This is a genomic window from Nonomuraea sp. NPDC052634 (assembly GCF_040678535.1).
Lineage (GTDB): Bacteria > Actinomycetota > Actinomycetes > Streptosporangiales > Streptosporangiaceae > Nonomuraea > Nonomuraea fastidiosa.
The window spans coordinates 1,790,527-1,848,197 of record NZ_JBFATY010000001.1; the positions used below are offsets into that span (position 1 = coordinate 1,790,527).

Below are 57,671 nucleotides of genomic sequence, written 5' to 3' on the forward strand. Positions count from 1 at the left end.
GGAAGCCGTCGCCGAAGCGCCAGCCCTGCTGCAGCGCGGTGGCCAGGGTGAACACCTTGAACGTCGATCCGGCCTGGAAGCCCTGCCCGCCGCCGTGCGCGACGTCGGCGGCGAGGTTGAAGGTGGTCCTGGGGCCGTTCTTGCGGTTGCCGGGGTTGGGGCCGAAGTGCTTGCTCGCGGCCATCGCCCTGATGCGCCCGGTTCCGGGCTCGACCATGGCCTCGGCGGCCACCTCGGTGTCCTTGGGCGAGACGTATCTGCGGATGGCCTGTTCCGCGGCGCGCTGGGCGACGGGGTCGAGGCTGGTCCTGATCGTCATGCCGCCCCTGGCCATGCGGCGGCGCCGCTCGGCGGCGGTGTTGCCGAAGACGGGGTTGGACAGCAGCTCCTGCTGGACGTACACGCAGTAGAAGGGGTAGTCGCTCTGCGCGCAGCCGCCCGGCTCGGGCCGCAGCCGCAGCCCGAGGGGTGAGCTCTTGGCCTGGGCCGCCTGCTGCTGGGTGATCCACTTGAGCCCGGCCATGCGGTCGAGGACGAGGTCGCGCCGCGCCTTGAGCCGTTCGCGGTGCTCGCGTCCGAGCGAGGGGTCGGTCGAGTACGGCATGCGCACCGCCCCCGCCAGCGTGGCCGCCTGGGTGAGCGTGAGCTTGGCCGCGGAGGTGGAGAAGAACCGCCTGGCCGCCGCCTCCACGCCGTGGGCGCCGGCCCCGAAGTAGGCGATGTTGAGGTACCGCTCGAGGATCTCGTCCTTGCGGTACTTGCGTTCCAGCGCGAGCGCCAGCCGCAGCTCGGTGATCTTGCGGGCGAGGTTGGGCGCGCGGGCCCGGTCGCGCTCCTCATCGGTGCGGGCGCTCTCCACCAGGATGTTCTTGACGAGCTGCTGGGTGAGGGACGAGCCGCCCTGCTTGATGCCGCCCGCCTGGGTGTTGGTGAGCAGCGCCCGCAGCGTGCCCCTGACGTCGAGGCCGCCGTGCTCGTAGAAGCGGGCGTCCTCGATGGCCACGATGGCCTTGCGCATCACGGGCGCGACGGAGGCCAGCCGTACGACGGTCCTGTTGGCCTCGTAGAACTGCGCGAACGGCCGGCCGTTCCTGTCGAGCAGCCTGGTCACCTGGGAGAGCTGCTCCTCGCGCGGGGCGGGCGGCAGGTCCACGAAGTGGTTCACGGCGTTCTTCGTGGCGATGCCGCCCCCGCCCACCACCGGGACGGCCAGCGCGGCCGTGAGCAGCCCGCCCAGCGCTCCCGCCAGCCCGAGTGCCCCGATGGATCTGAGTACGCTCACGTGAGTTGTGTGCGACGTCCCGATCGGCGGCAAACGCCCGGCTGGCAGCTCTTTACCGTTGCCTGCGGATGTTCAGACCCAGCGAGGCGAACTGTTCGAACGGCCGGTGGTAACCGCGTTCGATGTGGTGCACGCCGCGCAGCGTCGAGGGCCCGTCGGCGACGGCCGCGGCCAGCACGGCCGAGAACCCGGCCCTGATGTCCGGCAGCGTCACGTCGGCGCCCTTGAGCTTGGACACGCCGCGCACGACGGCCGAGTGGCGCGCGTTGGTGTCGTGGTAGCGGCAGGCGGGGCCGCCGAGGCACTGGTCGAACACCTCGATCTCGCAGCCCATCTTCTGCAGCGCGGGCACGTACACCAGGCGGTTTTCGAAGACCGTCTCGTGCAGCACGGACATGCCGTGGCTCTGGGTGAACAGCACCATGAGCGGCGTCTGCCAGTCGGTCATGAAGCCCGGGTGGGTGTCGGTCTGCACGGCCGCCGCGCGCAGGCCCTCGGGCGGCGCGGTGGCGCACAGGTACTCGTCGTTGATCTCGAACTGGGCGCCCATCCTGGCCAGCGTGGTGATGGCGGTGACCAGGCGGTCCTGGGGGCAGCCGTGGACGCGTACCTCGCCCTGGGTGATGAGCCCGGCGGCGAGGTACGAGAACGCCTCGATGCGGTCGCCGGTCAGCCACGTGGAGGCGCCGCGCAGGTGGTCGACGCCCTCGATGACGATCCTGCGGTCGGGCGAGAGCTCGATCCGCGCGCCCATCCGCTGCAGGAACAGCGCCAGCTCCACCACCTCGGGCTCGGTGGCGGCGTTCTTCAGCACGGTCTTGCCGTCGGCCAGCACCGCCGACATCAGCACGGTCTCGGTGGCGCCCACGCTCGGGTACGGCAGCTCGATGCGGGTGCCGTTGAGGCGTTTGGCCTTGGCGTAGATGCCGGTCTCCTTCACCTCGACCTCGGCGCCCATCGCCCGCAACGCGTCCACGTGGAAGTTGACCGGCCGCCGCCCGATGGGGTCGCCGCCGACCAGCGGCACGAACGCCTCGCCCGCCAGATGCAGCAGCGGGCCGAGCATGAGGATGGGGATGCGGTTCAGGCCGGTGAACGCGTCGGGCACCCGCGGCTCGATCTCGGCGCCGCGCTCGATCCTGATCTCCGTACCGGAGATCTCGACGTGGATGCCAAGGGCGCGCAGCATCTCGGCGGTGATCCCCACCTCACCGACCTCGGGGGCGTTGTGGATGCTGCTCTCGCCGTCGCCGAGCATGGCGGCGACCATGTGCTTGGACACGCCGTTCTTGGAACCGCGTACTTCGACGTCACCCCGGAGGGGACCGGAGGGTTCTATCAGCCAGACCTCTTCAGCAATCACGAAGTGAGCCTAACCGGGAGATACCATCGAGCTGATTCGGACGTACATGTGAGGGGGAGTGGCGTGGCGAGGGAAGTACGCGCATTTGCGGTAACTGTCCTCACTCTCGCCACACTCGGAGCCGCCGCCGGCCTGCTCTGGTCAGGGCTGTCGCCCCGGGCTCCCTACCAGGTCACCGGGCAGGGCCAGACGGTGCTCGCCGACCCCACCACGCAGGCGCTGATCGCGGCCGACGGCTGGTTCGCGGTGATCACCGGCGGTCTCGGGCTGGTGTGCGGCGGGGTCGCCTGGTTCATCGCCCGCCGGTGGATGCTGCCGGTGCTGCTGGGGCTCTGCGCGGGCGGGGTGCTCGCGTCCTTTCTGACGTTGTGGATCGGGTCCACGTTCACCATCGGGGCGGTCACGGTGGAGGCGGCCGCCGCGCCCGGGGTGACGATCGTGCCCGGCGCGCTGAAGCTGACCGCCTCCGGCGTGCTGGTGTGCTGGCCGCTGCTGGCCGTGGGGTTCTTCGCCCTCCTTGAGGGCATGCACGGCTATCGCGAGTCGCCGCTGCGGCATCCGTACGGCATCGAGCCCGGCGACCCGGACCGGCTCTAGCCGCTACAGCGGGGGCCTGCGCCGCCCGTGGCCGGTGGCGTGCTCGAACGCCCGCGCCACCCGCAGCACCCTGGCGTCCTCGAACGGCCGCCCGACGATCTGCACGCCCACCGGCAGACCGTCCTCGGTGAACCCGGCGGGCACGGACGCGGCCGGCGCGTGCAGCACGCTGATCAGGTAGGCCGAGCGCATCCACGACAGGTAGTCGGGCAGCTTCTGGCCGTTGATCTCGCTCACGTGCGGATGCTCGACGGGGAACGGCGGCACCTGGCTGACCGGCGCGATCAGCACGTCGTAGGTGTCGAAGAAGTCGGCCATGCGCTGGTAGAGGCGGCTGCGCGCCATCTCGGCCCTGGCCAGGTCGGCGCCGGTGACCTTGCGGCCCTGCTCGACGTTCCAGGCGGTGTTGGGGCCGAGGCCGCTCTTGTCGCCGTGGGCGAGCAGGTAGAACCAGGCCCGGTACGTTCTGAACGCGTCGTCGGCGTCCTCGAGGTCGAGCTCGACCTCCTCCACGCGGGCGCCGAGCCCCTCGAACACGGCGGGCGCGGTCGCGGTCACCGCCGCCGTGCGCGGATCGACCGGCAGGCCGCCCAGGTCGGGGCTCCACGCCACCCGCAGCCCCGCCACGCCCTGCTCGGGCTCCGGCGCGAACCTCTCCTTGATCGCGAACGGGGAGCGCCGGTCGAACCCGGCGATGGCCCCGAGCATGAGCGTGACGTCGTCGACCGTCCGCGCCATCGGCCCGGACACCGACAGCGTGTACCAGGCGGCCGTGACGGACGGCGTGGGGACGCGGCCCGGCGTCGGCCGCAGCCCGACGACGTTGCAGAACGAGGCCGGGTTGCGCAGCGAGCCGCCCATGTCGGTGCCGTCGGCCAGCGGCACCATGCCGGTGGCCAGCGCGGCGGCCGCTCCCCCGCTGCTGCCGCCCGCCGACTTCGTCAGGTCGTACGGGTTCCTGGTGGCGCCGAACACCTCGTTGACCGTGTGGGAGCCGGTGCCGAACTCCGGGGTGTTGGTCTTGCCCACGCTGATCGCGCCCGCCGCGCGCAGCCGCCTGACGACCAGGTCGTCCTGCTCCGGCACGTGGTCGGCGAACAGCGGCGATCCGTACGTGGTGCGGATGCCGGCCGTGTCGAGCAGGTCCTTGTGCGCGACCGGCACGCCGTGCAGCGGCCCCACCGGCTCGCCGGCCGCGAGGGCCGCGTCGGCCGCCTCCGCCGCCCGCAGCGCCTGGTCGGCGGCGAGCGTGACGATGGCGTTGACGGCGGGGTTGACCTTGTCGATGCGGTCGAGGTGGGCGCGGAGAACCTCCACGGCGCTCACCTCCCGGGTCTTGATGAGGCGGGCCAGCTCGGTCGCGGTCAGGTAGTGCAGTTCGCTCACGATGCGATCCTGCCCCACGCCGGCCGGGGAGGCGACGGCGAGGGTTGCCGAACACCGCCCGGCCCGCTCCGTGATCCGAACGCCGCCCGGCCCGCGGCCGTAGGCCCGCGCCCGGCCGACCTCGGTGGAGCAGGCCGGGGCGCGGGCCGTCAGGCGGCGATACAGCCGGGCCGTCAGGTGGTGACCGAGGCCGGGCCGAGGAGCTGCTTGAGGTCGCCCATGAGCGCCGGCGACGGCGTGACCCGCAGCCGGTCGTCGACCCGCAGGACGGTGGTGCGCGGCCCGTTGCGCACCTGCAGGTGCACCTCGGACGTGCCGGGATGGGTGGTGAGGATCTCCTTCAGCCTGCCGACCACGGGCGGCGTGCAGCGGGCCAGCGGCAGGTTGACCTTCACCGGCCCGCCCGCCTCCTGGGTCAGGTCGGGCACCGTCACCTCCATGGCGATGATCTTGGCGACGTCCTCCCGCTTGTCGATGCGGCCCTTGACGAACACGATGGCGTCCTCGGCCACGACCGTCGAGCACAGCTGGTACGTCGACGGGAAGATCATCACCTCGATCGAGCCCGCGAGGTCTTCGAGCTGGGTCAGCACCCAGGTGTCGCCCTTCTTGGTGACCTTGCGCTGGACCCCGCTCAGGATGCCGCCCACGGTCACCACCTGCCCGTCGGGCCTGCTCTCGTCCTGTACGGCCGCGATCGAGCAGTCGGCCCCCGCCGCCAGGATGTGCTCGACGCCGAACAGCGGGTGGTCGGAGACGTACAGGCCGAGCATCTCCCGCTCGAACTGCAGCAGCGTGGTCTTGTCCCACTCCCCTTCGGGGATCTGCACGTCGAAGGTCTGGTCGTCGCCGCCGTCGATCGCCCCGAACAGGGAGTCCTGGCCGATGGCCTCGTTCTTCTTGATGTCGATGATCGCATCGACGGCCTGCTCGTGCACCATGACCAGGCCCTTGCGCTGGTGGCCGAGCGAGTCGAACGCGCCCGCCTTGATCAGCGACTCGATCACCCGCTTGTTGCAGACGGCGGCGGGCACCTTGCGCAGGAAGTCCTTGAAGTCGGTGAAGCGGCCCTTCTGCTTGCGGGCGTTGATGATGCCCTCGACGACGTTGGCGCCGACGTTGCGGATGGCCGACAGGCCGAAGCGGATGTCGGAGCCGCGCGGAGTGAAGTCGAAGTCGGAGTCGTTGACGTCGGGCGGCAGGACCTTGATGCCCATGCGGCGGCACTCGTTGAGGTAGAGGGCCGACTTGTCCTTGTCGTCCTTGACCGACGTCAGCAGCGCCGCCATGTAAGCCGCCGGGTAGTTGGCCTTGAGGTAGGCGGTCCAGTAAGCGATGAGGCCGTAGGCGGCCGTGTGGGCCTTGTTGAAGGCGTAGTCGGAGAACGGCAGCAGGATGTCCCACAGCGCCTTGATGGCCTCGGCGGAGAAGCCGTTCTCCTTCATGCCGCGCTCGAAGCTGGCGTACTGCTTGTCCAGCTCGGCCTTCTTCTTCTTGCCCATCGCGCGGCGCAGCAGGTCGGCGGCGCCCAGGGAGAAGCCGGCCACCCGCTGGGCGATGGCCATGACCTGCTCCTGGTAGATGATCAGGCCGTAGGTGGTCTCCAGGATGTCCTCGAGCGGCTTTTCCAGCTCGGGGTGGATGGGCGTGATCTCCTGCTGGCCGTTCTTGCGCAGCGCGTAGTTGGTGTGGGAGTTGGCGCCCATCGGGCCCGGCCGGTAGAGGGCGAGGGCGGCGGAGATGTCCTCGAAGTTGTCGGGACGCATGAGGCGCAGCAGCGAACGCATGCCGCCGCCGTCGAGCTGGAACACGCCCAGCGTGTCGCCCTTGGCGAGCAGCTCGTAGCTCTTGCGGTCGTCGAGCGGCAGCGAGAGCAGATCGACCTTCTCACCCGTGGTCGCCTCGATCAGCTTGAGGCAGTCGTCCATGATGGTGAGGTTGCGCAGGCCTAGGAAGTCCATCTTGAGCAGGCCGAGCGTCTCACACGTCGGGTAGTCGAACTGCGTGATGATCGCGCCGTCGGAGTCGCGGCGCATGATCGGGATGTGGTCGGTCAGCACCTCGCGCGACATGATCACGCCGGCCGCGTGGACGCCGGTCTGCCGGATCAGGCCCTCCAGGCCCCTGCCGAGGTCCATGGTGGCCTTGACGTCGGGATCCTCCTCGTAGAGGCGGCGCAGCTCGCCCGCCTCGGCGTAGCGCGGATGGTCGGGGTCGAAGATGCCCGAGAGCGGGATGTCCTTGCCCATGACGGCGGGCGGGAACGCCTTGGAGACGCGGTCGCCGAGCGCGTAGGGGTAGCCGAGGACGCGGCCCGCGTCCTTGATGGCGGCCTTGGCCTTGATGGTGCCGAACGTGGCGATCATGGCGACCTTGTCGGCGCCGTACCGCTCGGTCACGTAGCGGATGACGTCGCCTCGCCTGCGCTCGTCGAAGTCCACGTCGACGTCGGGCATCGACACGCGCTCGGGGTTGAGGAACCGCTCGAAGATCAGGCCGTGCGGGAGCGGGTCGAGGTCGGTGATGCCCAGCGCGTACGCCACCAGCGACCCCGCCGCCGAGCCTCGCCCGGGACCGACCGGGATGCCGTTCTGCTTGGCCCAGTTGATGAAGTCGGCGACCACGAGGAAGTAGCTCGGGAAGCCCATCTGCTCGATGACGCCGATCTCGTACTCGGCCTGCTTGCGGTGCTCCTCGTCGTAGCCCTCCGGCCAGCGGCGGGCCATGCCCTCCCAGACGGCCTTGCGGAAGTACTCGGTCTCGCTCATGCCGTCGGGGATCGGGAACGTCGGCATGAGGTTCTTGTGCTCGAAGAAGCCGCTGGTGTCGACCTTCTCGGCCACCAGCAGCGTGTTGCGGCAGCCCTCGGCCCACAGGTCGGAGGAGTCGACGGCGCGCATCTCGTCGGCGCTCTTGATGTAGTAGCCGGTGCCGTCGAAGCGGAAGCGGTCGGGGTCGGACAGCCGCTTGCCGGTCTGGATGCACAGCAGCGCGTCGTGGGAGGCGGCGTCGGACTCGTAGGTGTAGTGGGAGTCGTTGGTGACCAGCGGCGGGATGTCCAGCTCGCGGCTGATGCGGATCAGGCCGTCGCGGACGCGGCGCTCGATGTCGAGGCCGTGGTCCATGATCTCCAGGAAGAAGTTGTCCTTGCCGAAGATGTCCTGATATTTCGCGGCGGCCTTCAGGGCTTCGTCGTACTGGCCGAGGCGCAGCCTGGTCTGCACCTCGCCGGAGGGGCAGCCGGTGGTGGCCATGAGCCCGTCGGCGTGCTCGGCGAGCAGCTCGGCGTCCATGCGGGCCCACTTGCGCACGAAGCCCTCGGTGTAGGCGCGCGAGGACAGCTTCATGAGGTTGTGCAGGCCCGTCTTGTTGCGGGCCCAGATCGTCATGTGGGTGTAGTAACCGCCCGCCGACACGTCGTCCTTGCGCTGGTGCGGCTCGCCCCACAGCACCGGCCGCTTGTTGTGGCGCGACTCCGGCGCGACGTACGCCTCGATGCCGATGATCGGCTTGACGCCCGCCCCCGTCGCCTGCTTGTAGAAGTCGTAGGCGCCGTGCATGTTGCCGTGATCGGTGATGGCGATCGCCGGCATGCCCAGCTCGCCGACCACCTGGAACATCTGCTTCAGCCGCGCGGCTCCGTCCAGCATCGAGTATTCGGTGTGGACGTGCAGGTGGACGAACGAGTCGCTGGACGACATGGAACCGCGCCTCCCAGTCTCGAAGCGGACGTGCGGATCAGACTTTAATCCCCGCCACTGACAGTCCGTATCTCCTCCCGGCCGCAGCGGACCGGCGAGGCGGCGGCGGGCTTCGCACACGGCACCGATATCCTCGATGTCACGTTTCGTAGCCAAGGAGTGACTCGGTGCGCACGGAGACGGACGAGGGATACCGCAAGGCGCTGGGCAACCGGCAGGTCCAGATGATCGCCATCGGCGGGGCGATCGGCGTGGGCCTGTTCCTGGGCGCGGGAGGCCGCCTGGCCGCCACGGGGCCCGCCCTCGTGCTCTCCTACGCCATCGCGGGACTGGCCGCGTTCTTCGTCATGCGGGCGCTCGGCGAGCTGGTGCTCTACCGGCCGGTGGCGGGCTCGTTCGTCGAGTACGCGGGTGAGTTCATCGGACCGTGGGCGGCCTTCGCCAGCGGCTGGATGTACTGGATCAACTGGGCGTTCACCGGCATCGCCGAGCTGACGGCGATCGCCGCGTACATCCACTATTGGGCGCCCGCCTTCCCGCAGTGGATGACGGCGCTGATCGCGCTCGGCATCGTCATGACCGTCAACCTGCTGTCCGTGCGGCTCTTCGGCGAGCTGGAGTTCTGGTTCGCGCTGCTGAAGGTGCTGGCCATCTCGACCTTCCTGATCGTGGGGCTGGTGCTGGTGGTGTTCGCGGTGGGCGACGCCGGGCCGCACAACCTGGTGGCGCACGGCGGGTTCTTCCCGACCGGGTTCCCGCTGGTGCTGATGAGCCTGCAGTCGGTCGTCTTCGCGTACGCCTCGATCGAGCTGGTCGGCATCGCCGCCGGTGAGACGGCCAGGCCGCACGAGGTCATGCCCCGCGCGATCAACGGCGTCGTGTGGCGCATCGCGATCTTCTACGTCGGCTCGGTGCTGCTGCTCGCCATGGTGCTGCCGTGGACCGCCTACCGCGCCGGCACCTCGCCCTTCGTGACCGTCTTCGCCGGGCTCGGCGTGCCCTGGGCGGCCGACGCGATGAACCTCGTGGTGATCACCGCCGCCGCGTCGTCGTGCAACTCCGGCCTGTACGCCACCGGCCGCATCCTGCGTTCGATGGCGCTGAAGCGGGAGGCCCCCTCCTTCGCCGCCACGCTCAGCTCACGCCACGTGCCGATGGGCGGCATCCTGTTCACCGCGTCGATGCTGCTCGGCGGGGTGGCGTTGTTCTACTTCCTGCCCGAGCGGGCCTTCAACATCGCCACCGCCTGCGCCTCGCTCGGCGTGATCACCACGTGGGGCGTGCTGGTGTTCTGCCAGACCCGCCTGCGCCGCAGCGGCCACCGCTCCACGTTCCCGATGCCCGGCTCCCCCTACACCAACTGGCTGACGCTGGGCTTCCTCGCGCTGGTGGTGCTGCTGATGCCGTTCGCCGACGAGGACCAGCTCGTCGCGTTCTTCCTCATCCCGGTGCTCGCGCTCGGCATCGCGCTGGGCTGGCACGTGGTCAAGCGGCGCCGCCACACGCCGGAGCCGCCGGGCCCGGCCGACCCGACCGGCCCCACGGACCCCACGGACCCGGCCGATCCGGCCGATCCGGTCGCCCGGCCCTGACCCGTCCGGACATACCCGCCCCGGAGATCGGCTCGGTAGTCTCGTCAGCGCAGCCATGAGGAGTCGCCGCTCGGGGAGGTCGCGCTGGACGGGGCTGGACGGGACACCAGGTGGTCGCTCATCAAGGTCGGGGTGGCGGTCGCGACCGGCGTGGTGCTGGCGCTGGCCTGCCTGCCTCTGGGGGTCTATCCGAAGCTGGCCTGCGCGCTGCTCGACGCGGGCTGCCCGCCCGGCTCGCCCGCCGGCGACCTGCCGCGGGTGACCCGGCTGACCGCCCTGCAGGCCGCGCAGAGCGGCACCTACGTGGCGCTCGGCGACTCCTACTCCTCCGGCGAGGGCGTCTACGAGCTCGACGAGCAGCCGATCAACGAGGGCGCCGACCGCTGCCACCGGGCCACCGGCTCGTACGTGCCGCTCGTCGCCAAGGCGTACCGGTTCGGCGGCGGCACCGCCTTCTACGCCTGCAGCGGCGCCACCACCCGCCAGCTGCTGACCGGGCAGCACGGCCAGCCGCCGCAGATCTCCCGGGTCGGCGCGGGCACCAGCCTGATCACGCTCAGCATCGGCGGCAACGACGCCGGCTTCAGCAAGGTGCTCACCGGGTGCATCGCCAAGCTCCCCTGGTCGTCGGCGTGCGTCGATCAGGAGACCGCGGTCAGCCGGCGCATCGAGGAGCTGCGTACGAGCGTGCTCCAGGTGCTCAGGGAGCTGCGGGTGCGCGCGCCTGAGGCGCGCGTGATCGTGCTCGGCTACCCGCGGCCGTTCCCCGAGGACCCGGTGGCCACCGTCGACAACCTGAGCGTGGCCGACCAGCGCTGGCTCAACGACGTCACGCGGCGGCTCAACGACACCGTAGGGTCGGTGGTCAGGGACTTCGACCGCGCCATCGCGGCCTTCGGCGCGCCTGGAAGCGCCGAGTACATCGACGCTTACGAGGCGTTCAGCGGGCACGAGGTGGGGCAGCCCGCGCCGTACCTGAACGGGCTGGCGGTGGACGTGAAGGAGCTGCGCGTCAACGCCCGCAGCTACCACCCGACGGGCGAGGGCTACCGGCGCTTCGCCGAGCTGATCATCAAGCAGATCGCCGACGGCCCCGGCCGCCCGCTCAACAACCTCCGCCTCAGCCGGCCCACCCCCGGCTGACCCAGGGCCCGTCGCGTACGGCCCGGATGACGCGCCTTGCGTGCGGGCCGGGCCGTCCTCAGGGTCGTCCGCCGAGGCGCGGTCCCGGCACCGCAAGGCGCGCGTGTCGCCCGGTCAGCGGGGTGCGCGCTGCTCCGACAGGCGCAGGCCGGCCTCGATGACCGCGTTCATGATCGGGGCCAGGCCGGACTCGCCGAGAGACGGGGCGCGCAGGGCCATCCGGGCGACCAGGGCGCGTTCGCGGTCCATGTCGCGTCCGGCGAAGCCCCCGACCGGCTTGATGCGCTGGACGATGCCCGCCAGCTCCACCCGGCGTTCGAGGAGCGTGGCCAGCGCGGCGTCCACCCGGTCGATCGCCGCGCGGCACTCGGGCAGCGTGGCGGGCGACTCGGGGCGCAGCAGGCCGCCGACGACGGTGACGGCCTCCTCGGCGAGTGCCCGGCCGTCCTGGCCGGCGATCAGCCCGTCGGCACCGGCGGCGACGGCAGCGGCGGACAGGCCGGGGTCGCTGGTGACGTCCACGAGCACGGGACGTCCCGAGGCGGCCCGAGCCGCGCGTACGAGGCTCAGATCGGGCCGCCCGCCCTCGCACAGGATCACCCGCCCGTCGCCCTCGGCTGCGCAGTAGTCGGCCAGCCCCAGCCACTCCTCCAGCGACGCTCCGGGACGCCGTTCCACGACGACCGGCAGCCCGAGCCCGGCCGCCGCGCGTACGAGGGGGATGTCACGGGTCCACGACGCCCCCACGATGACCGCATGCGCGTGCGCGGCGATCGCCGGAAGGTCCGCCGCGCCGGCCGGTTCGACGAGCGTCACACCACGCCCCGGCGCCCCGGGCCGCGCCCCTGCGACGTCGTCCGCGGGCCGTGCTGACCCCGCCCCGGACGGCACTGCGGACAGCGCCGTAGACGGCCTTCCAGGCGTCCTCCCGGACGGGACCTCAGAACGCCTCTCAGGTGGCGCCCACGGCGGCGCTGCGGGGGCTCTCGGGGGCTCGGCGGGGCGATCGCGGAGGCTGATCCGGGTGTCGATGACCACGGCGGGGCCGTCGCCGAGCGGCACGCCGCCGAGCGTGATCCGCGACCGGCATTCCTGCTGACGTTCCAAGGTCGATGACATACCGACTCCTCGTCAAAGGCCGGCCCCCCTGGAGCCGGCGGGGGAAACGAAAAAGGCAGAGACGGTGGTCTCTGCCTCGTGCCGACTCCAGGTGGTCGCTAGCGTACGACCGGCTCTCCTGGAGCCGGCTCGGTAAACGCGTAGCGACGCAAGGTCATGTTTGAACTCTACACCCGGCCTCCACCTGCTGGTCGGCACTTCTCGCATGCCGGAGTGGCCTTCGAGCGAGTCGCCGTTGATCCCTGCCTATGGGAGTATTTCTTGGCCTAGAGGAGGGTTTGAGGCCGTTGATGTCGGATCGTAAGCAGGAGGGACGCCGCATCGCCGGCCGCTACCAGCTGCAGGAACCCATCGGCAGGGGCGGGATGGGCATCGTCTGGCGTGCCTACGACGAGCTCTTGGACCGCACGGTGGCGGTCAAGGAGGTCAGGTACGCCGCCGCCCTCGGCGAGGAGGTGCAGCTGCTGAACCGGCGCACTATGCGCGAGGCGAGGGCGGCGGCTAGGTTCGAGCATCCCAACGTGATCGTCGTGCACGACGTGATCGAGGAGGACGACCGGCCCTGGATCGTCATGCAGCTCGTCCAGTCGCGCTCGCTCGGTGCCGTGATCAAACAGGACGGGCCGCTGCCGCCCAAGCGGGTGGCGGAGATCGGCCTGGCGGTGCTCGACGCGCTGCACCGCGCCCACGAGGCGGGCGTGCTGCACCGCGACGTCAAGCCCGAGAACGTCCTGCTCGCCGACGACGGCCGGGTCGTGCTCACCGACTTCGGCATCGCGACGCTGGAGACCGAGACGCAGCTGACGGTGACGGGCCTCGCGGGGACGCCGGCGTTCATCGCTCCCGAGCGGCTCAAGGGCCTGCCCGCGCGCCGCGAGTCGGACCTGTGGTCGCTGGGCGCCACCCTCTACACGGCGGTCGAGGGACGCTCGCCGCACGAGCGCGGCATGGCGCTGGCGACCATGCACGCCGTGCTCACGGACGAGCCCGACCCCGCGCCGAACCTGGGACCGCTCCACGACGTGATCATGGGGCTCCTGGCCAAGGAGCCGGTGCAGCGGCTGACGTACGAGGAGACGCAGCGCATGCTGCGCGACGCCATCGCGGTCCTGTCGCAGCCGAGCCCGGCGCCCACGGCGCAGTTCCCCGCCGCCCGGTTCCCCGCGCAGGAGCTGCGGGTGCCAGAGCCCGCGCAGAAGCCGGCCCGCAAGCCGGTGCAGCCGCCTGCCCCGGGGTCCGGGCCGCAGCCGGCCAGGCCGAAGCGGCCGGGTCCGGCCAAGGCGCGGCGGCCGTACGCGCCGGTGGAGGACGACCTTCCCACCGACCCCGGCCTCGCGCCCGCACGCTCGCAGGCCGCGCCCTCGTCCGCCGGAGGCGTGCCGGAGACCGGGGTACGGCTGTCGCAGGCGCCGACGGCGGCGCCGCAGCAGTCCGCACAGCCGCCCGTGCAGGCCCCGGCGCCGCCCATCGGAGAGTCCACGATGGACGCGACCGCCAAGGGCGAGCAGCGGCGCGTGCTGCCGATCCTGGCGGCGGCCGCGGCCGTGTTACTGGTCGCGGGCGTCGGCGGCTACCTGGGCCTGAGCTCGGCCCCTGACGACGCCGGCGGCAACCAGGCGGCGGTCAGCACGGTCCCGGCCGCGCCGAGCGCGTCCGCGCCGCAGACGTCTCCCGCGTCGCCGCCCGCGTCCCCCTCGGCCTCCCCGGCGGGCGAGACGTCGCCGGCCGCGCCGCAGTCGCCGAGCCCCGAGCCGAAGCCCAAGGAGACGAGGGCCGCGCTGCCGTCCGGCTGGAAGATGCACACGGACAAGAAGCTCGGTTTCTCGATCGGGCTGCCCAAGGGCTGGGACGAGTGGCAGCGCACCGGCAACGGCGTCGAGTTCAAGGGGCCGGGCGGAGCGCCCAACGCGCACGTCCGCATCGAACGGGCGTCCAAGCTGGGCAAGGACCCGCTCAAGGGCTGGAAGAAGCTGGAGCCGCGGCTGAAGCACCAGTACGGCGGCTATCGCAAGCTCGGCATCAAGAAGGTGTCCTACCGCGAGGCCGCGGCCGACTGGGACTTCATCTGGCCCACCCAGACCGGCAAGTCCCGCATCCGCTACCGGGGGTTCATCGCCGAGGACGGCAAGGCGTACGCGATCTACTGGCACACGCTGAACAGCCACTGGAAGGACGATTACCACTTCTTCGAAGGGTTCTGCGCGACGTTCAAGCCCAAGAAGTAGGCTGCGCGACGTGCACGTCAGCAATCGGTACCGCCTCCTCGAGCCGATCGGGGAGGGCGGCATGGGGGTGGTCTGGCGGGCCTACGACGAGCTGCTCGACCGTACGGTGGCGATCAAGGAGGTCCGCTACACCGGGGTCGGCGACGCCAAGCGGGCCGAGCTCAACCGCCGTACCATCCGCGAGGCCAGGGCGGCGGGGCGGCTCGACCATCCGTCGGTGATCGTCATCCACGACGTCGTCGAGGAGGACGGCCGTCCGTGGATCGTCATGCAGCTCGTACGCTCCCGTTCCCTGGCCCGGGTGATCTCCGAGGACGGGCCGCTGCGTCCCGAGCAGGCCGCGGTGATCGGCGGCCGGGTGCTCGACGCGCTGCGGGCCGCCCATGCCACCGGGGTGCTGCACCGCGACGTCAAGCCCGAGAACGTGCTGCTCGCCGATGACGGCCGGGTCGTGCTCACCGACTTCGGCATCGCGGCGCTGGAGACCGAGGGCGGGCTGACGGCGACGGGCGGGCTGGTGGGGACGCCCGCGTACATGCCGCCCGAGCGGCTCAACGGCGAGCCCGCGCGGCCGGAGTCCGACCTGTGGTCGCTCGGCGCGACGCTGTACGCCGCCGTGGAGGGGCGGCCGCCGTTCAAGCGCGACTCGTGGGCGGCGACCGTGGCGGCGGTGCTGCGCGACGACCCCGAGCCGCCCGCGCGGGCCGGGGCGCTCGGGCCGATCGTGATGGGGCTGCTGCGGCGCGAGCCCGAGGCGCGCCTGCCCGCCGCCGAGGCCGCGAGGCTCCTGTACGACGTCGCCGCCACCGCTCCGCCGCGCCCTGCCGCCACCGCGGACGCCCCCTGGCAGGCCCCCGCGGGCTCCCCCTCCCCGGAGGGCTCATGGCGCGCCACATCACCTCAGGAGGGCTCTTGGCGCGGCACCCCGCCTCCGGACGCTTCTCAGCGCGACACGCCGCCTCCGGATGGCACCTGGCCTGCCACGCCGCCTCCCGGCGCTTCACGGCCCGACACGCCGCCTGCCGACGGCTCCTGGCGTGCCACACCGCCTCCCGGCGCTTCACGGCCCGACACGCCGCCTGCCGTCCCCGCTGACGGCGGCACCCCGCCGCCCGATGCCTCGTGGCACCAGACGCCGCGCAGCGCGCACGACGGCATCCCGACCGGTGGCCGCCCCGATGCGACGCTCGACGGGCGAGGCGGCGGGCGGCGCAAGGCGATGTTGATCGCCCTGCCGGCGGCGGTGCTCGCCGTGGCGGCGCTGGGCGGCGGTGGCGTGCTGCTGTACGACCGCCTCGCGGGTACGGCCGCCGCTCCCCGGCCCTCCCCCACGCCCGCGCCCACGGAGCAGCCCACGGAGCAGCCCGCGGAGCAGCCCGCGGAGCAGCCGTCGAAGGAGCCCTCGAAGGAGCCCTCGCAGGAGAACGTCACGACCGCCCCCACGACCGGCGTGCCCACCAGGGAGGCCACGGAGGAGCCGGCCGTAAAGCCCACCGAGGAGCCCGTCGACGAGCCCGAGATCCCGGACGGCTGGCGGGCGTACCGGAACACCGCGGGGCGCTTCCAGATCGCCGTCCCTCCGCGCTGGCGGGCGACGAAGACGGCGGGCCGCGACAGCGTCGAGTTCACCCGCCCCGGCACCCCCGGCAGGCTGCTCGTGGAGTGGACGATCCCCGACGTCCCCTGGAAGGACCCCGAACGCCACTGGGTCCTCCTGGAGGCGGAGATCCGCAGGAAGGGCGACTTCGAGCAGTACCGGCGGATCGCCATCACCCCCACCGAGTTCCAGGGCCGCCCGGCCGCCGACTGGGAGTTCACCCGCGTTGATCAGGGCGTGACGATCCACGTCATCGACCGCGGCCTGCGCACCGCCGAGGGCCGCCCGTTCGCCGTCATGTGGGAGACCACGCAGGACCGCTGGGAGCGGGACCGCCACTACTTCGACGACTTCCTCAGGACGTTCAGACCGCTATGAGCAAGATCACCGAGGAGCGGGCGACGTTCTGGCGGCATCCGGCGGTGCCGGAGACCGACCTGCTGAAGGCCCGCTACGTCACCCACCGCTTCTCCCGGCACGTGCACGACGGCTACGCCATCGGGCTGATCGTCTCCGGGGTCGAGGAGTTCGACTACCGGGGCACGCTGCACCGGGCGGGGGCGGGCGAGATCGTGCTGGTCAACCCGGAAACGGTGCACACCGGGCAGGCCGGGGTGCCGGGCGGGTGGGCGTACCGGATGCTCTATCCGTCGATCGAGACGGTCTCGGCGATCGCCCGCGAGCTGGGCGGGCCCGGCGGGACGCCGTACTTCCCGCAGCAGGTGGTGCGCGACGACGAGGTGGCGGCGCTGCTGCGGCGCGCGCACCAGGCGGCCGAGCGGGGCGACGCGCTGGCGACCTCGACGCTGAGCCGTACGCTGTTCGCCCGGCTGCTGATGCGGCACGCCGCGCCCAAGCCGCCCGCCACCGGGACGGCGGAGAGCGGCCGGGCCGTGCGCGCGGCGCTGGAGCTGCTGCACGAGAGCCTGGTGGACCCGCCGACCCTCGACGACCTGGCGGAGGCGGTGGGGGCGCGGCCGTTCCCGCTGCTGCGGGCGTTCAAGGCGGCGACGGGAATGCCGCCGCACGCCTACCTGATCTCGCTGCGGGTACGCCGGGCGCGCGAGCTGCTGCTGAGCGGGATGCGCCCGGCGCAGGTGGCCGCCGAGGCAGGCTTCACCGACCAGGCCCACCTCAACCGGCACTTCAAGCGGGTCATGGGCGTACCGCCCGCCGTGTACCAAAGGGCCGCAGGATCGTACAAGACCCGACATTCAGGCGGCACATAGCCTCGGTAGGCATGGAACCGACAACTCACCGTTCCGCGGCCGTGCGGGACGGTCTCGGCGTGGGCCTGGCCGTGGGGCTGTCCGGGCTCGCCTTCGGCGCCGCCGCGATCACGGCGGGCCTGTCCGTGCCGCAGGCGTGCGTGCTGAGCCTGCTGGCGTTCACGGGCGCCTCGCAGTTCGCGCTGACGGGCGCGGTGGGCGCGGGCGGCGACCTGCTGGCGGCCGGCCTCGGCGCGCTGCTGCTCGGCGGCCGCAACACCCTGTACGGCCTGCGCCTGGCCGACCTCCTCCAGGTACGCGGCCCGCGCAAACTGCTGGCCGCCCACGGCGTCATCGACGAGACCACGGCCGTGGCGATGGCCCAGCCCGACCCCCGCTCGGCGCGTACGGGCTTCGTCACCACGTTCGCCACCCTCTACATCACCTGGAACCTGACCACGCTGGCGGGCGCGTACGGCACCTCGTCCCTCGGCGACCCCGGCGTCCTCGGCCTGGACGTCGTGGGCCCGGTGGCGTTCCTCGCGATCCTGTGGCCCCGGCTGAAGGACAGCGGCGAGCTGCGCGCGCTGGCCGCGAGCGCGGCGGCGATCGCGCTGTGCACGACGCCGTTCTTCCCGCCCGGGGTGCCGGTGCTGCTGTCGGCGGTGGCGGTGCTGGTGGTGATGGTGCGATGACGTTGTGGTGGGCGATCGCGCTGGTGTGCGCGGGTTGTTACGCGCTGAAGCTGGCGGGCCTGGCCGCGCCGCGCGCGGTGCTCGACCATCCGAAGGTGCGCAGGTTCGCGGAGCTGGTGCCGGTGGCGCTGCTGGCGGCGCTGATCGCGGTGCAGATGTTCACGCAGGAGGGCGGGCTGGGCTTCGACGCCGCCCGTACGGCGGGGCTCGGCGCGGGCATCGTGGCCCTCCTGCTCCGCGCGCCTTTCCTGGTCGTCTTGGCGGCCGCGGCGGCGATGACGGCGCTCGTCCGGTTCCTTCTGGGGTAGCCGGCGGTGCATGTCCGAGTGCGCGGTGAAGCGATCAAGGAGGTGCCCCGCCTCCTGACCTGACGGACGCCGGACGCGAGGTCTTCGCGGCGCGCACGTCACGCGCGGCGGCGGCCGGTCCGGTCCGGTCACGCCGCGCGGCACGCCGCCGCCCGCCCGCGTCCAGCCCAGGGCCACGGAGGGTGCGCACACAGGACCCCGAACCGCGCCCCAGCACGTCCGGAACGCGCTCAGAACGCACGGACAGCCGCTCAGAGCGGGCGGACGGCACAGACACCGGACGGGACGGAGGAAAGCGGCGAGTCCCCCTCAGAGGCGCCCGGCCGGATCGAGGGCTCGGACGGCGGCCGATCCGGCTCGGACGGCGGCCGATCCGGCTCGGACGGCGGCCGATCCGGCTCGGACGGCGGCCGATCCGGGGCGTGAAGGCGGCAGGACCGGCGGGCGCGCGGCTCAGGACTCCGCGCGTACCAGGTCGAGCGCCTTCTGCAGGTCCTGCGGATAGTCCGTGCTGAACGACATCCACTCGCCGGTCGTCGGATGCTCGAACCCGAGCGAGACCGCGTGCAGCCACTGCCGGGTGACGCCCAGGCGGGCGGCCAGCGTGGGGTCGGCGCCGTAGAGCATGTCGCCGACGCACGGGTGGCGCAGCGCCGACATGTGGACGCGGATCTGGTGCGTACGCCCCGTCTCCAGCTTGATGTCGAGCAGGGAGGCGGCGCGGAACGCCTCGACCGTGTCGTAGTGGGTCACCGACGGCTTGCCACCGGCGACGACGGCCCAGCGGCCGTCGCCCGACGGATGCCGGTCGATGGGCGCGTCGACGGTGCCCCTGAACGGGTCGGGATGCCCCTGCACGAGCGCGTGGTAGCGCTTGTCGACCGTGCGTTCTTTGAAGGCCCGCTTGAGGAACGAGTAGGCGTGCTCGCTCTTGGCCACCACCATCGCGCCCGTGGTGTTGGCGTCCAGGCGGTGCACGATGCCCTGGCGCTCGGCGGCGCCGCTGGTGGCGATGGTGTGACCGGCTCCCAGGAGCCCGCCGATCACGGTGGGGCCCGTCCAGCCGACCGTGGGGTGCGCGGCCACGCCGACGGGCTTGTTGATCACGATGATGTCGTCGTCCTCGTACACGATCGTCATGCCGGGCACCGGCTCGGCCACCGGCATGGGCGCGGTGACGGGCGGGGGCATCGTGACGTCGAGCCACGCGCCGGCGTGCACGCGGTCAGACTTGCTCGGCACGCGGCCGTCGACGAGCACCTCGCCGGCGCCGATCAGCTCGGCCGCGCGGGTGCGGGAGAACCCGAAAAGTCGCGAGAGCGCGGCGTCCAGCCGCTCGCCCTCCAGCCCGTCGGGCACGGGCAGGCTGCGCCGTTCAGCCATCCTCGGCCACCTCCTTCGAGCCGTCGATCTGCACGTTGCGCCAGGCCAGGATCACGGCCAGGATGCCGCCGCAGACGATGGCCGAGTCGGCGATGTTGAAGACGGGGAAGTAGTCGATGACCGGGAAGTTGCCCGGCAGCACTTCGATGAAGTCCACGACGTGGCCCTGAAGCTGCGTGGAGCGTCCGAACCCGGAGGGGTAGCGCAGCAGCCGGTCGGTGAGGTTGCCGACGGCGCCGCCCAGCAGCAGGCCGAGCGCGACCGCCCACGAACGGCTGCCGAGCTTGCGCGCCGTACGGATGATGGCGACGACCACGCCGGCCGCGATGAAGGTGAAGACGAACGTCATCCCGGTGCCGATGCTGAAGGCGGCACCGGAGTTGAAGATGACCCGGAACTGGAGCACGCCTGGGATCACGACCAGGGGCGCCTCACCCTCGAGGGTGCGCAACACCACCGTCTTGGTGACGAGGTCGGCCGCGTAGATCACGGCCGCCAGCGCGACGAGGACGGCGACCAGGCGCCCGCGTGGCCTGCCGGCGGTGCTCCGCCGGCCTACCGGCGCTCCTCCTTCTGCTTGCAGGCCACGCACAGCGTCGCCCTGGGGAACGCCTGGAGGCGTTCCTTGCCGATCGGCTTGTGGCACGATTCGCACACTCCATAGGTCCCTGCGTCGATCCTGGCGATCGCACGTTCGTTCTGCGCGACCAGATCGCGCGCATTCAGGGTAAGGGCGATCTCGCGTTCGCGCTCATACGTCTTCGCGCCGGCGTCGGCCTGGTCGTCGCCCGCGCCCTGCGTGACGTCCCCAGAGGCTATCTCCGTCTCGTGACGGAGGATGTCCGCCTCGAGCTCGTCGATCTCCTTCTGGAGCCTGCCGCGTACCTCGGCCAGCTCCTCATCCGACCACATCGACGGTGTAGCGGTCTGCGTGCCTGCCGCCATGGCTGCCTCCATGCTGATCAAGGCCGTGAATGGTGCGGGCAGCTTAGGATCCTGATAACGGAACGGCAAACGACCCGCCGGACGGTTTACCTAGCCCGTACTATCCCGCCTCGCGCATTCAACTCCTCCACAGCGGCGTCCATTCCCACATCTTTGCGCCCTTTACGACTCACGTACCGCTGGGAGGCGGGTGACCTCCTGAGGCGGGAAACGTGGAAGCCTTGACCTCGACTCTGCGTTATGGTTTGAGTCTGCAAGGCGTTGATGGGGCCCGCTGTGAGGGATATCACCCCGGAGCCGCCGGAAGAACGGCTCGCGCGAGCTTATTAGAACCGGCAGCAGTCAAATGAAGAGGGCCTCGCCTTCGGGCGGGGTCAAGAAGGGTGGTACCGCGGGGCCGCGAGGCTTCGTCCCTTCACGCCACAGCCCTATCGGCCGATTCACGCGTGGAGGTCACGCCCGAGATGTCTTCCCCAACGTTCCGCTCTCTTCCCGCGCAGGTCGACCTGCCCGCGCTCGAGCGCGAGGTCCTGGACCGCTGGCGGGACGGGAAGATCTTCGAGCGCTCCGTCGAGCAGAACGCCGGCAACCCCTCGTGGGTGTTCTACGAGGGCCCGCCCACCGCCAACGGCCTGCCCGGCGTGCATCACGTCGAGGCCCGCGTGTTCAAGGATCTGTTCCCGCGCTACAAGTCGATGCGCGGGTTCAGCGTTCCGCGTAAGGCCGGCTGGGACTGCCACGGCCTGCCCGTGGAGGTCAGCGTGGAGCGCGAGCTGGGCCTGTCCGGCAAGAAGGACATCGAGTCCTACGGCATCGCCGAGTTCAACGCCAAGTGCCGCGAGTCGGTGCTGCGGCACGTCGACGCGTTCGAGCAGATGACCGAGCGCATGGGCTACTGGATCGACCTGTCGCAGGCCTACCGCACGATGGATCCGTCCTACGTCGAGTCCGTGTGGTGGTCGCTGAAGGTCATCTTCGACAAGGGGCTGCTGTTCCGCGACTTCCGCATCACGCCCTACTGCCCGCGCTGCGGCACCGGGCTGTCGGACCACGAGCTGGGCCAGCCGGGCGGCTACGAGACCATCTCCAGCCCGTCGGTGTACGTCCGCATGCCCGTCACCTCCGGCCCGCTGGCCGAGCTGGGCGCCTCGCTGCTGATCTGGACGACCACGCCGTGGACGCTGGTCTCCAACACCGCGGTCGCCGTGCACCCCGACGTCACGTACGTCGCCGCCCGCACCGCCGACGGCGAGGTGCTGGTCGTGGCCGAGCCGCTGCTGTCCGTGCTGGGCGAGGGCGTCACCGAGGTCGCCCGCTACACCGGCCGCGAGCTCGAGCGCACCACCTACCGCCGGCCGTTCGACCTGGTCGACATCCCCGACGCCCACTACGTCGTGCTCGGCGACTACGTCACCGTCGAGGACGGCACCGGCCTGGTCCACCAGGCGCCCGCCTTCGGCGCCGACGACATGGCCGTCATCAAGCGGTACGACATGCCGATCGTCAACCCGATCGGCCCCGACGGCCGCTTCCTCGAGGACGTCCCCATGGTGGGCGGCCGCTTCTTCAAGGACGCCGACGAGGAGCTGACCGAGGACCTGCGGCGGCGCGGCCTGCTGTTCAAGGGCGGCCACTTCGAGCACAGCTACCCCCACTGCTGGCGCTGCCACACCCCGCTGCTCTACTACGCGCTGCCGTCCTGGTACATCCGCACCACCGCCGTCAAGGACCAGATGCTGGCCGAGAACTCCGGCACCAACTGGTACCCCGACACCATCAAGTGGGGCCGCTTCGGCGAGTGGCTGCGCAACAACGTCGACTGGTCGCTGTCGCGCTCCCGCTACTGGGGCACGCCGCTGCCGCTGTGGGTGTGCGAGCAGGACGAGTCCCACGTGACGTGCGTCGGGTCGCTGGAGGAGCTGGGCAGGCTCGCCGGCCGTGACGTCTCCGCCCTCGACCCCCACCGCCCGTACGTCGACGACGTCACGTTCGACTGCCCGACCTGCGGCGCTCTCGCCCGCCGCGTGCCCGACGTCATCGACGCCTGGTACGACTCCGGCTCCATGCCGTTCGCGCAGTGGGGCGAGCGCGGCAAGCCCGAGGGCGTCTACCCCGCCGACTTCATCTGCGAGGCCACCGACCAGACGCGCGGCTGGTTCTACTCGCTGATGGCCGTCGGCACGCTGGTCTTCGGCCAGTCCTCCTACCGGAACGTGCTCTGCCTGGGCCTGATCCTCGCCGAGGACGGCCGCAAGATGAGCAAGCACCTCGGCAACGTCCTCGAGCCGATCCCGCTGATGGACCGGCACGGAGCCGACGCGCTGCGCTGGTTCATGGCCTGCTCGGGCTCGCCGTGGGCGGCCCGCCGCGTGGGGCACGCCACGCTGGAGGAGATCGTCCGCAAGGTCCTGCTGACGCTCTGGAACACCGCCTCCTTCTTCACCCTGTACGCCAACGCCGAGTCCTGGTCGCCTGCCCAGCTCGCCGAGGCCGTCCCGCCGGCCGAGCGCCCGCTGCTCGACCGCTGGGCGCTGTCCGAGCTGCACCGCACCGTGGCCGAGGTCACCGCGGCGCTCGACGACTACGACACCCAGCGCGCCGGCCGCCGCCTGGCCGACTTCCTCGACGACCTGTCCAACTGGTATGTGCGCCGCTCGCGCCGCCGCTTCTGGCAGGGTTCGGAAGAGGCGTTCGCGACGCTGTACGAGTGCCTGGAGACGGTGCTCAAGCTGATGGCGCCGATCACGCCGTTCATCACCGACTACCTGTGGGACGTCCTGCGCGGGGAGGACACGCCGACCTCGGTGCACCTGGTCTCCTGGCCGCAGGCGCGTGAGGAGCTCATCGACACCGAGCTGTCGGAGCAGATGGCCCTCGTCCGCCGCCTGGTCGAGCTGGGCCGCTCGGCCCGTGCCTCCTCCGGGGTGAAGACCCGCCAGCCGCTGCGGCGGGCCCTGGTGGGTGCGCACGGCTGGCCGTCCCTGCCCGACGAGCTGCGCGGGCTGGTCGCCGAGGAGCTCAACGTCCAGGCGCTCGAGGACATGTCGGGCTTCAGCGCCGACCTGGTGTCCTACACGGTCAAGCCCAACTTCCGGGCGCTGGGCAAGCGGTTCGGGCCGCGTACCAAGCTGGTGGCCGCCGCGCTGGCCGCCGCCGACGCCACCCGCGTGGCGCGCGCCCTGCGCTCCGGCTCCACCGTCATGGTCGAGGCCGAGGAGCTGGGCGAGGTCATGCTCGGCCCCGACGAGGTGATCGTCAACGAGCAGCCCCGTTCCGGCTGGGCCGTCGAGACCGGCGCCATCGGCACCGGCACCGGCGAGACCGTGGCGCTCGACCTGGAGCTGACCGACGCGCTGCGCCGCGCCGGCCTGCTCCGCGAGGTCATCCGCCTGGTCCAGGACGCCCGCAAGTCGACCGGCCTGTCCATCACCGACCGCATCGACCTGTGGTGGAGCGCGTCCTCGCCCGACCTGGCCACGGCGCTGCGCACTCAGGGCCAGGTGGTGACCGAGGAGGTGCTCGCCACCTCGTTCACCGAGGGCACCGCCCCCGACCTGCCCACCCACGCGGACGAGGACCTCGGCCTCACCTTCCAGCTCCGCCGCGCTCAGTAGCCGCTCGTCCGGGGGCGTACGCACCCCGGACGGTAAGGACCCATCGAGCGGGCCCCGGGTACCAGCACCCGGGGCCCGCTTCGTGGCGTCAGGCTGTGTGATGGCGCCCGCAGGAGGCGGCACCCCCACCCCGCCCGCCACGCAGGCAGAGACACCCTCACCTCACCCGCCCGCGCAGGGAGATGCCTGACCTCACCCGCCCGCACCAGAGAGATGCGTTACCTCACCCGCGCAGGCAGGAACAGGCGACCACCCAGCGCCGAAGGCGGATGCGCGTAGCCCACTCGCTCTGACGGAAAGGCAGCGCGGCGCGGCTACGTCTCGCACACAGGAATGGCTGCGTTCCGCACAGTTCCGCACGCAGGAATGACGCCCCCGCGGATGGACACCCCGCAGAAGATCGCCCCACAGCTTCAAAGAACGCCCCACGGAAGAACGCCCCGCAGCCCCGACAGAACGCCCCACGAAAGAACGCCTCACAGCCCTCGAAAGGACGGCCCTCGACAGGACGACCCGCAACGCCCGACAGAACGGCCCACGGCAGGACGACCCGCAACGCCCAACAGGACGGCCCACGGCAGGACGACCCGCAACGCCCGACAGAACGGCCCACGGCAGGACACCCCGCAACGCCGAAAGAACAGCCCACAGCAGGACGCCCCCACGAAGAGACGCCCCGCAGAAGAACATCCTGAGTGACCTGCGGCAGAGACTGACTTACGGCAAGGCAGGCGGCCGGGGGCGTCAGCTGACGGTTTCGCGGTCGTGCTGACAGACCGGGCAGCTCGTCAGCCCGGCGGCCTGGGCGGCGGCGAGGGTCATCGACTCGACGCCGTCACCCGCTCCCCGGACCAGCGGGCACGCCGAGCCGTGGTAGCGGCGGGTGCCGATGATGACCTTGACGGTCTGCGGCCCTCGCTCCTTGCCGTTTCCTGCCCCGTTCGCGTTGCCGTTGGCCCCGGTGGAGCCGTCACCGGCCTTGCCACCGGACGAACCGGCCTTGACACCCGCAGCCTTGGGATCTGCGGCCTTGGCTGCGGCACCACCGTTGGACGGGCCGCTCCCCTGATCGCGAGGCCCTTGCCCGGGAGAAGCGCTCCCCTTGGCGGCCGACGCTCCCTTACCGGCGGACGAGGCGGCCTGCTCACCGCCACTGGACGCCCCGCTCTTTTCCGGCGTGGCCCCGGGCTTGGCACCGGAGGACGTGACCGGCGCGCCCGGAGGCAGCGGCCCCCGAGGCTTGGCGGTCGCCTCTGCCGAGGACGCGGGCCGCTCGTGCAGGATGACGGTCTCCCCCGGCGCGGGCTCGTCGCCACCGCCGGACGGGCGCTTGGCCGACTCGCCTCCCGACGCCGACGACCGCTCCGAAACCTCGGACGACCCGGACGTCCCCGGGCGTTGCGGCGCACCGGACTTAGCGGACGATCCAGGACGCTGCGGCCCACCGGACGATCCGGGACGCTGCGGGCTGCCCGACGCGGTCACCCGAGGCTGCGGCGCCGTAACGGGCCCGGCGTCGTCATCGCGCTCGCCAGGACCGGCCCCCTGCCCGGCCTTGCCGTTGCCCTGTCCTGCCTTCCCGGACGCGGACGCACCGGCCGTACCGGGCCTGCCGGACGCGGACGCACCGGCCGTACCGGGCTTGCCGGACGCAGACCCACTGGACGCGCCGGGCCTGCCGGACGCGGACGCACCCGTCGTCCCCTGCTTCCCGGGTGCGGACGAGCCGGATGTCCCAGGCTTTCCAGCCGTGGCCCCAGCGGCCGTGCCCGGCTTCGCGGCCCCGGACGCACCGGCGGCCGTGGCGGCCTTCCCGGACGCCGGCTCCCCGCTCGTCCCAGGCTTGCCGGAAGCGGGCCCGCCCGCAGCACCCGGCTTCCCGGACGCGGACACACCGGACGCTCCGGACTTTGCGGGCGCGGGTGTGCTGGACGTTCCGGGCTTCCCGGGGGCAGACGCACCGGGCGTCCCAGGCTTGGCGGGCGTCGACGCGGCGGCGGTGCCGGGCTTGCCATCGGGCCCACCGGGACGACCGGCCTCACCACCTGACGAGCCGGCACCACCCGGACGACCAGGACCGTCACCGGACGAACCAGCACCCGGACGGCCAGATGCGTCACCGGAAGGAGCGGCACCCGGGCGGCCAGGCGCGCCGCCGGACGGACCAGTGGCACCTGGGCGGCCGGGCTTGTCGCCGGGCCGATCGGGGCGGGCCGAGCCCGAGCCCTGGACGGCCTTGGCCGGGCTGGGAATGTTGGGAGAGGTCTCGTCGTCGGAGCCCCCGGCGGTGGCGGCGGACTCCCGAGAGGCGACGGACGCGGTCTTCGGCGAGGACGCGCCCTTACCGGGCGTGCCCTTGGCCGGCGCGCCCTTCGACGGCGCGCCCTTCGGGGAGCCGGGCTTGCCGGACGTTCCTCCCGAGGCCCCGGGCGCTCCACCCGAGGAGCCGGACTCGCCGGCCCCGGGCGTGGAAGGGCCGCCCTTCGAAGGACCGGCCTTCGGAGATCCGGATCGGGAGGGCGCGGTGCCGGCCCCGCGCGAGGGCGGCGGCCGGAAGTAGGAAGTCTCTGACTCCGCCTGCTCATCGTCCGAGCCGGTGCCGGTCTCGGGGGCGGCGGAGGTGGAGCCCGATGCCTGGTCGGCCGGGGCGGCCTTGGGACGGCCGAACCACCCGGCGGCGCCTTCCTCGTGGGCGGCGGCAGGCTCCGGGCTGGGGGTGGAAGCCTTCGTGCCGGGCTTCGGCGGGGTGACCTGCGGACGAACGTCGCGGGTCTCCGCGGAGTCTTCTGCTCGGTTCTTGGCAGAAGCGGTGCTGGAGTGGACGGCGGGCTCGGGGTCGGCGGCAGGCGGCAGCTGCCGTCCGCCGAGCGCGGCGTCGGGCAGGCACGCCGTGCAGGGCGTGAAGCCCTCCTCGCGTGCCTCCTCGTACGTGAGCTCCTCGTGTTCCCGCCCGACCAGCTGCCTGCACCCGTGGACGTGGTAGCGCTTGCGTCCAGGGATGACCAGCACGATCGCATCCGGCGCGATGCCGGCGGCCGCGGGGCGGCGCGGTGCGGTGGCCGGGGTGGCCGCCGTGCGCTGCTGCGGTGCCTGCGGATGCGGTCGGGGCTGCGGGGGCGGCTGATGAGCCATGGGGCCGGTCTGGGTGTACGGCGCCGCGGACGGCATGAGCCCCTTCGGGGGGGTGGCCGGCGCAGCGGCCTGCCCACCTCCGGGAAAAAGCTCGTTCCGCCGCAGAAACGCCCCGATCACCAGGAACAACGCGGACAGCACGCTGACCACGATGGACCACATGATCAGGAACGGCTTCGCCAGTACGAAGCCCGCGATCAGCAGCACCACTGCCGCGAGCACCAAACCAGCACTGATAAGGATCACAGAGGGCTCTTTCGAGTGGCAGGTCCTAGTGACCCGTTACTTTACCGCCGGTCGTTGTGAGGACCGTCACCGCCGGGGAAAGCGCCCTGCGGAGCGTCGCCGCCGAACGGAGCGGGGCCTCCGGGCAGCGGCTGCTGGCCACTCTGGGGCACGGCGTGCGACATGGCGGGTGCCTGGCCCTGCGGACCGCCGGACAGCACGGGGAAGCCACCGCTGCCTTCGGCGGACACGTTGAGCTCGGCGAGCTGGTTTTCGAGGTAGAGCTTGAGCCTGCTGCGGTATTCGCGTTCGAAGCTGCGGAGTTCCTCGACCTTGCGCTCGAGCTCGTCGCGGGTCTGCACGAGCGAGCCCATCGCCTGGCGGTGGCGCTCCTGGGCGTCGCGCTCGAGCGTCTCGGCGCGGGCCCTGGCGTCGCCGATGACCTGCTCGGCCTGGCGGCGCGCCTTGGTGAGGATCTCGTCGGCCTCGCGCCGGGCCCGGGTCACCGTCTCGTCCGCCTCCCGGCGGGCGTCGGCGATCGCCTGGTCGGCGGTCTGCTGGGCCAGAGCGAGCACGCGGGCCGCGGTGTCCATGTTGTCCTCGGCGGGCGGCATGTTCATGCCCACGGGGACCTGGGGCTGCTGCGGCTGCTGCTGCTGCGGCTCGGGCGCCCGCATGGGCTCCGGCTGCGGCGGCTGCATCATCTCCGGCTTGGGCTGTTCCTGGACAGGCGCCGAGGCCATGGGCATGTTCATGCCGCCCGGCACCTTCCCGCGCAGGCACTCGGCCAGCTTGGCGCGGAGCTCCTCGTTCTCTTGGATCAGGCGGTCAAGCTCAGCTTCCACCTCGTCGAGGAAGGCGTCGACCTCCTCCTCGTCGTAGCCCGGCCGGAGCCGGGTGGTACTGAACTGCTTGTTCCGCACATCAGCGGGCGTCAGCGGCATTTTTTGGTCTCCTTGGCGCGCTTGGAGTCTGTCCGGAGGACGGTAACCCGAATCACTTCAGCGCGGACACGAGTTGGAACACGACCGGCGGCCCCACAGGCCATGCTCACCGTGGGCCGAGAGCCTGGGCGATCTGAATCAAGATCAGAACCACGATGAACAGGACAGTGAAGCTTAGGTCAAAGGCCACCGTACCCAACCGGAGCGGAGGAATGAAACGGCGGAGGAACTTGAGGGGTGGGTCAGTTGCGGTGTAGGTGGCCTCCGCCACGACGAGCACCACGCCCGACGGACGCCACTGACGTGCGAACGCCTGCACCGTCTCAAAGATCATCCTGCCGATGAGCAGCACCAAGTAGAGAGACAGGACTACGACCAAGATCCCACTAACGATCTCCACGGCCCGGCCGCGCCTCCACTTCTGATGTGCCTCCAGGCCTTGGGGAGACCTGGTTGGGTCCGATAGGCATACACAGAGACTCTAACTCTGATTGAAGAACCCGCGTTCCGCGATTCGAGCCTTGTCCTCGGCGGTCACCTCGACATTGGCAGGGGACAACAGGAACACCTTGTTGGTAACACGTTCAATGCTGCCATGTAGGCCAAAGACGAGACCTGCCGCGAAATCAACCAGCCGCTTCGCGTCACTGTCGACCATCTCGGTCAGGTTCATGATGACGGGGGTCCCGTCACGGAAGTGCTCACCGATTGTACGCGCCTCGTTGTACGTGCGAGGATGCAGGGTCGTGATGCGAGCCAGATCCGTCGTACGGCGTTCCACGATGGTCGTGGTCGGCCTGGGCGCGGGGCCGCCGGTCTCGGGCTCGTCGTCGCGGTCTTGGACCGCGACAGGACGCTCCTCACCGGGGCGCTGCACGTCGTCGTCGTAGGCGTAGTCGTCGGTGTAGGTCTCGTACCTCTCGTAGCGGTCGTCCTCCACGAGACCGAGGTAGACCGCCATCTTGCGCATCGCGCCGGCCATCGCTACGTCGTCCTCCTGCTCATGGTCGCACTCGCTCGGGCCCGTCGCCGTGCCCTGAGGCGGTAGGCGTACCCCCTGGAGCTCACCGCTGATCGACCTCTACTTGGTCATGGGCCTGAAGACCCACTTGAGGGGACATTACCTGACGAAGGGCTTGCGACGACCGAGCAACGCCGTACCGACCCGAACGTGTGTCGCGCCGTACGCGATCGCCTCGGCGAGATCGCCGCTCATCCCGGCCGAGACCATGGTGGCCCGGGGGTGCTGCTCCTGCAGCGCCGTGGCGAGCTCGCGGAGCCTGGCGAAGGCCTTGGCGGGCTCCTCGCCCAGCGGGGCCACCGCCATGACGCCGCCCAGCCACACGCCTTCCGCCAGGGCCACCTCGTCGGCCAGCGCGAGCAGGTCGTCGGGCCGCACGCCGCCCCTGCCGGGGTCGTCGTCGAGCGCGACCTGGACCAGGCAGCCGATGCGCCGGCCCTGCCTGACCGCCTCCTTGCTGATGGCGCTCACCAGTTTGGAACGGTCGACGGAGTGGATCACGTCGGCGTACGAGACCACCGAGCGGACCTTGTTGGTCTGCAGCTGACCGACGAAGTGCCAGGTCAGCGGCAGCCCGGCCAGCTCGCGCGCCTTGGGCGCGGCCTCCTGGTCGCGGTTCTCGCCGATGTCGCGCACGCCCAGCTCGGCCAGGATGCGGATGTCGTCGGCCGGCCTGGTCTTGGTGACGGCGATCAGCGTGACCTCGCTCCGGTCGCGGCCCACGGCGTGGCACGCCGCGGTGATGCGCTCCTCGACCTCGGCGAGACCGGCCGCGATCTCGTCCCTTCTCACGTGCCTCTCCTTCGTTACCGCGCCGCCCGCTGCCCCGCCGGTCCGGCGCGCCCTGCCGCCGTACGCACGACGGCGCCGCTCCCGGATCGCTGCGGGGAGCGGCGTCAGGCGAACGACTCGTTGACCGGCTATTTGAGGAAGTCGGGAACGTCGAGTTCCTCTTCCTGCTCCTCGAAGATCACCCGGGGACGTTTGGGAGGCTCCGACATGCGGGAGGTGATGGGCGTGGGCGGATTGGCCGGCTCGGGCGTGGGCCTCGGGATCGAGACGGGGCCGGACGGTCCGTCGGCCTCTCCGGACTCCTGCCTCCCCTCGTCGCGGCCCTCGCTCCTGCCGTCGTTCCGGTTGTCGGCCCTGCCGTCGGAACGCTCCGGCGCCGAGTCGTGCACGGGCTCGACCGGCCGCACCGGCTCGGGCCTGGCCTCGGCGCGCGGCTCGGGGCGGAACTCCGTACGCGGCTCAGGACGCGGCTCGGCACGCACCTCGGCACGGGGCTCGATGCGCGGCTCAGGCCTGACCTCCGGCCGCGGCTCGGGACGCACCTCGGCGCGGGGCTCGGGGCGCGGCTCGGGGCGGAACTCCGTACGCGGCTCAGGACGCGGCTCAGCGCGCAACGGAGGAGGGTCGGACTTCACACTCGGGGAGGCCGCGTTCGGCCGCGCAGGAGACGACACGGGCGGCGCCGCGGGGCGGCCCGCGGGCCTGGGCGCCTGCTTGTCGGACGGGCCCGGCACGTCGTCGAAGCCGGCCGCGATCACCGTGACCCGCACCTCGTCGCCGAGCGCGTCGTCGATGACCGTACCGAAGATGATGTTGGCGTCGGGCGCGGCGGCCATCGACACCAGCTGGGCGGCCTCGTTGATCTCGAACAGGCCGAGGTCGGAGCCGCCCGCGATGGACAGCAGCACGCCGTGCGCGCCGTCGATGCTGGCCTCCAGCAGCGGGCTGGAGACGGCCATCTCGGCGGCCGCCACCGAGCGGTCGTCGCCGCGCGCGTGGCCGATGCCCATGAGCGCCGAGCCGGCTCCCGACATGACCGACTTGACGTCGGCGAAGTCGAGGTTGATCAGGCCGGGCGTGGTGATCAGGTCCGTGATGCCCTGGACACCGGACAGCAGCACCTGGTCGGCCGCCTTGAACGCGTCGAGCACGCTGACCTGCCGGTCGGAGATCGACAGCAGCCGGTCGTTGGGGATCACGATGAGCGTGTCGACCTCGTCGCGCAGCGTCTCGATGCCCGCTTCCGCCTGCGAGGCCCTGCGTCGTCCCTCAAAGCTGAACGGACGGGTCACGACGCCGATGGTGAGCGCGCCGAGCGACCTCGCGATGTTGGCCACGACGGGCGCGCCGCCCGTGCCGGTGCCGCCGCCCTCGCCCGCTGTGACGAAGACCATGTCGGCCCCCTTGAGGACCTCCTCGATCTCCTCACGGTGGTCCTCGGCCGCCTTGCGGCCGACATCGGGGTTGGCGCCGGCGCCGAGCCCGCGCGTGAGCTCGCGGCCCACGTCGAGTTTCACATCGGCGTCACTCATCAGCAGCGCCTGGGCGTCGGTGTTTATCGCGATGAACTCGACGCCCTTGAGTCCCTCCTCGATCATCCGGTTGACGGCGTTGACTCCGCCGCCGCCGATGCCGACGACCTTGATGACCGCGAGGTAGTTCTGCGGTGCTGCCACGACGAGGGGCCTTTCCGCTCGTTGACTTGCCATTCCGGTGCGGATTGTCTCCGCTTTTTTGTCACTTCAGGTAACTCTCAACCTCAGGTTGAGATTTAGATTTATGTCAACCTGATGATTGATACGGACAGTAGGAGTTACGCTCCGGGCCGGTCAACTAACCGCGCCGCAAGCACGTCCGGCGTGTCGCGCGCTGTCCGTTTCGCTCCGCCGCCGCGCCAGATGGCGCGCCTCCTCTGCCGAAAGTCCGGCTTACAGGCTCTCATGTTCCGGGCCCCGGCTCGTACAGGCTCGGCGATCTGCTTGCCGCTGACTTGCCGGACCCTGACGATCACGATCACTTCAGCGTCACCACGTCCGGAGAGCTGACGTCGTAGAAGGTGGCGGATCGTTCCCGTTTGAGCAGCGAGGCCAGGATGCGGCCCTTCTCCTCGGGACGGTCGGAGCCGCCCCACAGGACCGTACGCCCGTCGGACAGCTCCAGCGTGATCCCCTCGGCCGTGCCCGCGCGCACCCGCCTGACCTTGCCCGCCACCTCGGGCGGAACGGCCTGGACGGCCTTGAGCGCGGCCGTCATGACCGGATCGCCGGGCACCGGGCGGTCGACCTTGAGCACGGGCAGCAGGGGCGGCAGCGTCGGTTTGACCTCGATCACCACGCCCTCGCCGTCGACGACCGCCACCTTGCCGCCGGTCTCGATCGCGGCGACCGGCTCGCGCTCGACCACCTCGATCTTGAGCGTGCCGGGCCAGACCCGGTCCACCTTGGCGGAGGCGAGCTGCCGGATGCCGAGGACGCGGCTTTCGACGCCGGCGAGGTCGACGGTGGCGAGGGGATGCAGCTCGGGCACGCCCGCCTGCTGTTTGATGCGCTCGCTCGGCACTGTGAGATTTCCCACGATCTCGATCGAGCGCACCCCCAGCACAGGCGAGAAGAACACCAGCCACGCGGTGATGCCCACCACGCCCGCCGTCAACAGCACCAGGAACGCCGTACGCGCCTTCATCGCCCTCCCCCCAGCATGCGGCTCATGTCGGCACCGAACCTACGCCGACGGCGGCCTGAAGCCCGCGCGCCACGCCCAAGAGCGCGCCTCGCTCAGGACAGGCGGGCGACGATCTGCGGCCCCAGCTCGGTGACGTCGCCCGCGCCCATCGTCAGCACGATGTCGCCGGGCCGCGCCCGCTCGGCCACCAGCGCCGGCACGGCCGACCTGTCGGGCGCGTACACCACCCGCTCGGGCGGCAGCGGCACCCGCCCGGCCACCATGGCGCCGGACACCCCCGGCTCCGGGTCCTCCCTGGCGCCGTAGACGTCGAGCACGATGACCTCGTCGGCGAGCCCCAGCGCGGCGCCGAACTCGTCGGCGAAGAACCGGGTGCGCGAGTACAGGTGCGGCTGGAAGATCGCGATGACCCGGCCGGTGCCGGAGTAGGAGGCCACCACGTCGCGGGCGGCGCGCAGGTCGGCGGCCAGCTCGGTCGGGTGGTGGGCGTAGCTGTCGAAGACCGCCACGCCCCCGGCCTCGCCCTTGGCCTCGAAGCGGCGCTTGGCCCCGGTGAAGGCCCCCAGGCCGTCTCTGATCTCCTCGAACGGCATCCCGAGCTCATCGGCCACGGCGATCACCGCCGTGGCGTTGAGCGCGTTGTGAGCCCCGGGAACGGCCAGCCTGACCTCTCCCCTGCCCTCGATGGAGAACACCGTGCCGAACCCGTCGGGCCGCACCTCGCCCACGCGGTAGTCGTCGCCGCGCACGCCGTAGGTCTTGACCCGCAGGCCGCGCTCGGTGGCGCGGCGCGCCAGCCCGGCCGCCCCGGGGTCGTCGGCGCAGCAGATGAGCAGCGAGCCGACCCGCTCGGCGAACCTCGCGAAGCTGTCGTGCACGGCCCGCGGGTCGCCGTAGTTGTCGAGGTGGTCGGCCTCGACGTTGGTGACCACGGCGATGTCGGGCGCGAGCATGAGGAACGAGCCGTCGCTCTCGTCGGCCTCGGCCACGAACACCCGCCCCTGACCGTCGTCGGCGCCGAGCCCGGTGGTGACGAGCTGGCCGCCCACGCAGTAGGACGGGTCGGCGCCGCACTTCTGCAGCGCCACGGTGAGCATGGAGGTGGTCGTGGTCTTGCCGTGGGTGCCGGCGATGGCGACGCCGGTGCGCCCGGCCATGACGGAGGCCAGCGCGGCGGCCCGCGGGATGATCCGCAGCCCCTGCTTGAGCGCCTCGCCCAGCTCGGGGTTGGAGTCGCGGATGGCCGTGGAGACCACGACGGTGTCGACGTCTCGGATGTGGGAGGCGGCGTGCCCGATGTGGACCGTGGCGCCCAGCTCGCGCAGCTCGGTGATCAGCTCGGAGCTGCGCGCGTCGCTGCCGGTCACGCGTACGCCGCGCTTGAGCAGGATGCGGGCGATGCCCGACATGCCCGCGCCGCCGATGCCGATGAAGTGCACGCGCCCAAGATCTTCGACGGCGACGGGATCGACCAGCTTCACGAGACTCATCGGGCTATCTCCAACACTTTCCTGGCGAGCATGATATCGGCGTCCTTGCTCCCCAGCCTGGAGGCGGCCTCCGACATGACGGCGACCCGCTCGGGGTCGTGGAGCATGGGCAGCACGTTCTGAATGATCCATTCGGCGGACAGCTCGGCGTCGTCGACCAGCAGCCCGCCGCCGCCCGCGACGATGCGCTCGGCGTTGATGCGCTGCTCGCCGTTGCCGTGGGGCAGCGGCACGTACGCGGCGGGCAGTCCCACCGCGGTCAGCTCGGCGCAGGTCAGCGCGCCGCTGCGGCACAGGGCGACGTCGGCGGCGGCGTAGGCGAGGTCCATGCGGTCGACGTAGGGCAGCAGGACGTACTGCGGGTCGCCGGGCGGCGGCTCGTGATCGACGGTGTTCTTCGGGCCCAGCACGTGGAGCACCTGCACCCCGGCCCTGCGCAGCGCGGGCGCGGCGGCCAGCGCGGCCTGGTTGATCGACCTGGCGCCCTGCGAGCCGCCGAACACCAGCAGCGTCGGCCGGTCGTTCTCAAGGCCGAACCACGAGCGCGCCTTGTCGCCCATGGACAGCCGGTCGAGCGTGGTGATCTCGCGGCGCAGCGGCGTGCCGACGAACTCGGCCTTGGGCAGCGCGGAGTCGGGGAAGCCGGTGAAGACGTGCTCGGTCAGCCGGGCGCCCAGCCGGTTGGCCAGCCCGGGACGCGGGTTGGCCTCGTGGACGACGATCGGCAGGCCGCGCCGCTTGGCCGCGAGGTAGGCGGGCGTGGCGACGTAGCCGCCGAAGCCCACCAGGATGTCGGCCTGCACCCGGTCGAGGATGCCCGCCGCGGCGTTGATCGCCCCCGCGAGCCGCCCGGGCACGGTGAGCAGGCTCGGCGTGAGGGTCCTGGGCAGCGGCACGGCGGGCACCAGCTCCAGCTCGTAACCCCGCGCAGGCACGAGCCGCGTCTCCAAGCCGCGTTCCGTGCCCACGCAGGTGATGCCGACGCTCTGGTCAAGATGGCGCAGCGCGTCCGCAAGGGCGAGCGCGGGCTCGATGTGCCCGGCCGTCCCCCCACCGGCGAGGACCACCCTCATCTCGGTCACTCCCTAACGTGTCGCTCGGCCTCTGGTCGTACGCCGCAGGCCCAGCCAGCTTAGGGCCCGGGCGGCCGGTCCGGGGCCACGTGCCGCCAAGGCCTCGCGCGCTCCCGGCTCGCGCCGGGCGAACGACAGCAGCATGCCGAGCGCCGCGAGCGTGGGCAGCAGTGACGAGCCGCCGTACGAGACCAGCGGCAGGGGGATGCCGGTGATCGGCAGCACCCCCAGCACCGCGCCCATGTTGACGGTCGCCTGACCCACCACCCACGCCACCGTGGCGGCCGCGGCGAGCCTGGTGAAGGCGTCGTTGACGCGTATGGCCACCCGCAGGCCCGCGTAGCCCAGCAGCCCGAACAGCGCCACGACGGTGAGCGTGCCCATGAGCCCCAGCTCCTCGCCGATGATGGCGAAGATGAAGTCGCTCTCGCTGTTGGGCAGCCAGCTCCACTTCTGCCGGCTCTCGCCCAGGCCGACGCCGAACCAGCCGCCCGAGCCGATCGCGATCTGCCCCTGCACGGCCTGGTAGCCGTCGCCCTGCGCGTCGGCCCACGGGTCGAGGAAGGAGCTGATGCGCGCGGTGCGGTACGGCTCCACTTTGATCGCGATGACGGCGGCCAGCACCGCGAGCGCCATGAAGCCGCCGAACAGCTTGATCGGCGCGCCCACCACCCACAGTAGCGCGAGAAAGATCATGAAGAGTACGAGCGTGGTGCCGAGGTCGCTGCCCAGCATGACCATGACGGCCAGGATCGCGGTGCCGGGCAGCAGCGGGAGCAGCATCTGCCGCCACTCGATGCGGCCCTGCTTGGCCCGCCTGGCCAGCAGGTCGGCCCCCCACAGCGCGAGCCCGAGCTTGGCCGGCTCCGACGGCTGGATGGTCAGCGGGCCGAGGTAGATCCACCGCTGCGCGCCCCACTCGGCCGAGCCGACGAACAGCACCATGACCAGCGCGATGATCGACAGCGCCATCAGCGGGTAGCCGGCCCAGCGGAAGAACTTGACCGGCAGCCGCGAGCACACGTACATGAGCGGCACGCCGATCGCGGCCGACAGCGACTGCTTGATGAACCACGAGAACGGGCTGCCGGTCTTGTTGAGCGCCTCGATGCTGGAGGCCGACAGCACCATCATCAGCCCGAGCGCGAGCAGCAGCGCGCTGCACATGATGATCAGGTAGTAGGTGGCCAGCGGCTTGTCGAGCAGCTCCTTGAGCGCGAGCAGCTGCTCGCGCAGGAAGCTCTGCGGGCTCTCCTCGGCGCGCGCCGGCCGCACCCGCTCCTCAGCGCTCGTGCTCACGTCGCGCCCTCAGCTCGCGTACGGCACGCGCGAAGGCCTCCCCTCGCGCCGGATAGTTCGCGAACATGTCGAAGGATGCCCCCGCCGGGGAGAGCAGCACGGTGTCGCCTGGCGAGGCCAGCCGGGCCGCTTCGGTGACGACTTTGTCCATCGCACCAGTGTCCCGATCCGCGATGTCCACGAGGGGGACATTCGGCGCGTGTCGCGCCAGGGCTTCGGCGATCCTGGCGCGGTCGGCGCCGATCAGCACCGCCGCGCGCAGCCGCGGGGCGGCCTGGCGTACCAGGTCCTCCACGTCCGCGCCTTTGAGCAGGCCGCCCGCGATCCACACCACCGAGCGGTAGGAGGCGAGCGCCGCGGCCGCGGCGTGCGGGTTGGTGGCCTTGGAGTCGTCGACGTAGTCGACCTCGCCGATCCTGTCGACGTGGGCGAGCCGGTGCGGGTCGGGCACGAAGTCGCGCAGCCCCTGGCGTACGGCCTCGGCGGGCACGCCGAGCGAGCGGGCCAGGGCGGCGGCGGCCAGCGCGTTGGCCACGTTGTGCGGCGCGAACGGCTTGATGTCGTCAAGGGTGGCGAGCTCTTCTGCGGCGTCCACGGGGTCGGCCACGAACGCGCGGTCCACCAGCAGGTCCTCGACCACGCCGATCTCGCCCCGCCTGGGGATGCGCAGCGTGAACCCGACCGCGCCCGGGTAGGGGGCGGCCAGCCTGGCGGCCTCGGGGTCGTCGGCGTTGTAGATCACCGTGCCGGCGCGCTCGAAGATCCGGCCCTTGGCGGCGGCGTACTCCTCCATGGAGCCGTGCCAGTCGAGGTGGTCGGGCGCCACGTTGAGCACCGCGGCGGCGTGCGGGGCCAGCGTGGACGACCAGTGGAGCTGGAAGCTCGACAGCTCGACGGCCAGCGCGTCGTACGGCTCCCCCACCGCGCGCACCACGGGCACGCCCACGTTGCCCACGGCCAGCGCCTTGCGGCCGGCGGCCAGCAGGATCGAGGTGAGCATGCGCACGGCGGTGGTCTTGCCGTTGGTGCCGGTCAGCGCCAGCCACGGCGCCGCCTGCCCGGAGCGCAGCCGCCAGGCCAGCTCGACCTCGCCGACGACCTCGACCCCGGCCTTCAGCGCGGCGTCGATGAGCGGGTGGTGCGGCGGCCAGCCGGTGGTGACCAGCCGCGTCACCCCCTCCGGCAGCGCCATCTCGCCGAACCTGGTCTCCACGCCGACGCGGGCGAGCTCCGCCGCCGCGGCGAGCTGCCGCTCGCCCTCCGTCGCCTCGACCACCACGACCCGCTCGCCCCGCGCGGCCAGCACCTCGGCCACGGCGGTGCCGGACACGCCGAGCCCGGCGACACACGTGTACGTCATGGCCTGGGCATCCACTCGACGTAGAACAGCCCGAGGCCGAGCGCCGCGCACAGCATGGCGATCAGCCAGAAGCGGACCACGATCGTGGTCTCCGCCCAGCCCTTGAGCTCGAAGTGGTGCTGCAACGGCGCCATTCTGAACACCCGTTTCCCGGTCATCTTGAAGGATCCGACCTGGATGATGACCGACAGCGTGATGATCACACACAGGCCGGCCAGGATGATCAGCAGGAGCTGGGTACGGGTGGCGATGGCCAGGCCGGCCAGCACGCCGCCCAGCGCGAGCGAGCCGGTGTCGCCCATGAAGATGCGGGCGGGCGGCGCGTTCCACCACAGGAAGCCGATGAGCGCCCCGAGCACGGCGGCGGCCACCACGGCCAGGTCGAGCGGGTCGCGCACCCAGTAGCAGTTGGGGCCGAGCTGGTCGATGCAGTTGTTGCGCAGCTGCCAGTTGCCGATCAGCACGTACGCCGCGAGCACCGTGCCGGTCGCACCGCTGGCCAGGCCGTCGAGACCGTCGGTGAGGTTCACCGCGTTGGAGAACCCGACGATCATGATGAGCACCCAGATGGTGAACCCGACGATGCCGATCGAGGGGCCGAAGTCGCGCAGGAACGACAGCCGGGTCTCGGCGGGCGTGATGCCGTACACGTTGGGCTGGCGGACCACCAGGACGGCGAAGACCGCGCCCACAATGAGCTGGCCGAGCGCCTTGGCGCCGCTGCGCAGGCCCAGGCTGCGCTGCTTGTAGATCTTGATGAAGTCGTCGAGGAAGCCGACCGCGCCGAGTCCCGTCATCAGGAACAGCACCAGCATGCCCGACACGGTGACGGGGGTCAGGGTGGCCAGGTGTGAGGCGCCGTAGGCGAGCAGGGCGGCCAGGACGAACACCGTGCCGCCCATGGTGGGGGTGCCCCGCTTGCCGAGGTGCGCCTGCACGCCCTCCTCGCGGACCTGCTGGCCGATGCCGCGCCGCGAGAACAGCCGGATCGCCAGCGGGGTGCACAGCATCGAGAGGACGAGGCCAACCGCGCCGGCGATGATGATGTTGGTCACTGGGGGGCACCTCCGAGCACCAGCTCGGCCGTTCGCTCCAGGCCCATCGCTCGCGGGCCCTTGATCAATACCGCGTCACCTGGCCGCAGCCACGCGGCGAGCTGCGCCGCCGCGGCCTCGGCGTCGGAGACGTGCACGACGGTCGTGGGGCGGCCGAAGCCGCCGGGGACGGCCGGGGGCGGACCGCCCGCCGGTCCGCCGGGAGGTCCGATGGGCGGCCCGCCCGCGGGCGGCTGCCACCCCTGCACCGGCGCGGGCGCACCGGGCACACCGGGAACGGGCCCACCGGGGCCCTGCGGCCCGGAGGCGGACGCACCGGGCGCCTGAGGCACACCGGCGGGGGCACCGGAAGCCTGCGGCCCGGGAAGCTGCGGACCCTGAGGGCCGGAAACGGACGCTCCGGGAAGCTGCGGACCCTGAGCCCCGGGAACACCGGGAGCCTGCGGAACCGCGCCCTGAGGACCGGGGGCACCGGGACCCGGGACGGGCGCGCCCGGGGCCTGCGGCCCGTAGGCGGGGGCGCCGGGCCCCTGCGGACCCGCGGCCTGAGGACCGGACACGGGCGCCCCGGGACCTTGGGGGTCGGAAGCGGGCTCGGGCGGCGCGGAGGTCTGGGCGGCTTCCTGGGCGGCGGCTTCCAGCGCGGCGGCCGTCTCCATGGCGGCGGCGCGCGCCCCCTGCAGGACCGGCTCGGCGTCGGGACCCGCCACGATGAGCCCGGCGAGACCGGCGCCGCCGGCCAGACGGCCGAGCTCGGTGTTGAGCTCCCCGCTGTCCTCGCCGAGCTCGCGCAGCGCCGCGATGACCGCGAAGCGCCGCCGCCCGCGGCCGATCACGTCGAACGCCTGGAAGGCGGCCCGCATGGAGTCGGGGTTGGCGTTGTAGGCGTCGTTGACCACGGTGACGCCGTCGGGCCGGTCGGTGACCTCCATCCGCCACCGGCTGGCCGGCGTGGCGGCCGACAGCTCCTCGGCGATGGTGGCCACCGGCAGCCCCAGCTCGTAGGCGGCCGCGGCGGCGGCGAGCGCGTTCTCGACGGCGTGCGCGCCGATCAGCTTGAGCGACACGTGCGCGGAGCCCGAGGGGGTGCGCAGCGTGAACGAGGCCCGCCCGCGCACGTCGACCACGACGTTCTCGGCCCTGATCGCCGCCTGCTCGCCCTGCCCGAAGTACGTCACCCGCGCCTCGGTGCGCGAGGCCATGCCGCGCACGAGCGGGTCGTCGGCGTTGAGCACCGCCACGCCGTCGCGCGGCAGCGCCTCGACCAGCTCGCCCTTGGCCTTGGCGATGGCCTCCTTGCCGCCGAACACGCCGAGGTGGGCGGTGCCGACGTTGAGCACGACGCCGATCTTCGGGGGCGCGACGCGGGTCAGCTCCTTGATGTGGCCGATGTTGCGCGCGGCCAGCTCCAGCACCATGTAGCGGGTGTCGAGGTCGGCCCGCAGCACGGTGAGCGGGTGGCCGAGCTCGTTGTTGTAGCTGCCGACGGGCGCGATGGTCGGCCCGATCCGCCCGGTGAGGCGGGCCAGCAGGTCCTTGGTGGTGGTCTTGCCCGCCGACCCGGTCACGCCGATGACGGTCGCCTTCGTGAGCGTGCGCACCTGCGCGGCGGCCAGCTCGGCGAGCGCGGCGGCGGCGTCGGGGACGATCACCGCGGGCGCGTCGACCGGCCTGCTCGCGAGCACGGCGACGGCTCCGTCGCGTACGGCCTGGGCGGCGAAGTCGTGACCGTCGGCCCGCGAGCCCTTGATGGCGACGAAGAGGGATCCCGGTTCTACGGCCCGCGAGTCGATCACGACGGGCCCGCGCACCACCGCGCGGGGATCGGCCATGCCCGACAGGGCGCCCGAGGTAATCTCGGCGATCCTGGCCAGAGGCAACGGGATCATTAGTGCTTCCTGCTTTCCTTGCGTGCGTCGATCGCTTCGGCGACCACTTCGCGGTCGTCGAAGGGGATCACCTCGCCTGAGACGTACTGGCCCTGTTCGTGACCCTTGCCCGCTACGACGATCACGTCGCCGCGCCCGGCCCGGGCGATCGCCAGGCCGATGGCGGCCGCGCGGTCGGGCTCAATGATCACATGAGCGCGGTGGTGCCGGGGAACGCGGAGCGCCCCTTCCATCATCGCGGCGAGGATGGCCAGCGGATCCTCGGATCGCGGGTTGTCGCTCGTAAAGATTGCCACATCGGCCAGTTGCGCGGCGATTTCCCCCATGAGTGGGCGTTTGCCGCTGTCGCGGTCGCCGCCGCAGCCGAGCACGATCGTCAGGCGGCCCTCGGTGACCGAGCGCAGCGAGCGCAGCACCGACTCCACGGCCCCCGGCTTGTGCGAGTAGTCCACGACGGCCTGGAACTCGTCGTCGGCGCCCGTGACGCGCTGCATGCGTCCCGGCACCCCGGCGAGCGTGCCGATGCCGTGCACGGCCGCCTGGAGCGGCACGCCGGCCTCGACGAGCGTCACCACGGCGCCGAGCGCGTTGGCCACGTTGTACGGCCCGGGCAGCGCCACGGTCGCGTCGGCCTCGACCCCGCCGGGGCCCACCACGCGGAACGCGCTGCCGTCGGAGCCCAGCCTGGTGTCCACCGCCCGCCAGTCGGCCTCGGGGTCGCCCAGCGCCGAGAACGTGGTCAGCGGCACCTTCGCCAGCTCCAGCAGCTCGCGGCCGTAGCGGTCGTCGATGTTGGTCACCCCGACGCGGCTCATCTCCGGCTGGAACAGCCTGACCTTGGTCGCGAAGTAGTCCTCGAAGTCCTTGTGGAAGTCGAGGTGGTCCTGCGACAGGTTGGTGAACAGGGCGACGTCGTAGTAGACGCCGTCGACCCTGCCGAGCGCCAGCGCGTGGCTGGAGACCTCCATGGCCGCCGCCGTGACGCCCTCCTCGCGCATGAGCGCGAACAGGCCGTGCAGGTCGGTCGCCTCGGGCGTGGTGAGCCTGGGCTGGAAGCGCAGCTCGCCGGCGTGGATCTCGACGCCGCCCACCAGGCCCGCACGGTGACCGGCGGCCCGCAGGCCGGCCTCGATCATGAACGTGGTGGTGGACTTGCCGCTGGTGCCGGTCACGCCGAGTATCTGGATGTCGTGGGCCGGCTGGCCGTACACCCAGGAGGAGATCTGCCCGAGCAGGGCGCGCGGGTCGGACACGACGAGCACGGGCAGCCCGGTGGCCACCGCGGCCTCGCGGCCCGCGCGGTCGGTGAGCACGGCCGCGGCCCCGTTCGCCATCGCGTCGGCGGCGAACTCGGCGCCGTGCACGCGGTTGCCGGGCAGCGCGACGTACAGGTCGCCGCGCCTGACCTCGCGCGAGTCGATGGTGACGCCGGTCAGCACGGCGTGCGGCGAGCGCGACGTGCCCGACTCGGCGTCGAGCATGGTCGCGAGCCCGCTCAGCGGGCGGGGCGGGCTGGTCGTGGGACGCATAGACGACGGGGGACGCACGGCGAGAGCGTACCTTCCCTGGTCACTGTCCCGCGCCGACCCGCACCGGCGAGACGGCCGAGCCTGTGGGAGGAATCTTCTTGCTCTTGATGGCGAACGTCATCACATCCTTGAAGACGGGGGCCGCGAGCTGCCCGCCGAAGTGCCCGTTCTTCGGGTTCTGCAGCACCGACAGCACCACCAGGCGTGGTTTGTCGGCCGGCGCGAACCCGGCGAACGACGCCGTATAGCCGTCATAGCGGCCGAGTTCGGCATCGTAGCGGTTCGCGGTGCCCGTCTTGCCCGCAACGCGATATCCGTCGATGGCGGCGAGCTGCCCGGTGCCCTCCTCGCCCACGGCGCTCTCCAGCATCGTCGTGATCTCCTTGGCCGTCGTCTCGCTCACCACCCTGGTCTGCTTACCGGGAGGAGCGGGGACGAACCTGCCGTGCTCGTCCGTCGTGCCGGCCACGATCTGCGGCTCGATCTTGACGCCGCCGTTGGCGATGGTCTGGTAGACGCTGGCCATCTGCAGCGCGGTCACCGAGACGCCCTGCCCGTAGGCGACCGTGCAGTTCTGGCTGCCGGACCACTTCTTGTAGTCGGGCAGCAGGCCGGCCTCCGCGCCGGGCACGCCGCCGCCTGGCCTGCTGCCGAAGCCGAACGCCTTGAGCATGGCGTGCAGCCGCTCGCTGCCGACCTTGCGCGCCGCCATGACCGTGGCCACGTTGCTGGACTGCGCCATGGCCTGGCGGAACGTCATCGGCTCCGTCTTGTGGCTGTGGGCGTCGCGCAGCACCTGGTCGGCGCACTTGATCCGGTCGGGCACCCGGTAGACCGTGTCGGGCGTCACCACCTTGGCCTCCAGCGCCGCCGCGGCGGTGATCACCTTGTTGGTGCTGCCGGGCTCGAACACGACGGAGGCCGCCTTGTTGACGAAGCTCGACTCGGGAGCCTTGCGCCAGTTGTTCAGGTCGAGCTCGGGCGCGTTGGCCATGGCGATGATCTGAGCCGTCTGGACGTCCATGACGATCACGGTGCCGCTGTCGGCGCCCGACTTCTTCACCTGATCGGCGATGGACTTCTGGGCCGCCCACTGGATGTCGCGGTCGATGGTCAGGCGCACGTCACGGCCGTCGACAGGCGGCGTCTGCTCGCTGCTGGTCATCGGGATCTGCTGGCCGTCGCGGCCGGTCTCGACGCGCATCTTGCCGTCGCGGCCGGCCAGCAGCTCGTTCTTCTCGCGCTCGATGCCGCCGAGCCCGGTGCCGTCGTCGCCGACGAACCCGATGAGGCTGCCGGCGAGGTCGCCCGCTGGGTAGTCCCTGCGGTAGGTCTTCTTCGCCGCCAGCGACGGGATCTTGGCCTGCAGCAGCCGGGTCGCGACGAACGGGTCGACGCCCCTGGCGAGCAGCTGGTAGCGGGTGTCCGTCCTGGCCAGCTTGGCGGCGATCTCCTGCTCGCTCTTGCCGAGCTGCTGGGCGAGGACGCTCGCCACCTCGGCGCGTTTCCCCGAGGGCACCTTCGTCGGGTCGATCGACAGGTCGCGCGCCTCGCGGGTGACGGCGAGGTAGTGGCCCTTGACGTCGGTGATCGAGCCGCGCTTGGCCGGGATCGCCACAGTCTGCACGCGCTGCTCGGCCGCCGCGGCCTCGTACACCTTGGCGTCGAGCCCCTGCATCTGGATGAGCCGGCCGGCGAAGATCGACAGCACGAACGTCATGCCGATCAGGCCGATGTTGATGCGCCTGCGCGGGTTGCCGAGCCGCAGCACGAGCGGCGGGCGCGGCGGCGGCCGCCGCGGTCCCCTGGGCGGCGGCACGTCACCGCCACGGGAGGCGCCGCGAGAGCCGCTGTGGGGGGTGCGCCTGGCCGCCGCGCCGTCACGGTCCCGGGCGGCGTCCTGCCGGGCGCCTGCGGCCCCTCTGGGACCTCCCGGCGGGGCGCCCGCGGCTCCTCGGGGGGCACCGGACGGTGTGCGGCGCAGCGGGCCGTCCTGGCCGCGCCCCCGGGGCTCCTCGTCCCCCGGACGGCGCGCCTTGCCGCCGGGCTGCCCGGCCGCCTTGGAGCCCGCCGCCGATCCCGTACGGCCGGCGGGACCCGGCCTGCCGGCGCCGCCGGGCCTGGCGGTCCTGCCCCGATCGTCGTCGCGCCCCTGCACGCGCCCGCGCAGCCGGTCGGCCTCGTCGCGGGGGGCGCGCCCGCGCGGGCGGCCGTCGTCGTCACGGCCCTGGGCCGCGCGCCCTCTCGGCCGCTCGTCGTCGCGGGGAGCCCTGCGGGGGCCCGCGTCATCGTCGTCACGGGGACGCCTGCGCCCGGCCGGCCGGTCGTCGCCGCGCGAGCGGCCCCGCGCGTCGCCTGCGGGACCGAACGCCTCGGGCCCGAACGGCAGGTCGAGGGGGTCGTCGGGGTCGCGACGGCGGCGCGGCGGCTCCTGCGACGGCGGGCGGCCTTCACCGGAGGGCCCGCCGCGCCCCGAGCCGCCGCTCTGCCGTGTCGTCCTTCCGGGACCGCCCGGCGTACGACGAGCGGCGCCGGGCCCTCCTTGAGAGCCGGCGCCGCCTGCGCCGCGGCCGGGGCCCTGCCCCCTGCCGCCTGATTCCCTCACCGTTCCGTGTCCGCCTGGTTCGGCCGTCCGTCGCTGGTGTAGGCGTTGACCTCGTCCCAGTCGGGGTGCTGCCCCTGCATCTCGGCCAGCCGGGCGATGTTGCCCGGCTGGGTCTTGAGCTGATATTCCTGGTCGATCTTCTCGTTCTCGCGCCGCGCCACCGCGATCTCCTCGCGCAGCTTGGCGTCGGTGATCGTGTCCTGGGCCAGCATCGTGTTGAGCAGCAGCAGGCTCACCAGGCCGCCGCAGAGCAGGCCGACGACGAGCAGGACGAACGGCGTGCGCTGCCGGCGCGCGGGGCCACGGCCGCCCGAGGGGCGTGCTGCGGGCGCCTTGCGCACGCGTGCGCCGGCCGCCTCGCCGGGCCTGCGCTCACTGGCGGGCGCAGTGACAGGCGCGGTGACAGGCGCGGTGGCGGGCGCGGCGGCGCGCGTGGAGGGCTTGCCGCGTTCGGGTGCGGCGGTCCTGCCGCGCGTGGGAGCCTTGGTCCGTTCGGGCGCGGGCGCCTTGCCGCGTACGGGAGCCGCCTTGGCACGACCGCGCGCGGGAGCGCCGCTCGCCGCGGCAGCGCCCGTGGAGCCGCCCGCACGCGCGTCCAGGCGCGCGCGCTCGGCGGCCGAGCGCCTGCCCGCCGCTTCGGAGCGCACGTCGGCTCGCGCCTCGGCCCGCACGTCGGGACGGGGCCGGAGCTTGGGCTGCTGCGACACGGCCGGCCTGCGGACGCCCGTCCTGGGCACCGCGCGGCGGACGGGAGCCCCCCGGCCGGTCTCCTGCTCAGTCGTCAACACGGATCCTCTCTGCCGCCCGTAGCCGGGCCGAGGCCGCCCGCGGGTTGCGGGCGATCTCTTCTTCGCTCGGGAGCTCTGCTCCCCTCGTCAGCAGGCGGAACCTCGGCTGGTGAGCCGGAAGCGGGACGGGCAGCCCGGGGGGGCTGGTGTCCCTGGTTCGCGCCGTGAGGGCCTGCTTGGTGAGCCGGTCCTCGAGTGAGTGGTAGGAGAGCACGACGACTCGCCCACCGAGCGCCAGCGCGTCGAGCGCCGCGGGCAGCGCCGCCTCCAGGGCGGACAGCTCCGCGTTCACCTCGATGCGCAGCGCCTGGAAAGTCCTCTTGGCGGGGTTGCCCCCGGTGCGCCGGGTCGCGGCGGGGATGGCCTCGCGAACGATGTCCGCGAGCCGCTTCGTCGAGGTTATTGCCTCTTTGGCACGTTCTCTGATGATCAGGCCCGCGACACGCTGAGCGAATCTCTCCTCGCCGTAGTCACGCAGGATGCGGGTGAGGTCGGCGGCGGAGTACGTGTTGACCACCTGCTCGGCCGTGAGCTCCTGGGAGGTGTCCATGCGCATGTCGAGCGGCGCGTCATAGGAATAGGCGAACCCGCGCTCGGCCTCGTCGAGCTGCGGCGATGACACGCCGAGGTCGAACAGCGCCCCGTTGATCGTGGTGCGCCCGGCACGCGCGAGCACGTCGGGCAGGTCTGCGGACGAGGCGTGGACCAGGGTGATGCGGTCGGCGTAGGGGCTCAGCCTGCGGGTGGAGTGTTCGATCGCGTAGGGATCGCGGTCGATGCCGATGAGGTGGAGCGCCGGGTGGGCGGCGAGCAGAGCGGCGGAGTGACCGCCGAGTCCGAGGTTGGCGTCGACGACGACGGGGTCGGGGCCGGACAGCGCGGGGCCGAGCAGCTCCAGAACGCGGTCGAGCATCACCGGAACGTGACCGCCCGTGGCGACGCTGTCGTCCATCTCCAACCCCCCTTTCGCGTCCTTGCTCGCGGATGACGCGTTCATCGATCGATCGCCGGTCATTCCTGGGTCCCCAACCGGCGCCGCCCGGCCAGGTCCCCATCCGCACCCTCTTCGTGGACGCCCGCCATCTGACACCGGGGAAGGTGCATCAGCTGACGGACAGTGGTTGCGGGTGGAGACCTCGCCGAACGACATCACCGACGGATCGACCGTGGTTCTTTTACAGAATCCCTGGCAGCACCTCCTCGGACAGTTCGGCGAACGCCTGCTCCTGTGCACTGAGATAGCTGTCCCAAGCCTGTGCGTCCCAGATCTCCAGCCGGGTGTTGGCCCCGATGACGACGCAGTCACGTTCCAGGCCCGCGTACGTGCGGAGACTCTGTGGAATGGTGATGCGTCCCTGCTTGTCTGGTTTCTCGTCGGACGCGCTGGCGAAGAAGACGCGGCTGTAGTCACGCACCGCCTTGGCGGTGACCGGGGCGGTGCTGAGAGCCTCGGTAATGCGCTGGAACTCCTCCACGGGAAAGACGTAGAGGCATCGCTCCTGGCCTTTGGTGATCACAAGACCCTCCGCCAGCTCCTCACGGTACTTAGCCGGCAGGAACAGCCGTCCCTTGTCGTCCAGACGCGGTTGATGGGTGCCGAGGAACACCGGCCCCACCTCCCGTGCCTCGTGAAGCGCTCAGCGCTGGTGCACCGTGCCCTCCACTGCGCACCACCATACTCCACTTCTCCCCACCGTCAACTGATTCGAACCGTCTTCATCATTGGTTTCCCTTGCGTTACCGCAGGTCAGAGGCATGGCTCAGGGTGGAGCGGGGTGCGGCGGCGGTCCCCGCCATGGGCGTGTCGAGGCTTTGAAACCGCCTTCAAATAGGCCCCTCAGGGGAGGGGCGAAGCGTGGAGTGGAGGAAAGTGGAGCGCTCGGTGGAGGGCGGCGCCGGGGCCTTCCCGCGGTCCTTCGAGTGCGCTGTGTCACGGGATTCGCACGACCATGCCACAAGAACCGGAACATGACCGGTGTTCCCTGAATATCCACAAATGTCGCTACGGAACCCGCAGCGTCGTAGGGTCGTACAGAACAATGGAAAAGGAATGGCATGGCTCCCGCAAAGGCACCGTACCGGGACAGCCGTCGCACTTCTCATGGAGGCCTGGTGGCAGTTACCCATGACGTCCCTCCCCAGCTCGACGAGCTGGTCACCACCGCCCACCGGATCCGGCAGGCCATCGAATCGGTGATCGAGGGCAAGAGCGACGCCGTCCGCCTCACCCTTACCGTCCTGCTTTCCGAAGGCCACCTCCTGATTGAGGACGTGCCGGGCGTCGGCAAGACGATGCTCGCCAAGGCGCTGGCCCGCTCCATCGACTGTCCCGTGCGCCGTGTGCAGTTCACCCCCGACCTGCTGCCCAGTGACATCACCGGGGTGAGCGCGTACAACCAGCAGACGCGGGAGTTCGAGTTCAAGCCCGGTCCCGTGTTCGCCAACATCGTCGTCGGCGACGAGATCAACAGGGCCTCGCCCAAGACGCAGTCCGCGCTCCTGGAATGCATGGAAGAGGGCCAGGTGACGGTGGACGGGCGAACGTACCAGCTCGAGTCGCCGTTCATGGTGATCGCCACCCAGAACCCCGTCGAGATGGAGGGCACCTACCCCCTTCCCGAGGCCCAGCGCGACCGCTTCACCGCCCGCGTGGCGATGGGCTACCCCGAGCCGACCGCCGAGCTGGAGATGCTCGACGTGCACGGCGGCACCTCGCCGCTCGACAAGCTGGAGCCGGTCGCGACCACCGCCGAGGTGCGCGCCCTCATCGAGGCCGTACGCGGCGTCTACGTCTCCCAGGCCATCAAGAAGTACGCCATCGACCTCGTCGTGGCCACCCGCCACTCCCCCGACCTGCGGCTCGGCGCCTCACCGAGGTCCACGCTGCAGCTCGTGCGCGCCGCCAGGGCGCACGCGGCGCTGTCCGGCCGCGACTACGTCATCCCCGACGACCTGCAGGACCTCGCCATCCCCGTGCTCGCGCACCGCCTGCTGCCCAGCATCGAGGCCCAGGGCCAGCGCCGCCTGCCGGAGCACGTCGTGGCCGACCTGGTCAGGCGGGTGCCGGTGCCGGAGACGCGGGGCACCTGATGACGGGCATCCAGGACCTGCGCCCGCGGGGCAGGGCGCGGTGAGGGCCGGGCTGCGGGCACTGACCTCCCGTGGCAGGTCGTTCCTGGCGTCGGGGATCGCGGCGCTGCTCATGGCGCTGCTGCTGGGCGAGAACGACCTGTTCAGAATCGGTGTCCTGATCACGGCGCTGCCGCTGCTCGCCGCGATGGTGGTGGCGCGGACCCGCTACCGGCTGAGCTGCGCCCGCCGGCTCGACCCGGCACGCACCGAGGTGGGCGGCGAGGCCACCGTGACCCTGCGGCTGGAGAACGTCACCCGCCTGCCCACCGGCCTGCTGCTCATCGAGGACACGGTGCCGTACGCGCTGGGCGTCCGCCCCCGGTTCGTGCTGGACCGGGTCGAGGCCAGGGGCGTGCGGGAGATCGACTACCGGGTGCGCTCCGACCTGCGCGGGCGCTACACGATCGGGCCGCTGTCGATCCGCATCGCCGACCCGTTCGGACTGGTGGAGCTGACCCGCTCGTTCACGATCAGCGACACGCTCGTGGTGACGCCGCAGGTGGTGGCGCTGCCCCACGTACGGCTGTCGGGCGAGTGGGCGGGCGGCGGCGAGAGCCGTACGCGGAGTGTGGCGGCGGCCGGCGACGACGACGTGGCCCCGCGCGAATACCGGCAGGGCGACGACCTGCGCCGGGTGCACTGGCGCTCGACCGCCCGCCATGGCGAGCTGATGGTGCGGCGCGAGGAACAGCAGTGGCAGAGCCGCGGCGCGCTGCTGCTCGACACCCGCAGGCACGCGCACCGCGGCGAGGGCCCGCGCTCGTCGTTCGAGGTGGCCGTCTCGGCGGCGGCCTCGATCGGCGTGCACCTCTCCCGCGAGGGCCTCGGCCTGCGGCTGGTCACCGACCAGGGCGCCGAGCACCTGACCGACCAGGGCAGCCAGTCGCTGCTCGACACGCTCGCCGTCATCAGGCACAGCCCGGCGCGCTCCCTGGAGATGGGCGTGTCCGCGCTGCGCCAGGGCGGCGGCGACGGGCTGATCGTGGCCGTGCTGGGCGCGATGGAGCCGGAGGAGGCCAGGGAGCTGGCCAGGCTGCGGCACAGCAGCATCACCGGGGTGGCGGTGCTGCTGGACGTGAGCTCCTGGGAGGGCGGTGACCGCACCGCCGCGGAGAACCACCTGGCCGTGCAGACGATCCTGGCCGGGTACGGCTGGCGCATCGTCAACCTGCCCGCCGGCGTCTCCATCGCCTCGGTCTGGCCGGACGCCGCCAACCGCGGCAGATACGTGCTCGATCCCACGGGAGGGGCGGCATGAGACTGACGATCGCCTCGGGGGCGGCCTCCTTCGCCGCCGCCTTCCTGCTCTACCCCCTCTTCTCGGGCGGTTCGTGGTTTTGGACCTCGCTCGGCGCGGTACTCTCCGTGGTCGCGGCGGGCCTGCTGAGCAGCCGGCTGTCGCTGCCCGCGTGGGCGGCGCCGCTGGTGGGGCTGGCGGCCGCGTGGATCTTCCTGACCGTCTCGTTCGCGTCCGGCAAGGCGTGGGCGCTGGTGGTGCCCACCAAGGACTCGGTGGCGGAGCTGATCAGGCTGCTCGGCGTCGGATGGGCCGACATCCAGCGGTTCGCGGCGCCCGTACCGGACACCGAGGGCATCACGCTGCTGACGGCGGGCGGCGTGGCGCTCATCGCGATCGCCGTGGACCTGCTCGCCGCGCGGCTGCGCCGGGCGGCGCTGGCCGGGCTGCCGCTGCTGGCGCTCGCCACGGTGCCGGCGACGATCCTCGCCGACCCGATCAGCTGGCCCGCGTTCATCATCGCCTCGCTCGGCTTCATCGGGCTGCTCATCTCCGACGGGCGCGAGCGGATCGGCCACTGGGGGCGTGCGGTGCTGGTACGCCGTACGCGCGCGGTCAATCTCTCCCAGGAGAGGACGCCGCGCGACACCGCCGACACCAGCGGGCTGCGGCTGTCGGGCAAGCGCATCGGGTTCGCGGCGATCCTGCTGGCCGTGCTGCTGCCGGCGGCGCTGCCCACGATGGAGCCGGTGTCGTTCTTCACCTTCGGCGTGGGCGGCAGGGGCTCGGGGCCCGGCAATTCGATCAGCATCCCCAACCCCATCGCCAACCTCAAGGGCCAGCTCCAGCTGCCGCAGCGGCGCGTGGTGCTGACCTACTCCAACAGCGACAACAGGCCGCGCTACCTGCGGATCTACGCTCTGGACACGTTCGACGGGCAGCAGTTCGGCATGACCCAGCCGAAGGGCGCGCCGCAGAACAGGACCGAGAACGGCCCGCTGCCCGACCCTCCGGGGCTCGGCCCGCGGCCGAAGATCAGGGACGTCCGGACGAACATCCGGATCAGCGACGAGATCGCGAAGCTCCAGTTCCTGCCGCTGCCGTATCCGCCCCGGCAGATCGACATCGACGGCGACTGGCGGGCCGACGTGGACACGCTCATGGTCTTCTCCACCCGCGAGGAGGCCGCGGGCGCCGAGTACGAGGTCCGCACCACCGAGCCGGAGCCCACCGCCGACCTGCTGGACGCGACCGACAGCCTGCCGTCCGAGGCGGACGACCGCTTCCTCGCCCTGCCGGAGAACCTGCCGCCCGGCATCAGGGAGCTCGCCGACGAGGTGACCGCCGAGGCGCGCACCCGGTACGAGGCCGCGGTGATGCTGCAGAAGTTCTTCACCACCGACGGCGGCTTCATCTACAGCCTGGAGACGCAGGGGCACAGCAACTCGGCGCTCGCCGACTTCCTGCTGCGCTCCCGGGCCGGCTACTGCGAGCAGTTCGCCGCCTCGATGGCGGTGCTGGCCCGGCTGGTCGGCATCCCGTCGCGGGTGGCGATCGGCTACACCGGCGGCACCAAGGTCGGCGACCACTGGGAGGTCGGCACCAACGACTCCCACTCCTGGCCCGAGCTGTACTTCGAAGGCGTGGGCTGGCTGCCGTTCGAGCCGACGCCGGCCGGCGCCGCCGGGCAGGGCAGCGCCCGGGTGCCCGAGTACTCCCAGCCCAGGCCCGAGCCGTCGACCGGCTCCACCAGCGAGCCGTCGACCGGCACCACCAGCTCCGAGGCCGACGAGCCGCAGAACCCGCAGGCCCGGCGCAACACCCGCGAGCTGGACCGCGAGGGCACGGTCGCGACCGGCACGACGCCGCCGGACGACTCGATGCCGCTGGCCGCCAAGATCGGCATCGGGGCGGGCGCGCTGCTGCTCGTCCTGCTGATCCCGGCCGGTCTGCGGCTGATCTCCCGTAACCGCCGGGTACGCCGCCTCACCTGGAAGGTCTCCCAGCCGTCCGACGAGCTGACCGCCAGGATGGTCACCCGCCGCGGCCAGGCGACCGTCGCCGCCGTATGGGCCGAGCTCGACGACGTCCTGTACGACTACGGCATGGCCCGCCTGCCGAGCGAGACGCCGCGCGCGCTGGCCCGGCGGCTGACCGAGCAGTACGAGTTCGACGCCGAGTCCGCGGCGGCCATGGCGGCCATCGCGCAGAGCGTCGAGCGGGTGCTGTTCGCCCGCGATCCAGGCCGGATCGCTCCCATGGGCAAGGAGCTGCGCCGGGTACGCCTGGCGCTGGCGGCCACCGTCTCGCGCGGGCGGCGGGTGCGCGCCGTGCTGCTGCCGCCGTCCACGCTGCGGCGGATGCGGCAGGTGGGCGAGCGGCTGCTCGACGGGTTCGACCTGCTGGAGACCATCCGCCTGCGCCGCACTTCGGCCCAGCGAGGCGCCTGACCCACGGAAGGCGACCGCCCAGCCCTCTGCTTTCACGGGCTGGGCGGTCGCGCCGCGTCTGGGAGTGTTGTGCCGGCCGGCCCGGCCCGAAACGACGCTCGCGGGAGGAAGCCGACGACGGCGGTGAAGAGCGCGCGGCCGTCTGGACGAGGTGGCCGCCGACCGACCGCAGCCGACGATGGCGGGTGTCGCGGCTCAACGAGAGCGACGCCTACGGACTCCTGCCGGCGACGGGGTGCGAGGCTCGACGTTGCCTGAACGGAGCGGCGGCCGGAAGACGATGGCCGGGATGGTGCTGGGAGGACGCGAGAGAACCGGGCACGGGATCCGGCACCCGGTGAAGCCTGGACGGGGCACGGACAAGCTGCCGGTACCGGCTGACGGTGGGCGTGCCAGCGGCCGTCCCCTACCGGGGGCGGCCGCGACGCTTGCCCGGATGGGTCAGCGTTCGTCGTGACGACGGCGCCAGCGCTCTTCCATGCGCTCCATGAAGGTGCCTCGGTTGCCCCGGCGGGCCTGCTTGCCCGGAGGGGTGGCCGTGCCGGCACCGGGGCCGTCGCCGAATCCATTCATCTTTTTCCAGCTGGACAGGCCCCACAGACACGCGGCGAGCATGACCACGAAACCGCCGACGCCGAGCGGGATCAGGGCGGTGCCGCTGATGACCACGCCGACCATCATGATGACGACGCCGAGCGCAAAGCCGATGGAGGCTTTGACCAGGCGACGCTTGTAATGGCTGCGCGGGTCGCTGATCCTTACGGTGTTGGCCCACTTCGGGTCCTCGGCGTAGAGGGCCTGCTCGATCTGGTCGAGCAAGCGCTGCTCGTGCTCAGAGAGCGGCACGGCGCCTCCCAAGGACGGCCCCAGGACGGGGAAGACGGCAACGGACGACACGGGGTGTCCGAACCTCGCGGTCGGTTATCCCCAGAATACGAGGCTGTAGACGTAGGCGAAAGCAAACGTCCAACGCAGACCAAACCGGAGGCGACGTCATAGCTCTATTGTGGCTCATCTCGCCCCCCTTCCCCCCAAATCCTGACACGGACGCCCCCAGCAAGTCCTGACATCGAACGTCATGTCTCTATTTCATCAAGCTTGCCACGTACCAGCGACGCCGGGAGCACCGCGTCGGGACCGAATCTCTGGATGGCCCGGTCCATGGCCTGCTCCGCCTCGCGCCACCCGGTCTCCTTCTCTCCGATGCTGAGCTGGCGGGTGGCCTCGCCGGCCGGTCGCAGGTTCTCCATCCGGACCCCCACCAGGCGCAGCCGCACCCGCTGAAGCCCGGCCGCCTCGAACAGCTCGCAGGCGGTGGCGTAAATCACCTGCGCCACGTCGGTCGGCTCGCGCAGCGTACGCGACCGGCTGATCGTGGTGAAATCGGCTCGGCGTAGCTTCACACTTACTGTCCTTCCCACGTGACCGGCCTTACGCATGCGAGCTGCGACCCGCTCCGACAGGCGCAGCAGCTCGCGCTTGATCACGTCGGGATCGTCGACGTCGGTGGCGAACGTCTCCTCGTTTCCGATGCTCTTGTCGGGCACGTGCGCGGTCACCGGGCGTTCGTCGCGCCCCCAGGCCAGGGCCGCCAGATGACCGCCCACCGCCTGCCCCAGCTCACGCTGGAGGGTGGCGGGCGGAACCTTGGCGAGGTCGCCGACCGTACGGATGCCCAGGCGCACCAGCGCCTGCTCGGTGCGCTCGCCGACGCCCCACAGCGCCGAGACCGGCAGCGGATGGAGGAAGTCGACCACCTCGTCGGCGGGCACCACCAGCAGGCCGTCGGGCTTGCACTGCTTGGAAGCGAGTTTTGCGATGAATTTGCTGCTCGCCACGCCCACGGAACACGTGATGCCGTAGCGTTCGAACACCTGCTCCCTGATCATGGCGGCGACCGTCGCGGGCGGGCCGAGCCGCCGCCTGGCACCGCCCACGTCGAGGAACGCCTCGTCGGAGGCGATGGGCTCCACCAGCGGGGTGATGGCGTGGAAGATCTCCATGACGCCCTTGGAGACCTCGGCGTACTTACCGTGGCTCGGCGGGATGATCGTGGCCTGGGGGCAGAGCCGGCGCGCCCGGCTCATCGGCATCGCCGAGTGCACGCCGAACGCCCTCGCCTCGTACGTGGCGCTGAGCACGACGCCGCGCCCGGCGGGCGAGCCCACGATCACCGGACGCCCCTTCAGCTCGGGTCGCTCGAGCAGCTCGACGCTGGCGTAGAAGGCGTCCATGTCGACATGGAGGATCGGGCAGCCGCTGTCATCGGCCCCGGTGCGCGGAGCGGGGCCGATGCCGGTGATCTGCTTGCGAGACACGCAGCCGATTCTATCCGAACAGACGTTCTATACCGAGGGGAGCGGCCATCGTTTCCCTTCTCTTTCCTCCGGCTCAGGCCCGGTGCGCGAGCACGTGGAGCTGCGTGGCGATGTCGCGGAGCACGGGATGGGTCGAGGCGGCCTGTTCGAGCGCGACCAGCGACTCCGCCGCGCCGGGCTCGCCGTCGATCAGCCGGCTCGGCACCAGGTCGGCGAAGACCCGCACGCCGTGGATGGAGCCCACCGTGAATCCGGCCGCCTCCAGCAGCTCGGCCAGCGTATCCGCGGAGAAGCGGCGCGGTGTCGGGTCGCGGTCGCCCCACGTGCCGACCGGATCGGCCAGCACCGCCCTGGCCTCCTCGAACTGCCCGGCCAGCGCCCGGTGGATGGCGCTCGCGACCGGGTTGGCGGCCAGCACGCTGACCGTGCCGCCCTTGCGCAGCAGCCCCGCGACCGCGGTCAGCGCGCTGGTCGGGTCTTCCACGTACTCCAGCACGCTGTGGCACAGCACCAGGTCGGCCGACTCGTGGCTGAGCAGGTCGCTCAGGTCGGCCGCGTCGCCCTGGATGCCGCGCACGCCCACGCCGCGCTCCTTGGCCCGGCGCTCCAGCGCGGCCAGCGAGTCGGGGCTCGGGTCGACGACGGTGACGGAGTGACCCAGCTCGGCCAGCGGCACGGCGAACCCGCCGGTGCCGCCGCCGGCGTCGACGATGTCGAGCGACTCCCGCCCGGTGGCCGCCGTGCGCTCGGCCAGCATGGACCGCAACGCCTCCCAGACGACGGCGGTGCGCACCGCCGGGGTCCTCGTGGTGACGCCTTCTGCCCGCAACCTCGGCTCGCCTCCCTCTCCGCCGCGACCGGCGCCCCTGCGGCGGCTCCCGGACGCCCCGGGCATCCGCCGCTCAACGCGCGGTTCCGCGAACGCGCGTCCTGCGAAACGTGCACTTCGCGGACGGCTTTCTACGTGGACGCGCCCCAGCCTACGCCGTACGCGGCAGCGCCCGCTCCACACCAGGAAGACCCATTACCGCCGGCCCCCGGCCGCCCCACCCGTCGCCAGGCCGCATCCCTGGCGGCCGTCACACGAGGCCGTCCGGCTCGCCGCTCCCACGCCGGTACGGAAGCGCAAGGCGACGACGCGCGGGATGGTGCGCGCCGCCTGCCCAGGAGTCCCCCGCCTCGGCTCGGGAACGGCCGTCAGCGGCGCCTGGTGGGAACGCCCTGCACGGTGGCTCTGGGATGCTGGGGATGCGCATCGGCGCGCAGCACCCGGGCGATCTGCGCCGTCCCCAGCTCTCGGATGCCGCGCGTAGCCTCTCGTGGGAGCCCGGCACGGTTGCGCGTGGAAAGCGCCTGCGCAGGCGTGCGTGGCACGGGCCCATCGCGGGCGCCACGGGCCCCGCGCGGCCTCTCACCCCTCGTGCCGGTGCGGTGCGCGGACTCGCGGGGACGCAGTCGCACGACACGTTCCGGTCCCCGCGCGGCCTCTCACCCCTCGTGCCGGTGCGCAGCGGCGTGCCGGCGCTCGCCACCAGCGTGCCGAGGCTCGTCATCCGGGCACCCGAAGGAGCCTCGCACGGGACCTGCCCGGCGATGCCGAAGTCGGTCAGCACCACCCGGCCCTCCCGGTCCGGGGAGGCGTCAGCCAGAGGGCGGGCCCAGGGTGGCCGCGAGGCGTTTAGGGGCGCGTAGGCGCCAGGCCTCCGCCAGGAGCTCGCCCATCTCGTCCGCGTCCACCGCCCCCATCCGGACCAGGACGCTCGCGTGGCCGTCGTAGTGGGGCGTGGTGGTGAACGTGGCGGGATCGGCGGTCAGGAGCTCGCGTTTGTGCTCCTCCGACGGAACCGGGAGCACCAGCAGGTCGCCCTCCTCGCGCAGCCGGGCGAACCACTTGCCGCGTACGGAGAAGGCGGGCGTGCCGTACATGGTCCGCTCGGCCACCTCGGGCAGCGCCAGGGCCAGCCGCCGTACGTCCTCTTCCGTCACCATGCCGGTCACCCTAGCCACCGCCACCGACAAGAAACCGGCGGCCGGCCGGGGCGGAATCACCGCGAAGCAGGGCCGGCGCGGAGAAGGGCGCGTCGCGGCTGGTGACGCGCCCCTCCTCCGTACGGAAACCGGCGTGCTCGAAACGTACCTCGAACGCGCCCCTCCGGTCCCCCGAAACGGGGTGCCTAAAGGGTGTCTAAAGGGTGAGGCTTGGCTTGAGTTGCTTGAACCGCGCCAGCAGCCCGTTGACGAACTGCGGCGATTCGTCGGTGGACAGCTCCCCCGCCAGGTGCACCCATTCGCTGATGACCACGCCCTCGGGTACGTCGGGCATCCACAGCAGCTCGTACGTGCCGCCGCGCAGCAGATTACGGTCGACGGCGGGCATCCGGTCGAGTGTCCAGCCCTCGGCGTACGTCGTGATCAGTTCGTCGATGCGCGCATGGTGCCGGGCGACCCCCTCGACGATGGCCGAGGTGTACTCGTTGACCGGTGGTTCTTTC

General features: G+C 71.8%; 42 protein-coding genes and 1 pseudogene (2 of these 43 only partly in view). 12 read left to right on the plus strand and 31 right to left on the minus strand.

Annotated elements, in window-relative coordinates:
* Both AB0K67_RS08065 and murA read right to left on the minus strand, forming a co-directional pair.
* Positions 1 to 1,282, minus strand: the beginning of a protein-coding gene (locus tag AB0K67_RS08065; protein WP_364054757.1) for a transglycosylase domain-containing protein. The gene continues 1,367 nt to the left of window position 1, outside the view; only the first 1,282 of its 2,649 coding nucleotides appear in the window; the start codon lies at positions 1,280 to 1,282; its stop codon lies off the left edge, out of view.
* Between the two features lie 52 nt (positions 1,283 to 1,334).
* A complete protein-coding gene (gene murA / locus AB0K67_RS08070) occupies positions 1,335 to 2,645 on the minus strand; it encodes a UDP-N-acetylglucosamine 1-carboxyvinyltransferase (protein ID WP_364054760.1) in 1,311 nt (436 codons plus the stop codon).
* 192 nt (positions 2,646 to 2,837) lie between these two features.
* On the opposite strand from murA, the gene AB0K67_RS08075 reads away from it, so the two are divergent.
* Positions 2,838 to 3,242 carry a hypothetical protein gene (locus AB0K67_RS08075; RefSeq protein WP_364054763.1) on the plus strand — a complete coding sequence of 135 codons (405 nt, stop codon included), beginning with the start codon at positions 2,838 to 2,840 and terminating at the stop codon, positions 3,240 to 3,242.
* 3 nt (positions 3,243 to 3,245) lie between these two features.
* On the opposite strand, the gene AB0K67_RS08080 is transcribed toward AB0K67_RS08075, so the two are convergent.
* Both AB0K67_RS08080 and dnaE read right to left on the minus strand, forming a co-directional pair.
* Positions 3,246 to 4,628, minus strand: a complete 1,383-nt coding sequence (locus tag AB0K67_RS08080) for an amidase (RefSeq protein WP_364054766.1) — start codon at positions 4,626 to 4,628, stop codon at positions 3,246 to 3,248.
* 173 nt (positions 4,629 to 4,801) lie between these two features.
* Complete coding sequence (gene dnaE / locus AB0K67_RS08085; protein WP_364054768.1) at positions 4,802 to 8,329, minus strand: DNA polymerase III subunit alpha; 3,528 nt, start codon at positions 8,327 to 8,329, stop codon at positions 4,802 to 4,804.
* Between the two features lie 167 nt (positions 8,330 to 8,496).
* On the opposite strand from dnaE, the gene AB0K67_RS08090 reads away from it, so the two are divergent.
* Entirely contained in the window at positions 8,497 to 9,921 is a 1,425-nt protein-coding gene (locus AB0K67_RS08090) for an amino acid permease (protein WP_364054771.1), read from the plus strand.
* Between the two features lie 132 nt (positions 9,922 to 10,053).
* Positions 10,054 to 11,064 carry an SGNH/GDSL hydrolase family protein gene (locus AB0K67_RS08095; RefSeq protein ID WP_364054774.1) on the plus strand — a complete coding sequence of 337 codons (1,011 nt, stop codon included), beginning with the start codon at positions 10,054 to 10,056 and terminating at the stop codon, positions 11,062 to 11,064.
* Between the two features lie 114 nt (positions 11,065 to 11,178).
* Here the strand turns inward: AB0K67_RS08095 and AB0K67_RS08100 are convergent, their stop codons facing one another.
* Positions 11,179 to 11,880: a chorismate mutase gene (locus AB0K67_RS08100; RefSeq protein ID WP_364054777.1), complete on the minus strand. Its 702-nt coding sequence runs from the start codon at positions 11,878 to 11,880 to the stop codon at positions 11,179 to 11,181.
* A 593-nt stretch (positions 11,881 to 12,473) separates the two neighbouring features.
* Between AB0K67_RS08100 and AB0K67_RS08105 the strand changes: the two genes are divergently transcribed.
* From AB0K67_RS08105 to AB0K67_RS08125, 5 genes are read left to right on the plus strand one after another with little or no spacing between them, the layout of a single operon-like run.
* A complete protein-coding gene (locus tag AB0K67_RS08105; RefSeq protein WP_364054780.1) occupies positions 12,474 to 14,408 on the plus strand; it encodes a protein kinase in 1,935 nt (644 codons plus the stop codon).
* Between the two features lie 10 nt (positions 14,409 to 14,418).
* On the plus strand, positions 14,419 to 16,383 hold the full coding sequence (locus AB0K67_RS08110) for a protein kinase (RefSeq protein ID WP_364054783.1): 1,965 nt from the start codon (positions 14,419 to 14,421) through the stop codon (positions 16,381 to 16,383).
* A complete protein-coding gene (locus tag AB0K67_RS08115) occupies positions 16,380 to 17,234 on the plus strand; it encodes an AraC family transcriptional regulator (RefSeq protein WP_364054786.1) in 855 nt (284 codons plus the stop codon). The genes AB0K67_RS08110 and AB0K67_RS08115 overlap by 4 nt, the downstream gene beginning before the upstream one ends.
* A gap of 11 nt (positions 17,235 to 17,245) precedes the next feature.
* Positions 17,246 to 17,908 carry an AzlC family ABC transporter permease gene (locus AB0K67_RS08120; protein ID WP_364054789.1) on the plus strand — a complete coding sequence of 221 codons (663 nt, stop codon included), beginning with the start codon at positions 17,246 to 17,248 and terminating at the stop codon, positions 17,906 to 17,908.
* A complete protein-coding gene (locus tag AB0K67_RS08125) occupies positions 17,905 to 18,216 on the plus strand; it encodes an AzlD domain-containing protein (RefSeq protein WP_364054792.1) in 312 nt (103 codons plus the stop codon). The genes AB0K67_RS08120 and AB0K67_RS08125 overlap by 4 nt, the downstream gene beginning before the upstream one ends.
* Before the next feature lie 453 nt (positions 18,217 to 18,669).
* Here AB0K67_RS08125 and AB0K67_RS08130 read toward each other — a convergent pair whose 3' ends face one another.
* The 3 genes from AB0K67_RS08130 to AB0K67_RS08140 are packed head-to-tail and all read right to left on the minus strand — an operon-like array spanning position 18,670 to position 20,556.
* Positions 18,670 to 19,599 carry an RluA family pseudouridine synthase gene (locus tag AB0K67_RS08130; RefSeq protein ID WP_364054795.1) on the minus strand — a complete coding sequence of 310 codons (930 nt, stop codon included), beginning with the start codon at positions 19,597 to 19,599 and terminating at the stop codon, positions 18,670 to 18,672.
* Entirely contained in the window at positions 19,592 to 20,191 is a 600-nt protein-coding gene (gene lspA, locus AB0K67_RS08135) for a signal peptidase II (protein WP_364054798.1), read from the minus strand. Before lspA ends, AB0K67_RS08130 begins: the two co-directional genes overlap by 8 nt.
* On the minus strand, positions 20,155 to 20,556 hold the full coding sequence (locus AB0K67_RS08140) for a TraR/DksA C4-type zinc finger protein (protein ID WP_364057500.1): 402 nt from the start codon (positions 20,554 to 20,556) through the stop codon (positions 20,155 to 20,157). The genes lspA and AB0K67_RS08140 overlap by 37 nt, the downstream gene beginning before the upstream one ends.
* Positions 20,557 to 21,008: 452 nt before the next feature.
* Here AB0K67_RS08140 and ileS point away from each other — a divergent pair, with 452 nt between their 5' ends.
* Positions 21,009 to 24,158, plus strand: coding sequence for an isoleucine--tRNA ligase (gene ileS, locus AB0K67_RS08145; protein WP_364054801.1), 3,150 nt, complete (start codon positions 21,009 to 21,011; stop codon positions 24,156 to 24,158).
* A gap of 744 nt (positions 24,159 to 24,902) precedes the next feature.
* Here ileS and AB0K67_RS08150 read toward each other — a convergent pair.
* The 18 genes and pseudogenes from AB0K67_RS08150 to mraZ form a co-directional block, all read right to left on the minus strand.
* Entirely contained in the window at positions 24,903 to 27,515 is a 2,613-nt protein-coding gene (locus AB0K67_RS08150) for a hypothetical protein (RefSeq protein ID WP_364054804.1), read from the minus strand.
* Between the two features lie 62 nt (positions 27,516 to 27,577).
* The gene (locus AB0K67_RS08155; protein ID WP_364054807.1) at positions 27,578 to 28,459 is read right to left on the minus strand and encodes a DivIVA domain-containing protein; all 882 of its coding nucleotides are present in this window, start codon (positions 28,457 to 28,459) and stop codon (positions 27,578 to 27,580) included.
* Between the two features lie 106 nt (positions 28,460 to 28,565).
* Positions 28,566 to 28,859 (minus strand): YggT family protein, encoded by a 294-nt coding sequence (locus AB0K67_RS08160; protein ID WP_364054810.1) that lies wholly within the window; start codon positions 28,857 to 28,859, stop codon positions 28,566 to 28,568.
* 81 nt (positions 28,860 to 28,940) lie between these two features.
* A complete protein-coding gene (sepF, locus tag AB0K67_RS08165; protein ID WP_364054813.1) occupies positions 28,941 to 29,441 on the minus strand; it encodes a cell division protein SepF in 501 nt (166 codons plus the stop codon).
* A gap of 138 nt (positions 29,442 to 29,579) precedes the next feature.
* Positions 29,580 to 30,272 (minus strand): YggS family pyridoxal phosphate-dependent enzyme, encoded by a 693-nt coding sequence (locus AB0K67_RS08170; protein ID WP_364054816.1) that lies wholly within the window; start codon positions 30,270 to 30,272, stop codon positions 29,580 to 29,582.
* A gap of 128 nt (positions 30,273 to 30,400) precedes the next feature.
* The gene (gene ftsZ / locus AB0K67_RS08175) at positions 30,401 to 31,948 is read right to left on the minus strand and encodes a cell division protein FtsZ (protein WP_364054819.1); all 1,548 of its coding nucleotides are present in this window, start codon (positions 31,946 to 31,948) and stop codon (positions 30,401 to 30,403) included.
* A 337-nt stretch (positions 31,949 to 32,285) separates the two neighbouring features.
* On the minus strand, positions 32,286 to 32,954 hold the full coding sequence (locus AB0K67_RS08180) for an FtsQ-type POTRA domain-containing protein (protein WP_364054822.1): 669 nt from the start codon (positions 32,952 to 32,954) through the stop codon (positions 32,286 to 32,288).
* Between the two features lie 92 nt (positions 32,955 to 33,046).
* Complete coding sequence (gene murC, locus AB0K67_RS08185; RefSeq protein ID WP_364054825.1) at positions 33,047 to 34,444, minus strand: UDP-N-acetylmuramate--L-alanine ligase; 1,398 nt, start codon at positions 34,442 to 34,444, stop codon at positions 33,047 to 33,049.
* The gene (murG, locus tag AB0K67_RS08190; protein ID WP_364054828.1) at positions 34,441 to 35,517 is read right to left on the minus strand and encodes an undecaprenyldiphospho-muramoylpentapeptide beta-N-acetylglucosaminyltransferase; all 1,077 of its coding nucleotides are present in this window, start codon (positions 35,515 to 35,517) and stop codon (positions 34,441 to 34,443) included. Before murG ends, murC begins: the two co-directional genes overlap by 4 nt.
* Before the next feature lie 12 nt (positions 35,518 to 35,529).
* Positions 35,530 to 36,816, minus strand: a complete 1,287-nt coding sequence (gene ftsW / locus AB0K67_RS08195) for a putative lipid II flippase FtsW (RefSeq protein ID WP_364054831.1) — start codon at positions 36,814 to 36,816, stop codon at positions 35,530 to 35,532.
* Positions 36,800 to 38,176, minus strand: coding sequence for a UDP-N-acetylmuramoyl-L-alanine--D-glutamate ligase (gene murD, locus AB0K67_RS08200; protein ID WP_364054834.1), 1,377 nt, complete (start codon positions 38,174 to 38,176; stop codon positions 36,800 to 36,802). The genes ftsW and murD overlap by 17 nt, the downstream gene beginning before the upstream one ends.
* Positions 38,173 to 39,231, minus strand: a complete 1,059-nt coding sequence (gene mraY / locus AB0K67_RS08205) for a phospho-N-acetylmuramoyl-pentapeptide-transferase (RefSeq protein WP_364054837.1) — start codon at positions 39,229 to 39,231, stop codon at positions 38,173 to 38,175. Before mraY ends, murD begins: the two co-directional genes overlap by 4 nt.
* A 659-nt stretch (positions 39,232 to 39,890) precedes the next feature.
* Positions 39,891 to 41,120, minus strand: a pseudogene (gene murF, locus AB0K67_RS08210) (UDP-N-acetylmuramoyl-tripeptide--D-alanyl-D-alanine ligase); the annotation flags it as partial.
* Positions 41,120 to 42,649: a UDP-N-acetylmuramoyl-L-alanyl-D-glutamate--2,6-diaminopimelate ligase gene (locus tag AB0K67_RS08215; RefSeq protein ID WP_364054840.1), complete on the minus strand. Its 1,530-nt coding sequence runs from the start codon at positions 42,647 to 42,649 to the stop codon at positions 41,120 to 41,122. The pseudogene murF and the gene AB0K67_RS08215, both read right to left, overlap by 1 nt.
* A 40-nt stretch (positions 42,650 to 42,689) precedes the next feature.
* Complete coding sequence (locus AB0K67_RS08220) at positions 42,690 to 45,254, minus strand: penicillin-binding transpeptidase domain-containing protein (protein WP_364054843.1); 2,565 nt, start codon at positions 45,252 to 45,254, stop codon at positions 42,690 to 42,692.
* On the minus strand, positions 45,251 to 46,039 hold the full coding sequence (locus AB0K67_RS08225; protein WP_364054846.1) for a hypothetical protein: 789 nt from the start codon (positions 46,037 to 46,039) through the stop codon (positions 45,251 to 45,253). Before AB0K67_RS08225 ends, AB0K67_RS08220 begins: the two co-directional genes overlap by 4 nt.
* The gene (gene rsmH / locus AB0K67_RS08230; protein ID WP_364054849.1) at positions 46,029 to 46,994 is read right to left on the minus strand and encodes a 16S rRNA (cytosine(1402)-N(4))-methyltransferase RsmH; all 966 of its coding nucleotides are present in this window, start codon (positions 46,992 to 46,994) and stop codon (positions 46,029 to 46,031) included. Before rsmH ends, AB0K67_RS08225 begins: the two co-directional genes overlap by 11 nt.
* Before the next feature lie 223 nt (positions 46,995 to 47,217).
* Positions 47,218 to 47,649, minus strand: a complete 432-nt coding sequence (gene mraZ / locus AB0K67_RS08235; RefSeq protein ID WP_364054852.1) for a division/cell wall cluster transcriptional repressor MraZ — start codon at positions 47,647 to 47,649, stop codon at positions 47,218 to 47,220.
* 505 nt (positions 47,650 to 48,154) lie between these two features.
* Between mraZ and AB0K67_RS08240 the strand changes: the two genes are divergently transcribed.
* Genes AB0K67_RS08240 through AB0K67_RS08250 form a run of 3 tightly spaced genes read left to right on the plus strand, consistent with a single transcriptional unit; the run spans position 48,155 to position 52,861 of the window.
* The gene (locus tag AB0K67_RS08240; protein ID WP_364054855.1) at positions 48,155 to 49,132 is read left to right on the plus strand and encodes a MoxR family ATPase; all 978 of its coding nucleotides are present in this window, start codon (positions 48,155 to 48,157) and stop codon (positions 49,130 to 49,132) included.
* 40 nt (positions 49,133 to 49,172) lie between these two features.
* Positions 49,173 to 50,432 (plus strand): DUF58 domain-containing protein, encoded by a 1,260-nt coding sequence (locus AB0K67_RS08245; RefSeq protein ID WP_364054858.1) that lies wholly within the window; start codon positions 49,173 to 49,175, stop codon positions 50,430 to 50,432.
* Entirely contained in the window at positions 50,429 to 52,861 is a 2,433-nt protein-coding gene (locus AB0K67_RS08250) for a DUF3488 and transglutaminase-like domain-containing protein (protein ID WP_364054861.1), read from the plus strand. The genes AB0K67_RS08245 and AB0K67_RS08250 overlap by 4 nt, the downstream gene beginning before the upstream one ends.
* A 441-nt stretch (positions 52,862 to 53,302) precedes the next feature.
* On the opposite strand, the gene AB0K67_RS08255 is transcribed toward AB0K67_RS08250, so the two are convergent.
* From AB0K67_RS08255 to nusB, 5 genes are all read right to left on the minus strand, one after another.
* Positions 53,303 to 53,707, minus strand: a complete 405-nt coding sequence (locus tag AB0K67_RS08255) for a DUF3040 domain-containing protein (RefSeq protein WP_364054864.1) — start codon at positions 53,705 to 53,707, stop codon at positions 53,303 to 53,305.
* Between the two features lie 230 nt (positions 53,708 to 53,937).
* Complete coding sequence (locus AB0K67_RS08260) at positions 53,938 to 55,179, minus strand: DNA polymerase IV (protein ID WP_364054867.1); 1,242 nt, start codon at positions 55,177 to 55,179, stop codon at positions 53,938 to 53,940.
* 73 nt (positions 55,180 to 55,252) lie between these two features.
* Complete coding sequence (locus tag AB0K67_RS08265; RefSeq protein WP_364054870.1) at positions 55,253 to 55,972, minus strand: methyltransferase domain-containing protein; 720 nt, start codon at positions 55,970 to 55,972, stop codon at positions 55,253 to 55,255.
* Between the two features lie 848 nt (positions 55,973 to 56,820).
* Positions 56,821 to 57,168: an MmcQ/YjbR family DNA-binding protein gene (locus tag AB0K67_RS08270; protein ID WP_364054873.1), complete on the minus strand. Its 348-nt coding sequence runs from the start codon at positions 57,166 to 57,168 to the stop codon at positions 56,821 to 56,823.
* A gap of 196 nt (positions 57,169 to 57,364) precedes the next feature.
* A protein-coding gene (nusB, locus tag AB0K67_RS08275; RefSeq protein ID WP_364054876.1) for a transcription antitermination factor NusB crosses the window boundary here: on the minus strand, positions 57,365 to 57,671 show its 3' portion. It continues 104 nt past the right edge of the window; only the last 307 of its 411 coding nucleotides appear in the window; the start codon falls outside the window, past its right edge; it ends in the stop codon at positions 57,365 to 57,367.

Coding starts and splice junctions, on each gene's coding strand:
- AB0K67_RS08120 (WP_364054789.1), top strand. CDS start 17,246: ATGGAACCGACAACTCACCGTTCCGCGGCCGTGCGGGACGGTCTCGGC.
- murC (WP_364054825.1), bottom strand. CDS start 34,444: ATGAGTCTCGTGAAGCTGGTCGATCCCGTCGCCGTCGAAGATCTTGGG.
- AB0K67_RS08155 (WP_364054807.1), bottom strand. CDS start 28,459: ATGCCGCTGACGCCCGCTGATGTGCGGAACAAGCAGTTCAGTACCACC.
- AB0K67_RS08180 (WP_364054822.1), bottom strand. CDS start 32,954: ATGAAGGCGCGTACGGCGTTCCTGGTGCTGTTGACGGCGGGCGTGGTG.
- rsmH (WP_364054849.1), bottom strand. CDS start 46,994: ATGGACGACAGCGTCGCCACGGGCGGTCACGTTCCGGTGATGCTCGAC.
- AB0K67_RS08130 (WP_364054795.1), bottom strand. CDS start 19,599: ATGGCTGAACGGCGCAGCCTGCCCGTGCCCGACGGGCTGGAGGGCGAG.
- murD (WP_364054834.1), bottom strand. CDS start 38,176: ATGACGTACACGTGTGTCGCCGGGCTCGGCGTGTCCGGCACCGCCGTG.
- AB0K67_RS08125 (WP_364054792.1), top strand. CDS start 17,905: ATGACGTTGTGGTGGGCGATCGCGCTGGTGTGCGCGGGTTGTTACGCG.
- AB0K67_RS08215 (WP_364054840.1), bottom strand. CDS start 42,649: ATGCGTCCCACGACCAGCCCGCCCCGCCCGCTGAGCGGGCTCGCGACC.
- sepF (WP_364054813.1), bottom strand. CDS start 29,441: ATGGCCGGCGCGATGCGCAAGATGGCGGTCTACCTCGGTCTCGTGGAG.
- murG (WP_364054828.1), bottom strand. CDS start 35,517: ATGAGGGTGGTCCTCGCCGGTGGGGGGACGGCCGGGCACATCGAGCCC.
- AB0K67_RS08140 (WP_364057500.1), bottom strand. CDS start 20,556: ATGGAGGCAGCCATGGCGGCAGGCACGCAGACCGCTACACCGTCGATG.
- ileS (WP_364054801.1), top strand. CDS start 21,009: ATGTCTTCCCCAACGTTCCGCTCTCTTCCCGCGCAGGTCGACCTGCCC.
- AB0K67_RS08270 (WP_364054873.1), bottom strand. CDS start 57,168: ATGGTGACGGAAGAGGACGTACGGCGGCTGGCCCTGGCGCTGCCCGAG.
- dnaE (WP_364054768.1), bottom strand. CDS start 8,329: ATGTCGTCCAGCGACTCGTTCGTCCACCTGCACGTCCACACCGAATAC.
- AB0K67_RS08105 (WP_364054780.1), top strand. CDS start 12,474: ATGTCGGATCGTAAGCAGGAGGGACGCCGCATCGCCGGCCGCTACCAG.
- AB0K67_RS08115 (WP_364054786.1), top strand. CDS start 16,380: ATGAGCAAGATCACCGAGGAGCGGGCGACGTTCTGGCGGCATCCGGCG.
- AB0K67_RS08250 (WP_364054861.1), top strand. CDS start 50,429: ATGAGACTGACGATCGCCTCGGGGGCGGCCTCCTTCGCCGCCGCCTTC.